General features: G+C 52.6%; 43 protein-coding genes, 7 tRNA genes and 1 pseudogene. 47 read left to right on the forward strand and 4 right to left on the reverse strand.

The features are described from left to right. Window positions 1-87 precede the first annotated feature (87 nt). The 14 genes from HRQ63_RS23125 (at window position 88) to glmS (ending at window position 12230) form a co-directional block, all read left to right on the forward strand. A tRNA-Gln gene (locus HRQ63_RS23125) sits at window positions 88-162 on the forward strand. 7 nt (window positions 163-169) lie between these two features. Beyond that, window positions 170-245 (forward strand) — tRNA-Lys (locus HRQ63_RS23130). Between the two features lie 19 nt (window positions 246-264). Then, window positions 265-349 (forward strand) — tRNA-Leu (locus HRQ63_RS23135). A gap of 8 nt (window positions 350-357) precedes the next feature. Continuing rightward, window positions 358-432 (forward strand) — tRNA-Gly (locus tag HRQ63_RS23140). Between the two features lie 6 nt (window positions 433-438). Further along, window positions 439-515: transfer RNA gene (locus tag HRQ63_RS23145), tRNA-Arg, on the forward strand. Between the two features lie 18 nt (window positions 516-533). Beyond that, window positions 534-607: transfer RNA gene (locus HRQ63_RS23150), tRNA-Pro, on the forward strand. Between the two features lie 8 nt (window positions 608-615). Then, window positions 616-689: transfer RNA gene (locus HRQ63_RS23155), tRNA-Gly, on the forward strand. Window positions 690-980: 291 nt separating this feature from the next. Next, window positions 981-3776 (forward strand): phosphoenolpyruvate carboxylase, encoded by a 2796-nt coding sequence (ppc, locus tag HRQ63_RS23160; RefSeq protein WP_172247530.1) that lies wholly within the window; start codon window positions 981-983, stop codon window positions 3774-3776. Between the two features lie 352 nt (window positions 3777-4128). Next, a complete protein-coding gene (sigW, locus tag HRQ63_RS23165) occupies window positions 4129-4701 on the forward strand; it encodes an RNA polymerase sigma factor SigW (RefSeq protein ID WP_037291506.1) in 573 nt (190 codons plus the stop codon). 201 nt (window positions 4702-4902) lie between these two features. Then, window positions 4903-5523 (forward strand): zf-HC2 domain-containing protein, encoded by a 621-nt coding sequence (locus HRQ63_RS23170; protein WP_172247531.1) that lies wholly within the window; start codon window positions 4903-4905, stop codon window positions 5521-5523. 392 nt (window positions 5524-5915) lie between these two features. Continuing rightward, window positions 5916-6749: a diadenylate cyclase CdaA gene (cdaA, locus tag HRQ63_RS23175; protein ID WP_172247532.1), complete on the forward strand. Its 834-nt coding sequence runs from the start codon at window positions 5916-5918 to the stop codon at window positions 6747-6749. Then, the gene (locus tag HRQ63_RS23180) at window positions 6742-8328 is read left to right on the forward strand and encodes a CdaR family protein (protein ID WP_172247533.1); all 1587 of its coding nucleotides are present in this window, start codon (window positions 6742-6744) and stop codon (window positions 8326-8328) included. Before cdaA ends, HRQ63_RS23180 begins: the two co-directional genes overlap by 8 nt. A 143-nt stretch (window positions 8329-8471) precedes the next feature. After that, the gene (glmM, locus tag HRQ63_RS23185; protein ID WP_172247534.1) at window positions 8472-9812 is read left to right on the forward strand and encodes a phosphoglucosamine mutase; all 1341 of its coding nucleotides are present in this window, start codon (window positions 8472-8474) and stop codon (window positions 9810-9812) included. 585 nt (window positions 9813-10397) lie between these two features. Further along, on the forward strand, window positions 10398-12230 hold the full coding sequence (gene glmS / locus HRQ63_RS23190) for a glutamine--fructose-6-phosphate transaminase (isomerizing) (RefSeq protein ID WP_172247535.1): 1833 nt from the start codon (window positions 10398-10400) through the stop codon (window positions 12228-12230). Between the two features lie 143 nt (window positions 12231-12373). Here the strand turns inward: glmS and HRQ63_RS23195 are convergent, their stop codons facing one another. Continuing rightward, window positions 12374-12790, reverse strand: a complete 417-nt coding sequence (locus tag HRQ63_RS23195) for a MerR family transcriptional regulator (protein WP_172247536.1) — start codon at window positions 12788-12790, stop codon at window positions 12374-12376. A gap of 166 nt (window positions 12791-12956) precedes the next feature. On the opposite strand from HRQ63_RS23195, the gene HRQ63_RS23200 reads away from it, so the two are divergent. Then, window positions 12957-13997 carry an NAD(P)-dependent alcohol dehydrogenase gene (locus tag HRQ63_RS23200; protein ID WP_172247537.1) on the forward strand — a complete coding sequence of 347 codons (1041 nt, stop codon included), beginning with the start codon at window positions 12957-12959 and terminating at the stop codon, window positions 13995-13997. Between the two features lie 39 nt (window positions 13998-14036). After that, a pseudogene (locus HRQ63_RS23205) lies at window positions 14037-14252 on the forward strand (DapH/DapD/GlmU-related protein); the annotation flags it as partial. Here the strand turns inward: HRQ63_RS23205 and HRQ63_RS23210 are convergent. Beyond that, the gene (locus tag HRQ63_RS23210) at window positions 14243-15118 is read right to left on the reverse strand and encodes a helix-turn-helix domain-containing protein (protein WP_172247538.1); all 876 of its coding nucleotides are present in this window, start codon (window positions 15116-15118) and stop codon (window positions 14243-14245) included. The pseudogene HRQ63_RS23205 and the gene HRQ63_RS23210 sit on opposite strands and share 10 nt — an antisense overlap. A 220-nt stretch (window positions 15119-15338) precedes the next feature. Between HRQ63_RS23210 and HRQ63_RS23215 the strand changes: the two genes are divergently transcribed. From HRQ63_RS23215 to mmuM, 7 genes are all read left to right on the forward strand, one after another. Continuing rightward, window positions 15339-17021, forward strand: a complete 1683-nt coding sequence (locus HRQ63_RS23215) for an ABC transporter substrate-binding protein (RefSeq protein WP_172247539.1) — start codon at window positions 15339-15341, stop codon at window positions 17019-17021. A 23-nt stretch (window positions 17022-17044) separates the two neighbouring features. Continuing rightward, complete coding sequence (locus HRQ63_RS23220) at window positions 17045-18565, forward strand: glycoside hydrolase family 43 protein (protein WP_172247540.1); 1521 nt, start codon at window positions 17045-17047, stop codon at window positions 18563-18565. A 120-nt stretch (window positions 18566-18685) separates the two neighbouring features. Next, the gene (locus HRQ63_RS23225; RefSeq protein WP_172247541.1) at window positions 18686-19777 is read left to right on the forward strand and encodes an SGNH/GDSL hydrolase family protein; all 1092 of its coding nucleotides are present in this window, start codon (window positions 18686-18688) and stop codon (window positions 19775-19777) included. 307 nt (window positions 19778-20084) lie between these two features. Next, window positions 20085-20831, forward strand: a complete 747-nt coding sequence (gene map, locus HRQ63_RS23230; RefSeq protein WP_172247542.1) for a type I methionyl aminopeptidase — start codon at window positions 20085-20087, stop codon at window positions 20829-20831. Between the two features lie 9 nt (window positions 20832-20840). Further along, on the forward strand, window positions 20841-21824 hold the full coding sequence (locus HRQ63_RS23235) for an alpha/beta hydrolase (RefSeq protein WP_172247543.1): 984 nt from the start codon (window positions 20841-20843) through the stop codon (window positions 21822-21824). A gap of 307 nt (window positions 21825-22131) precedes the next feature. Next, window positions 22132-23526, forward strand: coding sequence for an S-methylmethionine permease (mmuP, locus tag HRQ63_RS23240; RefSeq protein ID WP_172247544.1), 1395 nt, complete (start codon window positions 22132-22134; stop codon window positions 23524-23526). An 8-nt stretch (window positions 23527-23534) separates the two neighbouring features. Further along, complete coding sequence (mmuM, locus tag HRQ63_RS23245) at window positions 23535-24488, forward strand: homocysteine S-methyltransferase (RefSeq protein WP_371873266.1); 954 nt, start codon at window positions 23535-23537, stop codon at window positions 24486-24488. A gap of 625 nt (window positions 24489-25113) precedes the next feature. On the opposite strand, the gene HRQ63_RS23250 is transcribed toward mmuM, so the two are convergent. Continuing rightward, entirely contained in the window at window positions 25114-25533 is a 420-nt protein-coding gene (locus HRQ63_RS23250) for a chemotaxis protein CheW (RefSeq protein ID WP_037291479.1), read from the reverse strand. Between the two features lie 292 nt (window positions 25534-25825). Between HRQ63_RS23250 and HRQ63_RS23255 the strand changes: the two genes are divergently transcribed. The 13 genes from HRQ63_RS23255 to HRQ63_RS23315 all read left to right on the forward strand — a co-directional run bounded on the left by HRQ63_RS23255 (window position 25826) and on the right by HRQ63_RS23315 (window position 36718). Further along, entirely contained in the window at window positions 25826-26446 is a 621-nt protein-coding gene (locus tag HRQ63_RS23255; protein ID WP_172247623.1) for a lysophospholipid acyltransferase family protein, read from the forward strand. Window positions 26447-26546: 100 nt separating this feature from the next. Then, window positions 26547-27443, forward strand: coding sequence for a DMT family transporter (locus tag HRQ63_RS23260; protein WP_172247546.1), 897 nt, complete (start codon window positions 26547-26549; stop codon window positions 27441-27443). A 303-nt stretch (window positions 27444-27746) separates the two neighbouring features. Next, window positions 27747-29084 carry a hemolysin family protein gene (locus HRQ63_RS23265; protein ID WP_172247547.1) on the forward strand — a complete coding sequence of 446 codons (1338 nt, stop codon included), beginning with the start codon at window positions 27747-27749 and terminating at the stop codon, window positions 29082-29084. A gap of 52 nt (window positions 29085-29136) precedes the next feature. After that, entirely contained in the window at window positions 29137-29808 is a 672-nt protein-coding gene (locus HRQ63_RS23270; RefSeq protein ID WP_172247548.1) for a hypothetical protein, read from the forward strand. Between the two features lie 241 nt (window positions 29809-30049). After that, on the forward strand, window positions 30050-30310 hold the full coding sequence (locus HRQ63_RS23275) for a YqkE family protein (protein ID WP_172247549.1): 261 nt from the start codon (window positions 30050-30052) through the stop codon (window positions 30308-30310). 509 nt (window positions 30311-30819) lie between these two features. Next, the gene (locus HRQ63_RS23280) at window positions 30820-32025 is read left to right on the forward strand and encodes a GTP-binding protein (protein WP_172247550.1); all 1206 of its coding nucleotides are present in this window, start codon (window positions 30820-30822) and stop codon (window positions 32023-32025) included. Window positions 32026-32076: 51 nt separating this feature from the next. Next, window positions 32077-32346 carry a 30S ribosomal protein S14 gene (gene rpsN / locus HRQ63_RS23285; protein WP_172247551.1) on the forward strand — a complete coding sequence of 90 codons (270 nt, stop codon included), beginning with the start codon at window positions 32077-32079 and terminating at the stop codon, window positions 32344-32346. A 192-nt stretch (window positions 32347-32538) separates the two neighbouring features. Beyond that, window positions 32539-32688: a 50S ribosomal protein L33 gene (gene rpmG, locus HRQ63_RS23290; protein ID WP_172247552.1), complete on the forward strand. Its 150-nt coding sequence runs from the start codon at window positions 32539-32541 to the stop codon at window positions 32686-32688. 76 nt (window positions 32689-32764) lie between these two features. Then, window positions 32765-33493, forward strand: a complete 729-nt coding sequence (locus HRQ63_RS23295) for a metal ABC transporter ATP-binding protein (protein ID WP_172247553.1) — start codon at window positions 32765-32767, stop codon at window positions 33491-33493. A 5-nt stretch (window positions 33494-33498) separates the two neighbouring features. Then, window positions 33499-34365: a metal ABC transporter permease gene (locus HRQ63_RS23300; protein WP_172247554.1), complete on the forward strand. Its 867-nt coding sequence runs from the start codon at window positions 33499-33501 to the stop codon at window positions 34363-34365. Next, window positions 34362-35510 (forward strand): metal ABC transporter substrate-binding protein, encoded by a 1149-nt coding sequence (locus HRQ63_RS23305; RefSeq protein WP_229714341.1) that lies wholly within the window; start codon window positions 34362-34364, stop codon window positions 35508-35510. The genes HRQ63_RS23300 and HRQ63_RS23305 overlap by 4 nt, the downstream gene beginning before the upstream one ends. 367 nt (window positions 35511-35877) lie before the next feature. After that, window positions 35878-36072 carry a YwbE family protein gene (locus HRQ63_RS23310; RefSeq protein WP_037291463.1) on the forward strand — a complete coding sequence of 65 codons (195 nt, stop codon included), beginning with the start codon at window positions 35878-35880 and terminating at the stop codon, window positions 36070-36072. A 133-nt stretch (window positions 36073-36205) separates the two neighbouring features. After that, window positions 36206-36718: a GNAT family N-acetyltransferase gene (locus tag HRQ63_RS23315; RefSeq protein WP_172247555.1), complete on the forward strand. Its 513-nt coding sequence runs from the start codon at window positions 36206-36208 to the stop codon at window positions 36716-36718. A gap of 165 nt (window positions 36719-36883) precedes the next feature. Here HRQ63_RS23315 and HRQ63_RS23320 read toward each other — a convergent pair whose 3' ends face one another. Then, window positions 36884-37843, reverse strand: coding sequence for a glycosyltransferase family 4 protein (locus HRQ63_RS23320; protein ID WP_172247556.1), 960 nt, complete (start codon window positions 37841-37843; stop codon window positions 36884-36886). Window positions 37844-38035: 192 nt separating this feature from the next. Here HRQ63_RS23320 and HRQ63_RS23325 point away from each other — a divergent pair, with 192 nt between their 5' ends. The 11 genes from HRQ63_RS23325 (at window position 38036) to HRQ63_RS23375 (ending at window position 57316) form a co-directional block, all read left to right on the forward strand. Continuing rightward, entirely contained in the window at window positions 38036-39847 is a 1812-nt protein-coding gene (locus HRQ63_RS23325) for a sensor histidine kinase (RefSeq protein ID WP_229714342.1), read from the forward strand. Beyond that, complete coding sequence (locus HRQ63_RS23330) at window positions 39847-41412, forward strand: response regulator transcription factor (protein ID WP_415838449.1); 1566 nt, start codon at window positions 39847-39849, stop codon at window positions 41410-41412. The genes HRQ63_RS23325 and HRQ63_RS23330 overlap by 1 nt, the downstream gene beginning before the upstream one ends. A gap of 110 nt (window positions 41413-41522) precedes the next feature. Beyond that, entirely contained in the window at window positions 41523-42440 is a 918-nt protein-coding gene (locus tag HRQ63_RS23335; RefSeq protein ID WP_172247558.1) for a hypothetical protein, read from the forward strand. 394 nt (window positions 42441-42834) lie between these two features. Next, entirely contained in the window at window positions 42835-43830 is a 996-nt protein-coding gene (locus HRQ63_RS23340) for an ABC transporter permease (RefSeq protein WP_172247559.1), read from the forward strand. A gap of 13 nt (window positions 43831-43843) precedes the next feature. After that, entirely contained in the window at window positions 43844-44752 is a 909-nt protein-coding gene (locus HRQ63_RS23345) for a carbohydrate ABC transporter permease (RefSeq protein ID WP_172247560.1), read from the forward strand. 169 nt (window positions 44753-44921) lie between these two features. Further along, on the forward strand, window positions 44922-46619 hold the full coding sequence (locus tag HRQ63_RS23350) for an ABC transporter substrate-binding protein (RefSeq protein ID WP_172247561.1): 1698 nt from the start codon (window positions 44922-44924) through the stop codon (window positions 46617-46619). A 397-nt stretch (window positions 46620-47016) separates the two neighbouring features. Beyond that, window positions 47017-48747: an ABC transporter substrate-binding protein gene (locus tag HRQ63_RS23355; RefSeq protein ID WP_172247562.1), complete on the forward strand. Its 1731-nt coding sequence runs from the start codon at window positions 47017-47019 to the stop codon at window positions 48745-48747. A 69-nt stretch (window positions 48748-48816) separates the two neighbouring features. Next, window positions 48817-50550, forward strand: coding sequence for an ABC transporter substrate-binding protein (locus HRQ63_RS23360; RefSeq protein WP_172247563.1), 1734 nt, complete (start codon window positions 48817-48819; stop codon window positions 50548-50550). Window positions 50551-50892: 342 nt separating this feature from the next. Next, window positions 50893-52614 carry an ABC transporter substrate-binding protein gene (locus tag HRQ63_RS23365; protein WP_172247564.1) on the forward strand — a complete coding sequence of 574 codons (1722 nt, stop codon included), beginning with the start codon at window positions 50893-50895 and terminating at the stop codon, window positions 52612-52614. A gap of 210 nt (window positions 52615-52824) precedes the next feature. Next, window positions 52825-54555, forward strand: coding sequence for an ABC transporter substrate-binding protein (locus tag HRQ63_RS23370; RefSeq protein ID WP_172247565.1), 1731 nt, complete (start codon window positions 52825-52827; stop codon window positions 54553-54555). A 409-nt stretch (window positions 54556-54964) separates the two neighbouring features. Beyond that, window positions 54965-57316 (forward strand): glycoside hydrolase family 95 protein, encoded by a 2352-nt coding sequence (locus tag HRQ63_RS23375; protein WP_172247566.1) that lies wholly within the window; start codon window positions 54965-54967, stop codon window positions 57314-57316. Window positions 57317-57671 lie beyond the last annotated feature (355 nt).

The raw sequence follows: 57671 nt of genomic DNA on the forward strand, positions 1-57671 counted from the left end.
GGCTTAGCTCAGCTGGGAGAGCATCTGCCTTACAAGCAGAGGGTCGGGGGTTCGATCCCCTCAGCCTCCACCATATTCACTCTCTGTTGGGGGTTAGCCAAGCGGTAAGGCAACGGACTTTGACTCCGTCATGCATAGGTTCAAATCCTATACCCCCAGCCATTTATGAGAGCCATTAGCTCAGTTGGTAGAGCACCTGACTTTTAATCAGGGTGTCGAAGGTTCGAGTCCTTCATGGCTCACCATTTACACCATTGGTATTGTGCGCGTGTGGCGGAATTGGCAGACGCACTAGACTTAGGATCTAGCGTCTTACGACGTGGGGGTTCAAGTCCCTCCACGCGCACCACTTATTTTGCGGACGTGGCTCAGCGGTAGAGCATCGCCTTGCCAAGGCGAGGGTCGCGGGTTCGATTCCCGTCGTCCGCTCCATATTTTGCGCCCTTAGCTCAGCTGGATAGAGCGTTTGACTACGAATCAAAAGGCCGGGAGTTCGAATCTCTCAGGGCGCGCCATCTTTTACAAAGGAATAACGGGATGTAGCTCAGCTTGGTAGAGCACCTGGTTTGGGACCAGGGGGTCGCATGTTCAAATCGTGTCATCCCGATTGCTTTTGCGGGTGTAGTTCAATGGTAGAACTCCAGCCTTCCAAGCTGGTAGCGTGGGTTCGATTCCCATCACCCGCTCCATTTTTTAAAAGTCGAGACCGGAAGCGGTCTTTTTTGTTATATACCCCGGCGTTCTCAAGAACGCTATTTTCTTATACCTCTTGACTTTGTCTCTGCGCAGTTTTAAAGCGGGAATTCTGTATTTATACATAACGTTTTTCTGCTTTCATTTTATAGATTTTAGAAAACTTGCACAAAAATACCCGGTCGCTTTTTCGCTATAAAGTGAAGATTTATCAAATGAATTGTTGTATGATGTGATGAAGATGTCATATCAGCAAGCATGCAATGCAGACAGATAGGAGGAGTAACATGACTGAACTGACGGTAACCGCAAACAAAGGCAGTTCCAACAACCTGCTCAGACGCGATGTGCGGTTCCTGGGGAATATTCTTGGAGAAGTGCTCGTTCATCACAGCGGACAGGAACTCCTGGACAAGGTCGAGAAGATTCGCGAACTAAGCAAGTCGCTTCGCGCGATCTATCTGCCGGACCTTCACGAAGAGTTCAAGCGAGAAATCTATTCGCTCGATCCGGAGATTCGACATCAGGTCATTCGGGCTTTCGCCATTTATTTTCAACTCGTTAATATTGCGGAACAGAACCATAGAATTCGCAGAAAACGCGACTACGAACGATCTGCCGGTGAAGCCGCGCAGCCGGGTTCGATCGAAACCTCGGTTCAGCAACTGAAAGAACAAAACTTCTCCTATGAAGACGTACAGAATTTCCTGCAAAATCTGTCGCTTGAACTGGTTATGACAGCGCATCCGACAGAAGCGGTTCGCAGGGTTATTTTGGACATTCACAAGCGCATTGCGGCAGACGTGATGCAGCTCGACGATCCGTCATTGACCTTCCGGGAACGTGAACAGTTGCGCGAAAAGCTGCTCAACGAAGTTATTACCCTGTGGCAAACGGACGAACTTCGTGACCGTAAGCCAACCGTACTCGACGAAGTTCGAAACGGCATGTACTACTTCCATGAGACGCTATTCCATGTGTTGCCTGACGTATACGGCGAATTGGAACGATGTCTCGACAAATACTATCCGGGACACGACTGGCATGTGCCGAACTATCTGCGTTTTGGTTCGTGGATCGGCGGAGACCGCGACGGCAATCCTTCGGTGACTGCAAGCGTGACCTGGCAGACCTTGCAAATGCAGCGCAAACTCGCTATTCGGGAATACCATGCAATTCTCGTCGAACTCATTCGCGTACTCAGCTTCAGCAGCAGCATCGTCAACGTGACGGATGAACTGTTGGAGTCGATCGAACATGACCGCGAGAACGTAGCGGTCGATCCCAAGTCTTACTGGCACAACGACAATGAGCCTTACCGCGTAAAACTCACGTATATGATGCGTAAACTCGACAACGTACTCGATGACGAGAAAAAAGGTTGTCCCGACCGTTACGCGCAACCGTCCGAACTGATCGAAGACCTTCAAATCATTGACCGCAGCTTGCGTTACCATCATGCCGATTACGTAGCGGACAGCTCGATCAAGAAACTGGTTCGCCAGGTCGAATTGTTCGGATTCCATACGGCTACTCTGGATATCCGCCAGCATAGTCAGGAACATGAGAAAGCCATGACTGAAATTCTGAACAGCATGAACATCGTTTCCGATTATGCACAGTTGTCCGAAGACGAAAAAGTCGAGCTGTTGGTTCGTTTGTTGGAAGATCCGAGACCGCTGACGACTCCGTATCAGACATACAGCGACGGTACGGAAGAGTGCCTTCAGGTCTACCGTACGGTATTCGAAGCCCAGAACGAATTCGGTAAAAATTGCATCAGCAGTTACCTCATCAGCATGGCTGAAGCATCCAGTGATATTTTGGAGGTTATGGTCTTCGCCAAAGAAGTCGGACTCTTCCGCAAACATCCGGACGGAACCGTGGTCAGCACGCTGCAGGCTGTACCGTTGTTCGAGACGATCGGCGACCTTCAAGCAGCCAGCGGCATCATGAAGCGCCTATTCGATATTCCGATCTACCGCGAAGCGGTTACCGCGATGAATGACCAGCAGGAGATTATGCTGGGTTATTCCGACAGCAGCAAAGACGGGGGAACGGTTGCAGCGAACTGGGAACTCCGCGTCGCGTTGAACGAGATTACGGCTATGGCCTCCTCTTACGACGTGAAGCTGAAGTTCTTCCATGGTCGCGGCGGTTCGCTCGGTCGTGGAGGTATGCCGCTTAACCGGAGCATCTTGGCTCAACCTCCGCACACTGTAGGAGCGGGCATCAAGATTACGGAGCAGGGTGAAGTGCTGTCCTCCCGTTACTCGCTTAAAGGTATTGCGTATCGAAGCCTTGAACAAGCGACTTCAGCATTGCTGACTTCGGCAGTTGCGGCAACCGATACTTCTTATATGGAAGAAGAAATTCAGTGGGAAGATATTGCAAGAGGGATTTCCGAAGCTTCGCTGGAAAAATATCAGGATCTCATTTTCCGCGATCCGGACTTCTTGTCCTTCTTCAAAGGAGCAACGCCGCTGTCCGAGATTGGCGAGTTGAATATCGGTTCCCGTCCTTCCAAGCGGAAGAATAGCGACCGTTTCGAAGACTTGCGCGCGATTCCGTGGGTATTTGCCTGGACGCAAGGTCGCTATCTGGTTCCGGCTTGGTATGCGGCAGGAACAGGTATCCAAAGCTTCTATCAAGGCAAACCGGAAAATCTCGAAACGTTGAAAAAAATGTATGCAAGCTTCCCGTTCTTTACTTCTTTGGTCGATTCGCTTCAAATGGCAGTCGCCAAAGCCGATCTGGTCATTGCGAAGGAGTATGCTTCCATGTACGGAGACGACGAAAGCCGTACTCGAATCTTCGGCTTGATCGAAGAAGAGTTCCGTCTAACGAAGCAGCTGATCCTCGACATTACCGGTCAGCAAGAAATTTTGGATAATGTACCGGTTATTCAAGAATCGATCAGGCTCCGCAATCCGTACGTCGATCCGCTTAGCTACCTGCAAGTCCAACTGCTGACGGAACTGCGCGAATTGCGGGATACGGCAGAACCGGAAGATCAGGAACTGATTCGTGAAGTTCTGCTTACGATTAACGGCATTGCTGCAGGACTTCGAAATACGGGTTGATAAAAATAACAAAACCGATCATTCTGCCAGCCGCGTCTTTTCATCAGGAAAGACGCGGCTTTTCTTTGTATAAACCTAATGATGACGTCTTTTTCAGTTTCTTAACTTTTGTAAGGGGTTGGAAGAAGTTACAGCAGCAGTGTTGCTTTTTAACGCCGCATGAATTACGATTTGAACATACGCATAGAGCGGTCGATTTATGGCACAACCGCAGGCAGCAGTGAGCTTGATGTGGATGGACATGATCAAATCGGCCGGATGTAATGCTTGCCTTCAGTTGTTTGGGGAATCCCGGAAAAGAAGCGGCAGGGGCTTCAGGTTCCCAATTCAGCGGGCTTAGTCTGGGGGAGACATGGTGGACAATCTGGAAACGAGATTGGTGAAACTTGCGCTCAAAGGTGACCAGAGGGCGTTCGCCGAAATCGTTGATCTCTATAAGGATCGAATTTTTCATCTCGCGTATCGAATGCTGAGCAATCGACACGAGGCGGAGGATGTCGTTCAGGAGACGTTTTTGCGCGTCTACCGGAATTTGGATCGTTATGATCCTGGACAGAAATTTTCGACCTGGATTTATCGGATCGGAACGAACCTGAGCATCGACCGTCTGAGAAAAAGAAAACCTACATACTCGCTCGACGCGGAGATCGGCGATCAGGACGGCGCCGATGGTTACGCGCTTATACCCGGTGACAATCGTACGCCGGAAACGGAATACATGATTTCCGAGACGCGTACGACAATTCATGAAGCGATTGACGGATTGCCTCCGAAGTATAAGACCGTCATGATTTTGCGTTATTTGCAGGAGTTGTCGTTGCAAGAGATCAGCGACGTGCTCGATATGCCGGTAACGACGATTAAGACACGCGTGCACCGCGGTCGTGAATTTTTGCGAAAAAAGCTGGAATCGCAGCAACATTAAGCGATTTCGGTTTTTTTGTGGAAAACTTTTCGAGAGTAAAACTCAAATTTTACGAAACATTGAACGTCGCTTAATAAAATCAAAATTTAATTCGATTTTATTGTTACCCATTGAAACTATCATCGGCATGCGGCGTATTAAGAAGGGCATGATAAGGCCAACAACAGATTTTACCGAGTTTTTACGAAAGGATTGGCTCATATGGAATGCAAACAAGCCGTCTCGCTCATGCACGATTATCTGGATGGAGATCTGCCTTCAGAGCAGGCACGCGAATTACAAAGTCACCTGGAAGCCTGTACGGATTGCCGAGCTGCTTTTCGACGTCTCGAAGAGACGGAGATGATGTTGTTCGCGGCAAACCGAAAGTCTGAGTCCGTAGCGGTATCCGAAGATATGACCGATCGCATCATGAGTTTTCTTCCTCAGCCCAAAAAGCACAGTCCCGTATGGAATTGGGTGCGCAGGCATCCGGCATTGACCGCGGCAGCCGCTTTTATCCTTATTATGCTGGGCACGTCGATCGGATTTTGGAATGCGGATACTCAGCTTGTCGTCAGAGGCAGTGATCTGAATCGCGTTCAAGTGGAGGGGAATACCGTAATCGTTCCGGAAGGCACGATTGTCAGCGGAGACCTCACCGTAGAACGCGGAGAATTGAAGATCTACGGCGATGTAGAGGGGAATGTAACGGTCATCGACGGTTCGGCCTACCAGGCTTCGACGGCACATGTCGCGGGGCAGGTTAAGGATATCAATCAGGCGTTCGACTGGGTATGGTATAAGTTGAGCAATATTGTCTCGGAAGTCGCCTATCGCTAGCAACCCTGTCGAATGTTTCGATTCTCGTCTATATTGCAGTAGAAAGTAAGGCGCTTTGCCTCGTACCCTGTCAACGCTCAAGGTAAGGTTACGCCCACCTGAGATTTCGTGCCTAACCCGTGTACGAAGTCTCTAACGGAAATGCACCTAAGCGTGTGCGTTTCAGCCGAGCGTAAACCTCTGATCAAGAGTTGACAAGCTACTAAGGCAGCGCCTTTTTTTGCGTGCTCTGCAAGGCTCGGCTTGCAACGCAAGCACGAACGTTATAACCTATAGATATATAAATCCGAATTACAATCCGAACCGGCAGTCGGTTCCGAAGCTTGGTTGGCCGGCGGCCCTACATAGTAGCCAGCAGCCTGAGAGAGACGGAGATAACGGGGGCTTGGGTCATGATGGATTATTTTACAAACCTAACTTGGCAAGATACGATCAAGGATGTCGCGGATATCTTGATCGTTACTTATATTGTGTATCAATTGATTCTGCTTGTACGCGGAACGCGCGCCGTACAATTGTTAAAAGGCATCCTTGTGCTGGTTATCGTTTGGGCGATCAGCAGTTGGTTGGATCTGTATACGTTAAAGTGGCTGATGGACCGTATGTTTACTTTCGGGGTCGTCGCGATCTTTATCATCTTCCAGCCTGAGCTCCGTCGAGGGCTTGAACAGCTGGGACGCGGGAAATTTGTAGGACGAAACAGCGCGGATGAAGAAGAAGTCGGACATATGATCGGCGAATTAATGAAGTCGATCAACTATTTGTCCCGTCGCAAGATCGGTGCGCTAATCGTCTTTGAGCGAAATACCGGACTCAATGAGTATACGGAGTCCGGCATTCCGATGAAGTCTGTCGTCACGTCAGAGCTTTTGATCAACATTTTCACGCCGAACACGCCTTTACACGATGGAGCAGTCATTATTCAGGATCGCACGTTGTCGGCGGCGGCCTGTTATCTGCCTCTGTCCGAGAATCCTTTTATCAGCAAAGAACTCGGGACTAGACACCGTGCAGCGATCGGGATCAGCGAAGTGGCGGATTCCGTGTCCGTTATCGTGTCGGAAGAGACGGGACAGGTTTCGCTTGCGCTTGACGGGAAAGTCGTACGGGACATCGGCGAAGAAGCGCTGGTATCCAAGTTGTATGAACTACTGAAACCGAATGCGTCCATTAAAGAAAAGAAGGGCTTGTTCTGGAGAAAGAAAGGGGACGAGCCGAATGGATAAGTGGCTGGCAAACAATACGGCTGCCAAAATTATCGCGTTAGCCGTAGCCTTGATTCTTTGGGCGATGGTTCATGTCGATACCGATGCGCCTACGATTACAAGAAGCAGCCAGGGAGACCATACGACCATTGCTAATCTATCCATCGAGCCTTACGGCTTGGATGCGGATAAATATGTATTGAAAACCGTTAGTCCGCAGCAGGTAAGCGTTAATGTGTCAGGACAGACTTCTCAGCTTGCGTCCTTGGCGACCAGCAGCGAATATGAAGTGAAAATGGATTTAAGCAAGATTGAAGAACCGGGGCAGTATACCGTATCTTTGCAAGTCGATACGCCGCCCGGCGTCGAACTATTGTCTATTCTGCCTTCGAAAGTGACTGTAACCGTCGAGGAGAAAGTTACGCAGGCATTTGATGCGGTCGTGCTGACGACAGGCGTTCCGGCTGAAGGTTTTGCGGAGCTTGATCCTGTTTTCGAAGACGGCAACGCCGTTCAGGTGACGCTTCCGGCCAGCGAGATGAAGCAGGTGCAGAAAATTCAGGGCGAGATTAGCGTAGAAGGGTCAAACGGGAACGTATCGGGTCGAATCAAGCTGGTCGCATACTCGAACAACGGCGAGGTGCTTGACGATGCGGTGATCGAGCCGGCATCGATCAAGGTACAGATCCCGATTTCCTCCAACGTATCGTCGTCTTCGAAAACTTTGCCTTTGAACGTCAGTTACAGTGGGAGTTTGCCTGATGGCCTCGTGTTGTCCGATGTCAAAGCAGGTGCTCAAGAAGTGACGGTATACGGTTCTGCGGACGTGTTGAAGAGCCTCAGCAGCTATCCGCCGATCACGCTTGATCTGGATCGGATAACGGCAGAAGGGGAAACGACGTACTCCGAGGCATTGGCTGCACCGGAGGGCGCCGATCGCATCGTGCCCTCTTCGGTGAACTATACTGTGACGGTCGTGCCTTACGAACAGAAGACGATTGCCAATGTTCCCGTTACATTAACCGGCTTGGCAAAAGGCAACGAGGCGACGATTACAAATCCGGAGTCCGGCAGGATGGATGTTACGATTGTGGGAGCATCGAGTCTTTTGGCGGGAGTGACGGCTAGTGATATTACGTTGACGGCCGACCTTGCCGGGCTCAACGCGGGAACGCACAATGTACAGCTTGACGTGGAGCTTCCGAATTACATTCGAATAAATGAAAATACTCCGCCTTCAATTACGGTTGAAGTTACCGGAACCGCATCCGATACAGAGAATCAGCCTCCGGCTGAGACGGATACGGAAAATCCTGCCCCGACTCCCGAGACGGACGGGAGCAGTGGCAACAATAACGAAACGGATCCGGGAACCGAGCCTTCCGATTCCGAGACCAATACCAACACGGATACGCCGAGCACCGACGAGCCGGTAACCGAACAGCCTGGAACAACGGAAGAAACACCCGCCGCGCCGGACGAAGGAACAACGGATTCCGGCCAGACCGATCCGACCGAGAGCGAAGGATCAACCAATAATAGCGGAGAAACGAAGCCGGAACAAAACAACGATACCGGGGGAGACGCAGTTACGCCTTGAGCATCGCCCCTTGCGCTTAATCATTGTACAATTATCATCATTCGAATACGAAGCACGAGTTGATTAAGCATGTTGTCTGAATCCTGAACAAGATGCCGGCTCCGGTGCACGTGGTTTGAAATAAAAGGAGAACGAGAATCGATATGGGAAAGTATTTTGGAACTGACGGCGTCCGTGGAGTCGCTAACCAAGAATTGACGGCCGAACTGGCTTATCAAGTAGGACGCTGCGGCGGTTATGTCCTGGCGGGCAAAGTGGAGAAGCCGACCATCTTGATCGGTATGGATACGCGAGTTTCCGGTCTGATGCTGGAGTCCGCGCTGATTGCCGGACTGCTGTCGATCGGCGCGAACGTCGTGCGCCTCGGCGTGGTATCGACCCCTGCGGTTGCTTATTTGACTCGCACGCTCAAAGCTGATGCGGGCGTCATGATCTCGGCTTCGCATAACCCGGTTCAAGATAACGGCATCAAATACTTCGGCGGCGACGGCTTCAAGCTGTCCGACGAGACGGAGCTTGAGATCGAAGCGCTGATGGATGCCGAAGTCGATGAATTGCCGCGTCCTGTAGGTGCAGGGCTGGGTACGGTCATCAACGATGAGGCTTCCAAGTTCGTGTATCTGGACTACCTGAAGACTACGGTGTCCCGTTCGTTCAGCGGAATCAAAGTCGTTCTCGACTGCGCGCACGGTGCGGCTTACGAGCTGGCTCCTCGTCTGTTCCGCGATCTTGGCGCGGAAGTCATCGCGATCGGTGCCGAGCCGAACGGTCTTAACATCAATGATCATGTCGGTTCCACCCATCCCGAAGCGCTGCGCGAAGAAGTATTGAAGCATGGCGCGCATATCGGTCTGGCCTTCGACGGCGACGCCGATCGTTTGATCGCGATCGATGAAAAAGGCGAAGTGCTGGACGGCGACTATATCCTGTGCATTTGCGGCGACGCGTTGAACCGTGCGGGCAAACTGAACGGAAGCACGATCGTAACGACGGTAATGAGCAACATCGGCTTTTACAAAGCAGCGGAAAAATTGGGCTTGAACACGCTGAAGACGGCTGTCGGCGACCGTTACGTGATGGAAGAGATGCGTAAAGGGAACTTTAACCTGGGCGGCGAGCAATCGGGGCATGTCATTTTCCTCGATCATAGCACGACGGGAGACGGCATGCTGACCGCGATTCAACTCGTGGATACGCTGGTTGAAGCAGGCAAGCCGCTTAGCGAGCTGAAGACGATGATGCGTCAGTATCCGCAGCTGCTCGTCAACGTACGGGTGCAGGACAAGCGCAACTATGAGGGCAATCAAGCGATTTTGGCTGCCGTAGAAGCGGTTGAGCAGGAGCTGGGCAGCGAAGGTCGCGTTCTGGTACGTCCTTCCGGCACGGAGGCGCTGATTCGCGTTATGGCCGAAGGACCGGATAAAGATCAGTTGGATCGCGTTGTCGGTCAGATTGCCGATGTGGTACGCAGCGAGCTTGTTTAAGCGAAGCGACAAAGAAAGCCCGAGTTGTAAACCGACTTTCAATGTCATATAATGATGGGGTGCCCGCTTGCGTTCAGGTGGGCATCCTGTATTTTTTGGTTAATAAAGGCTATGGGCCTTCACTTTGAACAGAACGAGGAGGAACGTGAGGTAAGATTCATAAGCGCCAGAGCTTGAGTGCCAGATCGGAACGCCGTTGCGCGCAAGCGCGTTTAACGGGTATGTGCGATTCAAGTTGACGAGGTGGAGGTGTTCGAAATATTCGGCGGGGACCTCCCGGTATTGCATCAAACCGTAAGCGAATTTCGGAAAACGGACAGGCGACTGGCCGCACAAACGGATTCGCGGATGCTCAATCATGAGGCTTTTCGTGCGTAAACTGAAGACGCGAAAGCTTATGCGGCCGACAAGAGACAGACGACGGCTCTGTTTCCCGGTTCGTGGATTTTGAATGTTCAAATCATTCAACGGGATAGCTTTGTCCTTTTACGGGACATTCTTTTCCGTGCTTCATAAGCTTTGCTTTTCACCGGACCGCTCGAAGTCTCAAGATCCAACCCAAATGATGAGCGGAGGAAAATAATTATGTGTGGAATCGTAGGATATATCGGACCAAGAAATACGCAGGATATTTTGATCGAGGGTCTTTCGAAGCTGGAATACCGCGGGTACGACTCGGCGGGTATCGCCGTGTATACGGACGGAGGTCTGAAAGTCTCCAAAGCGCTCGGACGTCTGGTCAACCTGGAAAACAAGCTGGAAGGCGCTCCTTTGGTAGGCTCGGTCGGCATCGGCCATACGCGTTGGGCGACGCACGGCAAGCCTTCGGACGTTAACTCGCACCCGCACACGGACGCTACGCAGAAGTTCTCGGTCGTGCATAACGGCATTATCGAAAACTATCTGGAACTGAAAGACGAGCTGATGGCAAGCGGCGTCGAGTTCGTTTCGGAAACGGATACGGAAGTCATTTCCCACCTGGTTGCTCGCGAATATAACGGCGACATCGTGGAAGCCGTGCAAAAAGTGATCAAGCACCTGCGCGGCGCTTTCGCGCTGGGCGTACTTACCGAGTATGAGCCGGATCGCATCGTAGCGGTACGTCATGCAAGCCCGCTGATTATCGGGATCGGCGAAAACGAAAATTTCATCGGTTCGGACATTCCGGCCATTCTGAAGTATACGCGCAACGTGTTCATCCTGAACGACGGCGAGATGGCTCTGCTGACTCGCGACAGCGTGAAGCTGATGACGATCGAAGGCAACGAAATTGCCCGGGAAATGACGTACATCGAATGGGACGCGATTACGGCGGAAAAAGGCGGCTACGAGCATTTCATGCACAAAGAAATTCACGAGCAGCCTAGAGCCTACCAAGATACGATGCGCGGACGCGTGGACGAAAGCGGCAAAAAAGTGGTTCTGCCGGACTTCCACATGACGGACGAGCAGATCAAAAATATCCGTAACGTGCAGATCATCGCTTGCGGTACGGCGTACCATGCGGGTCTCGTTGGACGCACGGTCATCGAACGTCTCGTACGCATTCCGGTCGAAACGGACGTGGCTTCCGAGTACCGTTACCGTTCCCCGATCGTAACGCCCGAGACGCTTGTAATCGTGGTCAGCCAATCGGGCGAAACCGCGGATACGCTGGCAGCTCTGCGCGAAGCGCAAGCGAACGGCGCTCACGTTCTGGCGATCACGAACGTCGTGGGCAGCTCGATCGCACGTGACGCGAACGACGTCATCGCGACATTGGCCGGACCGGAAATCGCGGTAGCTTCGACAAAAGCGTACACATCGCAGTTGATCGGATTCTACCTGCTGGGTCTGTACTTCGCGCAGGTTCGCGGAACGCAAACCGAAGCTCAAGTCGCGGAAACGCTGGCGGCTATGCAGGCACTGCCGGAACAGGTCGAATCGATTCTGGCACGCGAACTGGAAGCTAAGGCTCATGCCGAAGAATTCTCTTCGCAAAAGCACCTGTTCTTCATCGGACGCGGTCTGGACTATGCAGCCGCTCAAGAAGGTTCGCTGAAGCTGAAAGAAATCTCGTACATTCACTCCGAAGCTTATGCGGCAGGCGAGCTGAAGCACGGCACGCTGGCGCTGATCGAAGAAGGCGTACCGGTTATCGCACTGGCAACCGAGCAGGCGCTGATCGAGAAAACAGTCAGCAACATCAAGGAAGTCAAAGCTCGCGGCGGCGTTGTCCTGACGATCTGCTACGAAGAAGACGCGCAAGAATTGCTGAAATCGGTCGATTCCGTATTCACGATTCCGAAGACTCTGCCACTGCTGACAGCTTCTTTATCCGTAGTTGCGCTGCAACTGCTGTCGTACTACGCTTCCCTGGCTCTGGGCCTGGACGTAGACAAGCCGCGTAACCTGGCGAAAAGCGTAACGGTAGAGTAAGATTGATTGAAAAGTTTGGCGGCGGGTACCGTGACCGGGCCGAACTTATAATGTATGAGTACCTTGTCGACGCCAAAGGTACTCGATCAACAAAAAGGATTGGCCCCGTTACTGCGGGCCAATCCTTTTTTGCATATAAACAGTTAGGCTGGAGAGGTTTCTTTAGCATGGGTGTGTTTATGCACGGCTTCCGTACCTGCATTCAGCGCCGTCTGATAATACTCGCATTTATGCTCGATTACGCTCATCGTGTTCAACAGTTCCTGCATCTGGGCTTGAACGACCGCTTTGCGTTCTTGGAACATATCGTACCGTTGACGCAAACTGTCGTCTCCGTCGGAGCACCAGTCGATAAACGTTTTGATTTCTTTGATCGGCATGCCGGTCTTTTTGAGGCATTCGATAATTTTCAAGGCTTCCAGGTCGGATTCTTTGAAAGAACGGATGCCGCCGGAAGTTCGTTCGATTCGAGGAAGCAATCCTTCTTTATCGTAATAGCGCAGCGTGTAAGGAGTCAGGTTCAAAGCCTTGGCGGCTTCGCCGATTGAATATGTTCTCATTGCAGTTCTCCTATTCCCGGTATGGTGAATGCGATTTTATCACTGGATCTGCCGGATGTCAAAGGCGATAGGACTGCCGTAAATCCCGCTTGACTTAGAGTTAACTGTAAGGAGTAGGATGAACAGGTGAGCAATTATCCATTAACTATTCTTGGAGGTACTTATTATGTCGACAGCTCAAGCGAAAGTAGTCTACGGAGCGGATCAATCGTTCCAATCTGCCGAGATTCAACGTCGGGAACTTCAGCCGCACGACGTACTGATCGAGATCAAATATGCAGGCATCTGCCACTCCGATATTCACAGCGCACGCGGCGAATGGGGACCCGTGCAGTATCCGTTCGTTCCGGGCCATGAAATCGCAGGGATCATCGCGGCAGTCGGTTCGGCTGTAACCAAGCATACGGTCGGCGATCGCGTCGGAGTCGGCTGCATGGTCGATTCCTGCGGCAAGTGCGTACACTGTCACGACGGCGAAGAGCAATACTGCCTGGAAGGCATGACGGGAACTTACGGTTCTGTCGATCGTTACGGTCAATATACGCAGGGTGGTTATTCCAGCCATATCGTCGTAACAGAAGAATTCGTCGTGAAGATTCCGGACAATATCGCGCTGGACGCGGCAGCTCCGCTGCTGTGCGCAGGCATCACGACATATTCGCCGCTGCGTCACTGGGGAGCGGCTCCGGGTAAAAAGATCGCGGTCGTCGGCCTGGGCGGTCTGGGCCATATGGCCGTCAAATTCGCGCATGCGATGGGTTCCGAAGTAACGGTCCTGTCGCAATCGCTGAAGAAAAAAGAAGACGGCTTGAAGCTCGGAGCAAGTGCTTACTACGCGACAAGCGATCCGGAAACGTTCAAGGAACTGGCCGGAAGCTTCGATCTGATTATCAACACGGTAAGCGCGCAGATCGACATGAATGCGTATCTGTCGCTGCTGGCCGTAGACGGCACGCTGGTGAACGTCGGCGCTCCTGCGGAGCCGCTGCCGGTTCAAGTCTTCTCGTTGATCGGCAAGCGCCGTTCGTTCGCGGGCTCGTCGATCGGCGGCATTCGCGAAACGCAGGAAATGCTCGACTTCTGCGCGGAGCACAATATCACGCCGGAGATCGAAGTGATCTCGGCGGATCGCATCGACGAAGCTTGGGAGCGCGTGATGAAGTCGGACGTGAAATACCGGTTCGTGATCGATATCGCGACGCTGTAAGCAATGGGCGGTAGCGAAAAATAATGCAGATACGAAACAGACCCGGTGCATAGGCATCGGGTCTGTTCTCAATATGCTGCTCCCGTCGTTATCGGACAGAATGTGTGGATCGGTTCAAACGCCACCCTTTTGCCCGGCGTCACGATCGGCGATCATGCGGTCGTTGCGGCAGGAGCGGTCGTGACGAAGGATGTCCCGCAGGATGCCGTGGTGGCCGGCGTTCCTGCTAAATTCATCAAAACGATTCATGATTGAATATTGGCTTTAAGCTGCCTGTACGCCTTCGGCGACATCCCGTAAGCTTTCGTAAACTGCCGCGTAAAATAGTTGCTGTCATTGAATCCGCATTCGTACGAGATTTGCGTCACGGTCAGATCGCTGTGCTTCAGCAGCATACGCGAACGCTCCAGACGCAGGCTTTGCAGATAGGCGACCGGAGTTGTCTGGTAGTACGCTTTGAACATCCGATTCAAATGCCGTACCGACACGCCGGAGCGTACGGCAATCTGTTCCAGGGATAAGGCCTCCAGGTAATGGTCCTCCATATACGAGACGGCATTGGCGAGATGCGACAGCGAATCGGGAGCCTCGCGGCTTTGTGTATCGTAATGGCGGCATAGATAGACGACCAGCTCCATAAAGCGCGCGATCAGCATCGTTTGACGGCCTTGCTGTTTGCTTTCGTATTCATTGACCATGGTTGATACCAGCACAGCTGCATGTTCGACGCCTGCAATGGGAAGACTCAGTTTATCCGAATGTGCTCGCCTATCCGAATAAAGCGGTTGCAGGACGAACAAAGCCTGAAAGCCGTTCGAAGTCCGCAGGTCCGGTCCGATCGCTTCGAGCATTTCGGGACGATACATAATGTTGCAGATTTTAAAGTCGTGCGGTTCCTTATAGCCATGCTCGGTTGTCCCGTTAATGACGAACGCATTGCCTTTTTTAATAAAAGATTCCTCGTTGTTGACGATATGCTTGGCATTCCCGCTCAGCACGATGACCAATTCCGAGAAGTCCGCGTGCCTATGCAGATAGGTGTCTTCATCATGCCCGCCGTATTGAATAAAAAAGGGGAAGGTCTTGTCCGTCGTAAACCATCCCAGATAGGCGTTGCTCATCTTGACTCCTCCAAACCCCATATCCGGTCGAATGTCTATATCATGCTAGTTCAGGGCCGGAAAATCAAGGCTGGCTCTATGCTTCTTCCGTAAAATTCTAAAGGAAGACGACATGAAGTCCTGCTCTCATAAGGAGAAATGCAAACGCATTCAAGACGAGAGCAAGCGGACGTGAATAAGCGAGACTTCGATCCAATCATAGACATAGGGGGATACAGGGATGAACACACGCAAGTTTGCGGCAATGGGTACAACGGCGGCTCTGACAATGGGACTGCTCGCCGGATGCGGCGGTTCGGGCGATGATAACGCGGCTCCGACTGCCGAGGGTGACGAGACGGCGCCGATCAGCTTCAGCTTTTTCAGCGCGGACCCGAACTCGAACTGGAACAATATGCAGGATGCGGTGGGCAAAAAAATCACGGAAGACACGGGTGTCACGCTGAACGCGGAATTCGCGGTAGCCGATCCGTCGCAAAAGCTGTCCCTGATCGTGGCAAGCGGCGAATATCCGGAGCTGCTCAGTGCCAAAGGCGACGTGGACAAATTCGTCGAAGCGGGGGCCATGCTGGACCTGACCGAGTTGATCGAAGAGCATGCCCCGAATATTAAAAAAGTATACGGCGACCAGATCAAGCGTCTGCGCTACAGCAATGAGGATCAATCAATCTACGTCATTCCGACGTATTCGGCGGTAGGTACCAAAAATCTCGTGGCGGGCGGCGGTTTCGAGCTTCAGCATAAAGCCGTGAAAGAAGCCGGATACCCGGAAATCAAGACGCTTCAAGATTACGAGGACGTCATTCAATCGTATATCGACAAAAATCCGACAGACGCCGACGGCAATCCGAACATCGGCATGACGCTGAACGCGGATGACTGGCATATGTCGATTACCGTCACCAACCCCGCAGCGGAAGTGACCGGCAAATCGGGCGACGGCGAATACTATATCGATCCCGAGACGTATGAGGCGACGTATCACTTCCGCACGGACGGAGAGAAAGAATACTTTAAATGGCTGAACCATATGTACGATATCGGCCTGCTGGACAAAGATACGTTCGTGCAGAAAAATGACCAGTATCTCGCCAAGATCGCTTCCGGTCGCGTGATCGGGATGATCGACGCGGACTGGGGCTATGCCGAAGCGGAGAACTCCCTGAAAAGCGCAGGCAAGTATGAGGATACGTACGGCCATTATTCAGTCACGCTATCCGATGAATACAAGGATAACCGCATGCAGTCCACAGGTTTCATGTCCGGTTGGGGCGTAGGCATCACAACGTCGGCCAAAGATCCGGTGCGCGCGATTAAATTCCTCGACTACCTGGCTTCCGAAGAGGCGCAGATCGTGAATAACTGGGGCATCGAGGGCGAACACTATAACGTCGAAGATGGAAAAAGAGTCGTACCCGCAGACGTTCAGGACCGGATCACGAACGATAGCGCGGCCTTCAGCCGGGAGTCCGGGATCGGCTTCTACTCGCTAATGAGCGCGCGTTACGGCGACGGGGTCGAGGATTCCACAGGCAATTATTACACGAAAAACTCCCCGGAGATGATCGCGTCCAACTATACCGAAACGGACAAAGAAACGCTTGCGGCGTATAACGCGACCACGTGGATGGATTTGTTCCCGAACGAAGACGAATTCCCGGTGAAGCCGTGGGGAGCCGCTTGGAACATCGCCGTTCCGAGCAGCGATAAAGTCACCTTGCTGTCGAGCCGGGTCAAAGACATTACGTGGAAACGAATCCCGGAACTCGTCGTTTCCGATCCGGCTGATTTCGATCGCCTATGGGATTCTTACCAGCAGGAATTATTGGATAACGGCGTCGAAGAAATGGAAGAGGGATTTACGCGATACGTGCAAGACCTCGTAAAGCTCTGGAACGATTAACTTTGGAATAGGAGCGATCAAAAATGAAGTACGCGAATCCCGTCATTTCCGGGTTTCATCCCGATCCGAGCATATGCCGGGTGGACGACGATTATTATCTGGTCACGAGCACGTTCGAGTATTTTCCGGGCGTGCCCGTGTTTCACAGCAAGGACCTGGTGAATTGGCGCCGGATCGGACACTGCCTGACTAGAGAAAGCCAACTCCCGCTGCACCAAGCCGGCAGCTCGGCGGGAATTTATGCGCCGACGATCCGGCACCACGACGGCTGGTTCTACATGGTGACGACCAACGTCAGCGGAGTAGGCAACTTTTACGTGCGCAGCCGGAAGGCCGAAGGGCCGTGGTCGGAACTGATCGGCGTGGCGCAAGGCGGAATCGATCCTTCGCTGCTGTTCGACGATGACGGAAAAGTCTACTTCCAATCCGTTCAAAACGGGCCGCAAGGCGAAGGGATTTACCAATGCGTAATCCGTATCGAAACCGGTGAAATGCTGACGGAAAGCCGTTTGATTTGGAAAGGAACCGGAGGCAACAATCCCGAGGCTCCGCACTTGTACAAAATCAAAAATCAGTATTACTTGATGATTGCCGAAGGGGGAACCGAACTCGGGCACATGGAGACGATTGCCAGAAGCGAAAACCCTTTCGGTCCGTTCGAGGCTTGTCCGCATAATCCGATTCTGACGCATCGCAGCACCGATCTGCCGATTCAGGCAGCCGGACATGCGGATCTTGTCGAGACGCAGGACGGAAGCTGGTGGGCCGTGCTATTGGGCATTCGTCCGCCGACGTATCCGAGAAGGCATCATTTGGGACGTGAGACCTTCCTGGCTCCCGTAACCTGGACGGAGGACGGTTGGCCGATTATCGGCGACAATGGACGTGTGCTGGAGCAGATGGACGCCCCTTCGCTTGCACCGCATCCATGGCCGACTCCGCCGGTACGCGACGATTTCGATGCGGCGGAGCTGAACGACGAATGGATTTTCCTGCGCAATCCTGCGCCGGGCAGTTGGTCGCTCGAAGAACGTCCCGGAGCTCTGACGCTGCGAGGCAGCGAAGCGACGCTGGACGAGATCGCTTCTCCCGCCTTCGTCGGTCGCAGATTGTCCCATTTCGATTGCCGTTTGGCGGCGCAGCTTGATTTTGAACCTGGCAGCGCGGTAGAAGAAGCCGGAATCACATTGTTCATGAACGGCAAGCATCATTACGATCTGGCCGTGACGCAGCGCGAAGGCCGCAAAGTTCTGATGCTTCGACGTACGGTAGGATCGCTGCGCACCGAGCAATTTTTCGACTGCGGGGTCGGTCCCGTCGAGCTGCGCGTACGCGCGGAAAGTCATCGATTCGTATTCTTCTTCCGCGAAGCAAACGGCTCGCAGATCGAAGCCGGTTGGGGCGAAACGCACTTCTTGTCGACCGAGATTGCCGGCGGATTCACGGGCGTCATCGCCGCAATGTACGCCGTATCCGGTCGGGACGCCGAACAAGCGACTTCCGCATTTTTCGATTGGTTCGACTATGAGCCGTTGAATACGTAATGCTTGAATTGGCCTGCCGGCAATTGGCGGGCCGTTTTTTTTGAAAATGCCTGCTGGATTCCGAATCGAAAGGCGATATAATCAAGACGATCTTTCTTTTGCAAAAAAGGAGCGAACCGATTGAATAACCGCAATTTCTTTAATCTCGGAATATCCCTTCCGCGCACCCGGCTCTTATGGGTCTTCCTGCTGCTGGCCGCGACGATTTTTCTTGCCGCGCCTTCGATCCATCATGTGAATGCCGATATGGCAGCGGTCGGACCGGACGATCCCCATATTCATTACGTCGGCAGATGGGACACTTCCGCGCCGGATACGTATCGGGGATACTGGGCGGGAACATCGTTCACGACGGCTTTTACGGGAGGCAGCCTACGGTTGAGATTGGGTTACGCCTCGCCGCCCGCGGGTTCCGATCTGTACGCGTCGGTGGACGACGGTCCTTTTCACCTCTATAAAAATGCTTCCGGCATCGTTAACCTGACTCCTGAACGGTTAACGCCCGGCGAGCACACGCTGACCGTGGTCACGCGGAATATCCGGGACGTTGCCGTGTTCAAAGGCCTGCTTCTGGATGAAGGCGCGCAAACGATTCCTCCGCCGCAGCGTGAGCGCTCGATCGAGTTCGTCGGCGATTCGATCACCGTCGGTTACAAAACGCCGAACGTATCGATCGAATCGTACGCTTGGCTGACCGGCGAGCAATTGAACGCCGACCATGCGCAAATCGCGTATACTGGAATCTGTCTCGTCGACGGCGTTTCCTGCAACGGTCTTCCGCCGGCGGGAATGAGCGAGCAGTATTTCAAACTTCAGCCGCTGGACTACGCAGACTCGCCGGTTTGGGCGGCGGATCGGAAAACGCCCGATGCCGTCGTCATCAATTTGGGTACGAACGACGCACGCGCGGACATCGATGGAGGCGCGTTCAAGGATGCTTACGTGAGTTTTCTGGAGCGGCTGCGGCAAGCCTACCCGGATGCGGAGTTGGTGGTGCTGCAGCCTTTGAACGGATATATGAACGCGGAAAGCCGTGAAGCGGCTGAAATTCGACTGTCGGCGGGAGAAACGAAACTGCATGTAATCGCAACGGACGGATGGCTGTCGGAGCTTGACGGCGACTACACCGATACGCTGCATCCTTCCGCGCAGGGCAATATGAAGATGGCGGATCGGCTTACGGAAGAATTGCGGCGAACGCTAGGCTGGTAAAAAGACGACTTCGGGAGAATTTCCGAAGTCTTTTTTGCGAGCGGGGAAGAAAAGAAGGGGCGCGCAGTGGTATAATAGCGGATGATGGCAAAGAGGAGTACTTAGGATTGCGGTCAGTTCCTGTCTGGCGAGATGGCGGTCCGCGACGACGGTACGGACAGTTCGGAAACAGAATATTTGCAGGCTGCCGGAGCGCAGGGAAACGGTCTCTGTTTGCCCGGAGCCGACGCGGCATAAAGGCATTATCGGAAAACAACGACGGGGAAGCCCCGGCGTCTACTATTTAAACGGAAAAAGGAGAACAAGCATGATAGCGAAAACAGAACAAGAAATCGAAGGTTTGAAAAAAATCGGAAGAATCGTGGCATTGATCCGCGACGACTTGAAAGAAATGGCGAAACCCGGCGTACGCACGATCGATCTGGATCTGCGCGCGGCCGAACTTTTTAAAGAACACGGCGCGGTATCGGCTCCCAAGTCGACCTACGACTTCCCGGGCTATACCTGCATCAGCGTAAACGAAGAGGTAGCGCACGGTATTCCGAGCGAACGCGTCATTCAAGAAGGCGACCTGGTCAATGTGGACGTGTCCGCTTCCTGCGACGGTTATTTTGCGGATACGGGCGTATCGTTCGTGGTCGGAAAAGGCGATCCGCGCCTGGTCGAACTGTGCGAAGCGGCTGTCGAGGCATTCGAAGCGGGCGCGGCCAAGATCAAAGCCGGCTCGAAGCGCAACAACGCAGGCAAAGCGGCTTACAACGTCGCGCGCCGTCACGGCTTCAATATCATCGAAACGCTGACGGGGCACGGAATTGGCACGGCGCTGCATGACGAGCCGGAGTACATTTTGAGCTATTACGATCCGACCGATACCGATCTGTGGAAAGAAGGCTCGGTGATCGCGTTCGAACCGTTCGTGTCGACTAACGCGCGCGAAGTGGTGGAAGACGCGAACGACGGTTGGACCCTTCGAGCCGACGACGGCAGCCTGGTTGCCCAATATGAACATACGATGATTATTACCAAAGGCGCGCCGATCATCCTGACCAAATAGGAGTCCGATATGACAAACATGACGGCAACCCGGCTTTTCAACGAAGCGTTGGCACGGCGGGAGCAATTGGGCGTGGAACAAGCTTGGAGCTTCGTGCAAGAGCATGGCGATCCGACCGATGCCCGGCAGATGAACCTGCTCTACGCGCTTGCGGCTGCGTCAGGACGGGCAGACGAGGCGTTTGCGCTGCTGAGCGACGCAGTGACGGAAAAAGGTTTCTGGTACCCGGCCGAGTATCTGCTGGAGGATGAGGATCTGGAATCGCTGCGCGGACGCGAAGGATTTGCCGAGCTTGCGGATCTGTGCGGCAAGCGCGAGGAAGCGGCGTTGGCGAATGCGGCTCCGGGGCTTACGGTTCTGGAACAAGGCAAGGATGCGCATGGAGTGACGAAAAAAGCAAACGACGAGACACCCGCTTCGGCGCGTCCGATCCTGCTCGTTCTGCACGGCGATCAGGAAAACGAACGCGATACGGAGATGTTTTGGAAGCCTGCTCAGGAGTCGGGCTGGAAGGTGGGCTTGATCCGTTCGTCGCAGATTCGGTTCTCGGCTGCGTACGGTTGGGACGATATCGATTTGGGTGCAGCCGAACTGCGGGAGCATCTGGAGACGCTGCGCGGAACGACGGGCGAAGATGCGCTTATCGCGTTAGGCGCTTTTTCGACCGGAGCCGAAGTCGCGCTGAATGCCGTGCTGCACGATGATTTTCCCGCTGACGGACTTATTCTGGTATCGCCGTGGCTCGACGATGCAGCCGAATGGGCGGAAGCTCTGGAGCGGTTGGAAGAGCGTAAGCCGCGCAGTTCATGGATTGCCGGCGCCGAAGACGAGGAAGGGCTGCAGTCGTCCAGAGTCTTGACGCAAGCCCTGCAGGAGCGTGGATTGAAAGCCCGGTTGAAAGTCGTCGCTGGCCTTGGACACGATTATCCTGCCGATTTTTCGCTTCGTTTGGTTGAAGGCCTGAACTGGATAGCGGAAGATAAAGGAAAGTAGATACAGCGTAAAAAGGACTGTCCCAAAAAGGTGAGTCCTTTTTCCTGTGCTTACTGAGATCACAGTCACTCTCCAAACCGAAAACGTTACCTGAAGTTCGGCTCGAAAATCATCCGATTCCGCAAACCCCCAACTTCTCTGAACTGCCGATTCAATGCGGTGAAGGAATACATAAAAAATCGTTGACACACGATGGGAGTCCCGGTATATTGGGTTGAAAATCGTTGGACCCGGCAGGAATGTGTTTCCGAGGCGTCTTGAGTGCGAAGGCGTCTTTTTGCATGCGGACCGGAAGTGGGGAAGTTGGATGGAGCAGGAGAACAGCGGTAATTTTCAGCGTAAAATGCAGGTCCGGCACGTCGTTATGTTGTCGCTCGGAGGCGTGATCGGCACGGGATTGTTTCTGAGTTCGGGGTATACGATTCAGCAGGCAGGGCCCATCGGCGCGATTCTTTCGTATCTGGTCGGAGCGGTCGCCGTATATCTGGTCATGTTGTGTTTGGGCGAACTGTCCGTGCAGATGCCGGAAACGGGAGCTTTTCACAGTTACGCCGCCAAATATCTCGGTCCGGCTACGGGATATACGGTGGCTTGGTTGTATTGGCTGACGTGGACGGTAGCGCTCGGCTCCGAATTCACGGCGGCAGGACTGTTGATGCAGCGGTGGTTTCCGGACGTCAATGTCTGGATCTGGAGCGCGTTGTTCGCGGCTTTGATTTTCGTTTTGAATGCGAGCAGCGTACGCTTTTTCGCGGAATCGGAGTTTTGGTTTTCGTTGGTCAAAGTGCTGGCGATCGTCGCGTTTATCGTGATCGGGGCAGCGGCCGTGTTCGGCATCGTGCCGATGCAAGGACACGATACGGCGCCGTTATTCTCGAATTTGACCGCGGGCGGCTGGTTCCCGAACGGAGCAGGCGCGATTCTCATGACGATGCTGGCAGTGAACTTTGCTTTTTCCGGTACGGAGTTGATCGGAATCGCGGCGGGGGAAACGGTCGATCCGGCACGCACGATTCCGAAAGCGATCAAGACCACGCTGCTGCGTCTGGTGCTGTTTTTTATCGGGACGATTGTCATTTTGTCAGCGCTGCTGCCGATGACCGACGCGGGCGTGCTGGAAAGCCCGTTCGTTGCCGTCCTTGACCGCGTAGGCATCCCTTATGCGGCGGACGTGATGAACTTCGTGATCTTGACGGCGATTCTGTCGGCAGCCAACTCGGGCCTGTACGCGTCTTCGCGCATGCTGTGGTCATTGGCGGACAAAGGAACGATCCCGCGCTCGCTGTCCGCGATCAACAGACGCGGCGTTCCGATGAATGCGTTGACGCTCAGCATGGCGGGCGGCGCATTGGCGCTGCTGTCGAGCATCGTGGCGCCGGGAACCGTCTATATCGCGTTAGTGTCGATCTCGGGGCTTGCCGTCGTCGTCGTGTGGATGAGCATCAGCTTATCGCAGCTTATGTTCCGCCGCGCCTACGTCAAAGCCGGAAATTCCGTTAACGACCTCGGTTTCCGCACGCCGTGGTATCCGTTTGTGCCGATCGCTTCATTCTTGTTGTGTTTGTTGTCCTGCATCGGGATCGCGTTCGATCCAACGCAGCGTATCGCATTGTACTGCGGGATTCCGTTTATCGTCGTTTGTTATATCGCGTATTACGCAACCGCCCGAAGACGGGCAGGGAAAGGAGACGTGCAAGCATGAATTCGAAGCTGAAAAAGTCTGAAAATCCGATTGCGGCCATACTGGCGGAGTATCCGGTGTTGGTTCTGGACGGCGCGATGGCGACCGAGCTGGAACAGCACGGCTGCGATTTGGACGATCCGTTATGGTCGGCGCGCGTGCTGTTGGAACAACCGGAGAAAATCCGCCGGGTACACGAGGATTATTTCCGCGCCGGAGCCGATTGTGCCATTACGGCGAGTTACCAAGCGACGGTAGAAGGTTTTGCCGGTAGGGGAATCGAAGAACAAAAGGCGCTCGAATTGATCTGGAGTACCGTGAAGCTGGCGGCAGAGGCACGGGATCATGTATGGGCGGAAGTCCAACGCGAAGGCCGCCCGAAGCCGATCGTCGCCGGTTCCGTCGGTCCTTACGGCGCTTATCTGGCAGACGGATCGGAATACGTCGGCCATTACGGCGTCGACGATCGGCGTCTGACCGAGTTTCATCGCCCGCGCGTAAAAGCGTTGATCGAAGCCGGAGCGGATATTCTTGCTTTCGAGACGATTCCTTCGCTGCAGGAGGCTTTGGTGCTGGCGGAATTGTTAAAAAGCGAATTCCCCGGTGTCTATGCCTGGATGTCGTTCTCTCTGCAAGACGGCAATCGAATCAGCGAAGGAACTTCTCTCGAAGAGTGCGCGCGGGCGCTGGAAGGCTATGAAGCGATTGCCGCGATCGGCGTTAACTGTGCTCCGGCATCCTTCGCCGCCGAGGCGATCAAGCATCTTGCCGCTTATACGGATAAACCGCTTCTGATCTACCCGAACTCCGGAGAAACTTACGATGCATCCACAAAAACTTGGCATGCCGGAGAGTCGAACGGTTGCGGCAGTTTTGCCGATTCGGCGCTTGCCTGGCATGAAGCCGGCGCGCGCCTGATCGGCGGCTGCTGTCGAACCACGCCTGAGCAAATTGTCCAAGTTTCGTCTCTATGGCGCAGCTAAAGCATGTTTTAAAACCCACGACACATTCGTATAACAAAATTCTTTTTTCATATTTTTTGAAAAAAGTTCGAAAAAAGTGATCCAACTTCAAACTGCCTGCGTTTCATGGGATGAGAGCGCCACAGACCAGACATCAGGAACGGCCCCATCGCCCGCTTGAGTTTTTTACAACATCGGTTGGCGCTCTCGTTTTCCGCGATACAATGATGCAGACCTTCTACATTCGCAACTTGTCAGTCAGCATGAGCAGCAATCAACATGAACCCATTGCACGGCGACAATCCCATACACCTACTTTATTCGCAGCAATCACTCCACACGCCGCAGTCGCGGAAACGACAAAAGGCCCCGATTCCAATTCAATGTCACGAAGTTGCACTTCAATGACATCGAACCTACATCGGGGTCTTTTGTTACGTGAATTATCTTATCTTTTGTTATCCATCTCTTGATTAAATAAAAGCCAAAATTCTCTTCTAAGGAGGGCTTAAGCGGAGAGAGAAATTCAGTGAAAGACGCCTTTGAACTTGGAAAAAACCATTATAAAATTTCAATCCAGTTTTCCAAGTGAGACAGCGTCTTGAACGAATTTCTCTCGCAGCGCCTGCCCTATCCGAAAAGTAAATTAAGCGCCTCCGCCTGTTGTCGAAGCTAACAACGTGTCCACGTTCAACACCAACACCAACCGATCTCCGTGTTCGAACACGGACGGCAGGAAGCGGCGGCTGGCTACTTCTTCGTTGTCGGCCAATGCGGAATCAGGCACCGAAGCCGTATCGTCCAAAGAGTCGACGAGCAGGGCGACCTTTTCGCGACGCAGCAGAATAAACTTATCGGTGTCGTTTTGATCTTCATGGGAGATATTCAGCTTTTTGCGCAGATTGAGGATGGTGTAGATCTCTTCGCGGATCTTGACCACGCCTTCATGCCAATTGGAGGAGAAAGGAATCGACGTACCCGGTTTGGAGTTCTGGATTTCATCGATTTCATGGAACGGAATACCGTACGTTTTGTCGGCCAATTTAAATAGAATAAAATCGTTCATGGTATGCGCCGGTCTCCTTCGTTTACGGATAGAATCCTTTTACGCCAAGTGAGTAATCCTTAACGCAAAAGCATAGGCTTACCGTCATTATAGGTCATTACGCCTCGCCTTGCTAGCATCATCGTTGCGAAAGGCCCATGCTTTTTCAAGCCGGACGCTGTTCAGAAGAGAATGCGCATGGTACACTAACAGCGTATCGTACATTTTTTATGCGGAAGTGTGCTATTGTTTAAATTTAGGACCAGATACTAAAGTTGCCGAGAAACGGAAAGCGGAAGGAGCAGTCGACGTGTTGTATCAACCCCTCGCCAAATTAGCCAGACTTATACTGCGTGGATTCGGGAAGTTCGAGGTTATCGGAGCAGACAAGCTGCCGAAGGAAGGCGGCTACGTGATCACCTGCACGCATAGGGGCTGGATCGACGTCATCGCGCTCGGAAGCTCGCTGCTGCCGACCGAAGTTCATTTTATGGCCAAAAAAGAATTGTTCCGAAAAAAGATTGCCGATAAATTTTTGCGTGATATCAACGCATTCCCGGTCGATCGCGAAAATCCGGGACCGAGCAGCTTGAAAGTTCCGATTCAACTGCTCAAGCAGGGCAAAACGATCGGGATCTTCCCGTCGGGCACCCGTTCTTCGGAAGACGCGCCGCTGAAGCGCGGCGCGGTCACGATCGCCAAAATGGCCAAAGTTCCGGTCGTGCCCGCGGCGTTCTCCGGTCCTGCGACGTTCAAGGGACTGCTGCGCGGAACGAAGACCCGGCTCGTGATCGGAGACCCGATCGCGACCGTATCCGACGAACCGGGAGAAGGAAAAAAAGACCTCAACGAGCTGGCCGACCGTCTGGTGCTCGCGATGAACAATTTGGAAACGGGATTGCAGCGCCTGGATCAGAATAAACAGCCGAGCTGAGTGCTGTTTGATGTCCACCAATAGCCGCAAAAAGAAGCGCGCCTGCCGGCGTGTTTCTTTATTTTTTTTATATCAAACCCGCACAGAGGAGAAAACCAACATGAAAACATTATCCGGAATGCAGCGCATGATCTTGATCGTGGCGCTCGTTCTGATCTGGGGCGTATCCTGGTCCATCTACAAAGTCGCGCTCGATTATACGCCGCCGCTGTTGTTCGCAGGAATGCGCACGCTGATTGGCGGCTTGTTATTAGTGATTTTTTTGCTGCCGAAGCGAGATCGTATCCGGTGGAAAAAGAACCGCAACGTCTATCTGATCTCCGCGCTGCTGAACGTGGCGTTATTCTACGGCCTGCAAACAGTGGGACTGATCTACATGCCGTCGGGCTTGTTTACGGTACTCGTTTATTTGCAGCCCGTATTGGTCGGCTTGTTCGCGGCGATGTGGCTGAACGAACGCATGACGCTGCCGAAAGCCGCAGGCTTGCTGCTCGGCTTCCTGGGCGTGATTTCGGTCAGCGTCGGCGGATTCTCGGGTCATATCGCCGCAATCGGCGTCGTATTGGCGATCGGTTCGGCAGTCAGTTGGGCGCTCGGCACGGTATTTATCAAAAAAGCCGCTGCCGATGTCGATTCGCTCTGGCTGGTCGCTTTCCAATGTACGTTCGGCGGCATTCTGCTGACGTTGTCCGGTTCGCTGACCGAGAGCTGGAGCGATATCGTATGGAACGGCGCATATTGGATCGGGCTGTTATTCGGCATTTTCGTCGGCATCGCGCTGTCCTGGATCATCTACATCACGCTGACTCGATCGGGAGAGGCGAGCCAAGTCGCATCCTATACGTTCATGGTGCCGCTGCTGTCGGTGCTCGTCGGCACGCTTGCTTTGCATGAACCGTTCAGCCGCTTCCTGCTGCTCGGCCTCGTGCTGATCGGAAGCGGCGTCTATCTGGTCAATCGTAAAATCAAACCGAAAACAGCGACGTTGGCGGGTTAAGCCGGCAACGTACGCCATATCCAACCAAGATTCTTCAAGGCGATCAGCCGCGGAACGCGCAGTAGAAAATCCTTTCGCACCATGAATGGAATTCGCTGCGGCACCGCGGCTTTTTTGATATCGGAACGCAAAACATAAGGCGCGATGAAGGCAGGTTGCAAGTTCATGCCGACGAAGCCGGATGTGTAAAAATGGGTATATAGGTATCACAAAGATGCGGTTTCGGCAAACGCCGGAATCGACGAAGTTGCGAAGGGGGTGTTCTCCGTGTTTCCGGCAGTACGCCGGAAACGGAGAGTCGGTATGGAAATCGTAAACGTGATTCTGGTTATCGTGCTTATTTTGCTTACCGCGTTTTTCGTCGCGTCCGAATATTCGATTATCCGGGTGCGCGTCTCGCGGATCAACCAATTGGCGGAAGGCGGCAACAAAAACGCGCAGGCGGTCAAACGAATTTTGTCGCGGCTCGACGAATTTCTCTCAGCCAGCCAGCTGGGTACGACGCTGACGTCGCTGGCGCTGGGTTGGCTGGGCGAATCGACGGTAGAGGAGCTGCTGGCGCCCGTGTTCGTCTGGCTGCATATTCCGACTTCGGTCACCGGCATTTTGTCCTTCCTGCTTGCGTTCCTGATCCTGACCTATTTCGAGGTGCTGGTCGGGGAGCTGGTGCCGAAAACGGTCGCGATCCAGGTAGCCGAACCGTTGGCGCTCGCATTGGCACGTCCGCTGATCATTTTTTACCGCATTACGTACCCGTTCAACTGGATTCTGAGCCGTTCGTCACGCGTCATCACCGGATTATTCGGGCTTAAGCCGTTAACGGAAGGGGAAGCGGCGCAAAGCGAAGCGGAACTCCGTCTGGCGCTGTCCGAAGGCTTCAAAAGCGGAGAAATCACCCCGACCGAATATCGTTACCTCAACAACGTGTTCGATTTCGACGAGCGCGACGCGCAGGAAATCATGGTACCGCGTACGGAGATTCGGCATATTTCGCAAAACGCGGACGTGCAGGACCTGCTGACGTTGATCGAGCCGAAAACGTACAGCCTGGTGCCGGTATCCGTAGACGGGGACAAAGATCATATCGTCGGCATGGTTAACGTGAAGCAGGTGCTGAGCGATTACGTGAGAAAAGGCAATGCCCAGCCGCAGCCGATCGCCCCTTATATACGCCCCGTGATCCAGGTTATCGAGACCGTGCGGGCGCGCGACCTGCTGGGACGGATGCAAAAGGAAGGGATTCATATGGCGGTGCTGATGGACGAATACGGCGGCACGTCGGGTCTGGTCACGCTTGAAGATCTGCTCGAAGAAATCGTGGGCGATATCCCGTCCGGCTCTTCTCCGGCAGGCGGAACCGCGCCGACGCCGTTGATTCGCCCGGACGGGGAAGACCGATTCTTGCTCAGTTCAAACGCGCTGCTGCATGACGTCAACCGCAAGCTGGGTACGGATATCGATTCGGAAGAAGTGTATACGATCGGCGGCTGGTTGTTGTCGGAGAAATTCGATCTCAAGCAGGGCGATACGTTGAAGGAAAACGGTTGGGAGTGGACGATCGCCGCGATGGAGGACGGACGCATTCGACAGATCGAAGCCGTTCGCAGCGCAAAAAAGGAACGCGAACCCAGCCTGATCTGAAGAGGACGCTAACGACTATGCGGGCTGAAGCCCGAATAAGGAGCGAAGCGCAATGGACAAAAGCACAAACTGGCGCATCGGAGCAGCGAGTTTTCTTTTAACGGCGGCTTTTTTGACGGGGAGTTCGGCTGTACCTGTTCAGGCCGCAGCGGCCATGGATTCCGGAACAAACGAACAAACCGTTTCGGCGGTGAGCAGCAATCCGCCGGCAGCGTTGAAAAAGGAGATTATGCGTGAAGCGAATCTTGCACTTCGTGCGCTCAAGGACAGGGACTTCGAGACGTTGGCCGATATGGCGGCGCCGAGCGGCATTCGTTTTTCCCCGTACGCTTATATCGGCGTCGGAGCGGATCTTGTGCTGACGCCGCAGCAGATTCGCGAAGCTTGGGATAATCGCAAGCCTTACATCTGGGGATTGTACGACGGAAGCGGCGAAGTGATCCGGCTCGATTTTCGCGGTTATTACGATCGATTCCTGAACAATCTGCCGTACACCGCTCCGGACGGGGTCGGATATAACCGGATTATAGGCAGCGGCAACACCGTCAGCAATTTGAACGAGGTCTATCCGGATGCTCGATTCGTCGAATTTTACGTCAAAGGCGGTCGAAGCGGAATCGGCAATGTCGGAGGCATGGACTGGGGAAGCTTGCGTTTTGTTTTTGAGCAAAAACAAGGGGAATGGAAGTTGTCGGGCATCGTAAGCGATGGGTGGACGATATAGGAGCGTCAGGAGAATTGTGGATAGAAAAAACTAAAAAGTTGAAGAAATTGTGAAAGATTTCAACAGGTTGGGGATAAGGTTAAGATTTTTGGGGATAAAGTTGTGTATAAAGGTAGAATAACCTGTGGGTAAAGCGTGTTTTATACACAGGACTTTTCCGGCTTATGGGCCAGGGTTCCTTTCTTTTTCCGGTCGCCGTATAATAAAAAGAAGGACCGCAACGATAAGGGAGGGAATACGAATGGCCGCAAAGAAAAAACAGCCTGCTGCTCGTCCGGCCGCATCGGACAAGCCGGCAACGCTCAAAGATATGTTGAACCCGGAAGTATTGGCTAAGCTGCAAGCGCAAGCGAACGAACTGAAAGCTACCGAACAGGAGCGCCGCGACGAAGAACAGCGTCTTGCCGCCGAAGCGAAAAAAGCGGAACGCAAACGCTTGGAGAACGACTTCGAATATCTGCTCGGACAAAGCGAAGGAAAAAAGATCAACAAATACGACTGAGTGTGGGGGCGACTTAGCGTTAGCGGAGGGAGAAATTCGCTCAAGACGCTGTCTCACTCATAAAGCTTTCAGCTTTACGAGTTCAAAGGCGTCTTTCGCTGAATTTCTCCCTCCGCTAACGCTAAGTCGTTTTGTTTAAAGGGAAGAAAAGAAAAAAAGCGGAAAAGATTAAAAAAGAAATCCGATTTCGATCGGATTTCTTTTTTGTGGAGAAAAACAAACGTAGCTGGAAGCGAGAAGACGGAGAGAGAAATTCAGTGAAAGACGCCTTTGAACTTGGAAAACTTCCACTAAAAACTTCAATCGACTTTTCCAAGTGAGACAGCGTCTTGAACGAATTTCTCTCGCAGTCTTCTCGCTTCCCGCACCCGCGTAACTTTCTCGACAAACCAAGAAACCCGAATCCGATCGGGTTTCTTTTTTTATAATCATTGACAGCTTTTGAGGAATAGGAGTATAGTATTCTTCGTTAATCGTAATAATTACTATTTGATTGAGGAGCGGTAGATATGGACACAAAAAAGATTCCGGTTACCGTCCTGTGCGGGTATTTGGGATCGGGGAAAACGACTCTTTTGAATCATATTCTTCATAACCGTCAGGGCCTGAAAGTGGCGGTCATCGTCAATGATATGAGCGAGATCAACGTGGATGCGGGACTGGTCGCGGGCGAAGCGGGATTGTCGCGGACCGAAGAGAAGTTGGTGGAGATGTCCAACGGCTGCATCTGCTGCACGCTGCGGGAAGATTTGCTGCGCGAAGTGGAACGTTTGGCGGCGGAAGGACGTTTCGACTATATCCTGATCGAATCGACGGGGATCAGCGAACCGGTGCCGATCGCGCAGACGTTTACGTATGCGGATGACGAGACAGGCGTGGATCTGACGTCGCTGGCGCGCTTGGACTGCATGGTGACGGTGGTGGATGCGTATCGGTTCTGGCATGATTTCGAGTCCGGCGAAAGTCTGCTGGCACGAGGCCAAGCGACCGCTGAAGACGATACGCGCGACGTGACGGATTTGCTGATCGATCAGGTGGAGACATGCGACGTGCTGCTTTTGAACAAGTGCGATCTGGTCGAAGAAAGCGAACTGCGTCGTCTGGAAGGCGTGCTGCGCAAGCTTCAGCCGTCGGCGAAAATCATTCGTACGGTACGCGGCGAAGTGGAGTTGTCCGAGATTTTGAATACGGGACTGTTCGACTTTGAAAAAGCGAGCCTGGCACCGGGATGGCTGCGCGAATTGCAGAAGGAAGAACATACGCCGGAAACGGAAGAGTACGGGATCGGCTCGTTCGTGTATCGTCGCAGAACGCCTTTTCATCCGGAGCGTTTGGCGAATTTGCTGGCCGAATGGCCGATGGAAGTCGTGCGCGCCAAAGGGTTGATGTGGATCGCCGTGAAGGAAGACTGGGCCGCGAGCTTCAGTCAGGCGGGGCCGTCAATTCAATTCGGACCGGCGGGAAGCTGGATTGCCGGGCTGCCGGAGCAGGAGCGCGAAGAACTGTTTGCGGATCAGCCGGAGCTTGCGGAAGGTTGGGACGCCGACGTCGGCGATCGGATCAACGAATTCGTGCTGATCGGAATCGAAATGGAGCGGGAAGAGCTCGAAGCCGAGCTGGATGCTTGTCTGTTGAACGAGCAAGAGATGCGGGCGGACTGGTCGACCTTCGCGAACCCGCTGCCGTGGACGACCGCGGAGGCAGTAAGCGTGTGACCTGCACCTTTTAAAACAGCAAAAATAAGAAACAAAAAGGAGACATTCAATATGGCTAAAAAGTCGAAAGTGGTACGCGAAAAAAAACGTCAGGAACTGGTAGCGAAGTATGCGGATCTGCGCCGTGAATTGAAAGCCGAAGGCGACTATGCCGCTTTGCAAAAATTGCCGCGCGATTCGTCGCCGACCCGTCTGAAAAACCGCTGCGAGATCACGGGACGTCCCCGCGGCTATCTGCGTAAATTCAAGGTTTCACGTATCGCGTTCCGCGAGTTGGCGCACAAAGGACAAATTCCGGGCGTAACGAAATCGAGCTGGTAAGCCATGCGGATGAGGGAACGGTTTTCCGGCGAATGAAAGACCCGAACGGGTAGGATCATATTGACATCGTGACGAAGCTTCGTTATACTTTGTTTTATTCGTAAAAATTACGATAACTATTAAAAGGTCGAAACATCGTGCGCGGTACGTGCGATCGTCCTTATACTTTTACTTTACGGGAGGGTTTTAACCATGAGAGTCATCATAACACTGGCTTGCACCGAATGCGGAGACCGCAACTACACGACAACGAAGAACAAACGTAATCATCCGGAACGCTTGGAGTTGAAGAAATACAGCCCGCGTTTGAAAAAGATGACGATTCACCGGGAAACTCGTTAAGATAACGTTCGGCCAAGCAAGGTACAAAATTTTTTATTCTTTTTTAATCGTAATGATTACGTAAGGGGCGGTAAACGTGATTCTTTCTTCCATGCGGGACGTCGTGTTCGGTTACGGGGAAGAGCCGGTCGTGCACCATGTGTCGCTGGATGTGCATAAAGGCGAATTCCTCGGCATTACCGGACCTAACGGAACAGCCAAGACGACCGTGCTGAAGCTCCTGCTGGGTCTGCTCAAGCCGTGGAGCGGCGCTGTCGAATTGAATAAGCAAGCCTTTGGCGGCGGCAAGCCGGTGATCGGTTATGTTCCGCAGCAGGCGTCCTCGTTCAATGCGGGCTTTCCGAGCCGGGTGATCGAGCTGGTGCGTTCCGGTTGTCATTCGCGTGTCGGATTGTTCGGACGCTTTGGCGCGGAAGAAGAGCGCCTCGTGCGGAACAGTCTGGAGCAGGTAGGCATGTGGGATTTGCGCCGCCGCCGCATCGGAGAATTATCCGGCGGGCAAAAGCAGCGCGTCTGCATTGCCAGAGCGCTTGTGCAATGTCCGGATGTACTCATTCTCGACGAACCGACGACGGGGATGGATATGCGCAGCCGCACCGAATTGTATCGGCTGATGCGGCATCAGGTTCGGCATCATGGCGTGACGGTGGTTATGGTGACGCACGGCTTGGAAGAGGCGGGGCGTTATCTGGATCGGGTCGTGACGTTGGAGCGGCTTGAAGCCGGGCATCCGCAGATTGCGCCGAATGCGGCCGAGAGCAAGCCGGAATCGAGTTTGGCCGGCGACCGCTGGGAAATGGAGTGACGCAGATGCTGGCTTACGAATTTATGCAACGTGCTTTTTTGGCAGGCGCACTGATTGGATTGGTCGCGCCTGTTTTGGGCGTTTATCTGATGCTGCGCAGACAGGTGCTGATGGCGGATACGCTGTCGCACGTGTCTTTGGCAGGCGTGGCGGCAGGGTCGCTGCTCGGCGGAAATCCGTCGATCGGCGGCTTCGTTGCGGCGGTAGCGGCTGCTTTGTTAATCGAACGGTTGAGAGGGCTTTACCGTACATACGCGGAAGTTCCGGTTGCGATCATGATGACGGGCGGGCTTGCGACGGCTGTTGTCCTGATGAGTTTCGGCCGAACGTTGTCGCAGAGCTTTAGCTCGTATTTATTCGGGTCTATCGTAGCTGTAAGTACGACGCAGCTTTGGCTGATCGGCGGAGCTGCCGTGCTGGGTTTGATCTTTTTTATCGTATTCCGGCGACCGCTTTACACCTTGACGTTCGATGAAGAAACGGCGGGAATCAGCGGCGTTCCGGTACGTACGCTGTCGACGGCTTTCTCCGTGCTGACCGGAATGACTGTAGCTGCGGCGATGCCGGTCGTAGGCGTACTTTTGGTATCCGCATTGCTCGTTTTGCCGGCCGCCCTGGCATTACGCATCGCGGGAGGGTTTTTATCGGCGGTTATGACGGCTGTCGGGATCGGGCTAACCGGGATCTTCGGCGGGCTGACCGTATCGTATGTCGCGAATACGCCTCCGGGCGGAACGATTGCTCTTATTTTGCTCCTATTTCTGCTGCTGGGCATGGCTCTGCAAAAACTTCTTCTATTATGGAAGCGAAGAGTTCATGGCGGGCAAACAAGTCAGAACCCGAATGGAAAGAAAGGGATGGAAACGATATGAAAAATAGACGAGATACTTTTAAAGCAGGCATGGGGGCTTCCTTCCTCAGTCTGATGCTTATTTTGGGCGGTTGCGGTTCAAACGCGGCGGAGGTAGCGACTACGCCTGCCTCGACGACGGATTCGAATACGCCGGCGGCGAGTACGACGGAAGAGTCCGCGGCTCCGGCCGAAAAGCTCAAAGTCGAAACCAGCTTTTATCCGATGTATGAATTCGCTCGTAACGTAGGCGGCGACTTGGCGGATGTGGAACTGCTCGTGCCTGCCGGAACGGAGCCGCATGATTGGGAGCCGACGCCGCAGGATATTGTCAAGATCGAAGAAGCCGACCTGCTTGTTTATAACGGAGCAGGCATGGAAAGCTGGGTCGACCAGGTGCTGGATGCTTCGGCTAACGGCGACTTGCTGGCAGTCGAAGCCAGCAAAGGCATCGATATTATGGAAGGCTCGGAGGAAGAAGGTCACGATCGCGGACACGACGAGGCTGCCGAGGAAGGCCATGATCACGACCATGATGCCGCAGCAGAAGAAGACCATGATCATGACCATGGCGAAGCCGCCACGGAAGAACACGATCATGACCATGAAGAAGCGGGTCATACGCACAGTCACGACCACGGCGGATTAGATCCGCACGTGTGGTTGTCGCCTGCGCTGGCCATTGAGGAAGTTCGCGGCATCGAGCAAGCTTTTGCGGAAAAGGACCCGTCTAATGCCGCTCAATATAAAAGTAACGCAGATGCTTATGTGGCCAAATTGGAAGCATTGAATACGGAATTCAAAGACGGACTGTCCGGTACAAAACGTACGGATTTCATCACGCAACACGCGGCTTTCGGTTATCTGGCACGCGAATACGATCTGACGCAGGTCCCGATTGCCGGATTATCCCCCGAGCAGGAACCGTCCGCGCAGGAGATGGCCGAGATCGTCGAGTTTGCCAAAGAGCACGATGTGAAAACGATCTTCTTCGAGACGCTCGTATCCTCCAAGGTCGCTGAGGCGATCGCGTCGGAGATCGGAGCCAAGACGGCCGTATTGAATCCGCTTGAAGGTCTGACCGACGAAGAAATCGCCGCGGGCGAAGATTATTTGTCGATCATGCGCGCCAATCTGGCCGCTCTGCAAGCTGCATTGAACGAATAGAAAAAGTTTGATATCCATGCGCCGAGGTTCGCTTTTTCAGCGAATGGCGACGCATGCTGTCGAGAAAGTGGATTTGACGCGTGAAGCGAGCCGACTCCGAGAAAATTCGTTCCGGTCGCATGTTGAAATTGAGAAAAGTGATTGAATTTTTAGCGGGATTCTCTCAATTTCAAAGGCGAACGCTACCGCTCCTGCACTGAATTTTCTCTCCGTCGTCTCGCTTCCAGTTACATCACACTTTTTCGACACGTTGACGCCGCAGTTCGCTTTTTCAGCGAACCGCGGCGTTTCTTGTTTAAAATGGGACAACGTGCGGGCTTATGCTATGATTAAGGAAATGATTGCACATAGAGAAGGAGAGACAGTTATGAACGGAAATAATCGATCCGCGATTCGACCAGGCCTTACCGTTGACATCGTGCTCAAAAAAGATCAGTCGACGGGGGCGCTGACCAGAGGCGTGGTCAAAGATCTGTTGACCAATTCCGCGACGCACCCGCATGGGATCAAGGTTCGTTTGCAGGACGGGCAGGTCGGACGGGTCAAACAGATCATTGAATGATTTCGATTCGGGCATGCTCAGCGATTAGAGAAGGAATATTCGCGTTTAATAGTAGGGTAGACGTCATCTTCACAACTTCCTGCCGAGCCGCGTTTGACGATGGTGCCGGGAGGGAAGACAGGAGGAACACAGGATGAGCAGTATGCCTGAGGGAACGGAATTGAAGGTCGAGTTGAAGTTTTTCCGCCCGGAGTATGAAAAGGCTCTGTTCGAGGACTACCAAGTGTCCGAAGAACAGGAGAAATATACGGCATTGCCGGTTAGGGCTATCCAACTTTGCCGTGAAGATCGGGACCGCCATCCGATCGTTATTCTTGCGGAAAAAAAGCCGGTCGGTTTTTTTGTTCTTCATCGCGGGGATCGGATACGCAGCATTACGGAATCGCCGCGTGCCATGCTGGTGCGCTCCATGTCGGTAAATTTGCCGGAGCAGGGGAACGGCTACGCTAAACAAGCGATGACGTTGCTGCCCAAATTCGTCAGTGACTACTTTCCGGATATGAACGAGATCGTGCTGGTGGTCAATCAGCATAATGAAGCGGCGTTGCGCGTATACGAGCAGGCTGGCTTCGAAGACCGGGGACATCGGAAGTCCGGCCCCGTCGGCGCTCAGGTGCTGCTGCATTATCGGATGAACCGGAAGTAGAAGAACTCGCAAGGCAAGTGATTCAAGAAAGCCGGAACGCGTTTCGCGTCTTTCGTGCAGACCAAGCATCCGTGCCGAGTCAAAAGCCCCGAATTCGATCCTAAGATCGAATTCGGGGCTTTTTAGTTCGGGCATATGGCCTGCACGATACGCATACACCGCCTTTTAAACGGGCAGCAATACCAGAATGATCGAAGACAAGCTCAGACACACGCTGACTAAGCACAGGACGAACAGAACCTGCTTGGGGTTCAGGCCGCTTGAGAGCAGTCTGTAGTGGATCTGTGAAGCATCGGCCTCATAGATCTTTTTGCCGTTCTTCAGACGTTTCAACACGACAAAGATGTTATCGAAGATCGGTACGCCAAGCGCCAAAATCGGTACGAGCAGCGAGAGCAGGGTAGCTTGCTTGAAAGCACCGTCCAGAGCGATAATCGCCAAAATGAAACCGAGGAAGGTTGCTCCCGAGTCTCCCATATAGACTTTGGCCGGAGGCTTGTTGTACTTCAGATAAGCCAGACCCACGCCGACCAGGCTGATCGCCATGATCGCGGAATCTCCGCGCTGCTGCGCAATGGCGACGACGAACAGCGTGCCTGCGGAGATGGTTGCCAGACTGCCCGCAAGACCGTCCAAGCCGTCCGTGAAGTTGATAACGGTCGTAACGCCGAAAATCCATAGCAGCGTCAGCACAAGCTGAAGCCATTCCGGCAGCACGACGTAACTGTCCGTAAAAGGATTGGAAAAGCCCGAGAAGCGGATCCCTGCCAGATATACGAGCAGTGCGGCAAGCAGCTGCACGATCAATTTGGGCAGTGCGGGAAATTCACGCCTGCTGACCTTATACCAATCATCGACCAGGCCGATCAGCAGAATGAGCAGCGAACCGCCGAGCACGGCCGCCGATTCTATGGGAGTCATGTCGGCAAACAATATGTAAGTGGCGGCAAATCCGGCGAACAAAGCGATCCCTGCCATCAGCGGAATCGGTTCCCTATGCAGTTTGCGTTCGTTATCCGGGCGCGGCTTGTCGACAAAGTCGAGCTGCACCGCCCATTTGCGCAAAACGGGAATCAAAATCAAAGCAATCGTCAGCGACAACAAAAAAGCGGCTAAATAAGACATAAACCCTCCTTGAAAGGATAGCACTGTTGTCAGTATAATCCGCTTTTGCCAAATTCGCAATGAAAGGCCGCGCAACCTTGCGCACGGATGAACAGCCGCTATGTTCTGTGTTATGATGAGAAAGAGTCGCAAGGCGACCGGCAAGGCGAAAAGGTTCAAGACTCGCCTGATGTACGGAGGATGAAGCGTGTGATGAGAAGTGTGACGAAACCCTTTGTCAGATGGCTGAACGATATGAAAATCCGCAACAAGTTGATCTTTTTTTATGTAATCGTTGTCATGATTCCGGTATTGATCGTCGGGCTTATCGTCATTCAATATTTCAGGCAAGACGCGTTGGAGAAGGCAACCGAGCAGACCGAGAACAACGTGCAGCGGATCAAGACCCAGATCGAGAACCAGCTTTACGTGCCGATCAGCGTGTCCAACCAGCTTTTGCTGGATCGGGATATGGAACGCGTAGCCACGACCCTTTATTCCGAAGACAATCCGATCGAGCTGGTCAATGCGTACCGCAACTATACCGACTTTACGGATTACGTGCGGGCCTACAGCGAGATTCAAAGCATTCAGCTGTTCACGGACAATCCGACCCTGCTCGACAATTTGCAATTCATGAACGCCAACAGCCAAGTCCGCGCCACGAATTGGTATGAGCGGGCCATGAAAGATCGTACGATTTATTGGATGTACATCGACGATATGAACGATCCGAACATGGCGTCAACGAAGCAGTTGAGCCTGGTTCGGCAAATCTTTTTCCCGAATACGGGCAAACGGAGCGTGCTCGTCGTCCAGGTGGATACCGACTATCTGAACGAGCTGCTTAGCCAAGAGCCGTTCGATACGATGGTTGCCGACAAGGACGGATATATCGTGGCGGCCAAAGACCGGACGTCGATCGGAAAAACGCTGCGCGATATGGGCTTCGAAGTGGCGGTCGACGATACCGAGCAGGAGCAGACGTTCGAGCGCGCGATCGAAGGCGTGGATTATCAAGTCTCCATCAATACGCTCATTCCCGAGTCGAGCAAGAGCGGACTGACCATCATATCGGCTTTCTCGTCGGCCAGCATCGTGCATGACGCGAACCGGATCGGCCTGATCGGGACGGGTTTGATCGCTTTTATCCTATTGATGGCGCTGCTCGCCGTGTATTTCAATTCCCGTCTGATCAGCTCGCGCCTGAACAAGTTGAACCGCAATCTCAATCGGGTGGCGGAAGGCGATTTGGATACGGTATCCCGAATCGACGGTCATGACGAGATCGGACAATTGTCGGAGCAATTCAATTATATGGTCGTCAATATCAAGGAACTGATGAACCAGGTCTATGAAGCAAGCGAAGCGAACAACCGTCTGGAAGTGATGCAGCGGGAAATCAAGCTCAAGATGCTCGCCAGCCAGATTAATCCGCACTTTCTTTTTAACGCGTTGGAATCGATCCGAATGCGTGCCCATATTCAAGGGGAAAAGGATATTGCGCGAGCCGTTCAACTGCTCGGCAAGCTGATCCGCCGGAATCTGGAACTGGGCAATCGTCATACCTCGCTCAAAAACGAGTTGGACATGGTTCGCTCTTACCTGGATATCCAGAAATTCCGTCACGGCGACCGTCTGCATTACGAGCTGTCCGCGGGGGAGGATACGCTTGACGTGATGCTGCCGCCGCTTATCGTACAACCGCTAGTCGAAAACGCTATCGTCCACGGTTTGGAAAACAAGGAAACCGAAGGCGCCGTGATCCTGCATGCGGTCCGGGTGGGCGAAGAAGTGCTGATCGACGTATCGGATAACGGAGCCGGCATGACGCCCGAGCGGCTCAGGCAGGTCGAGGAATCGATCCGCGAAAAGGAAGAGAGCGAAGACAGCCGTATCGGGCTTCGCAATGTTCACCAGCGGCTGGTCATGACTTACGGGGAAGAGTTCGGGTTGCGCATTTCGAGCGAACTGGGCAAAGGAACGCAAATTTATTTTAAGATACCCGCCGGGAGGGACGAATGATGTATAAAGTGCTAATCGTAGACGACGAGCCGATGATTCGGGAAGGACTGCGTACGATCGTCGATTGGGAGTCGGAAGGATTCGAGATCGTCGACACCGCGTCCAACGGCAAAGAAGGGCTCGAAAAATTCGGTCGAATCGAGCCGGACCTGACCATCGTCGATATTCGAATGCCGGGAATGACAGGCCTTGACCTGATCGAGCGCGTGCGGAAAGAAAACTCGACCGCGCATTTCCTCATTCTGAGCGGCTATGCGGAATTCGACTACGCGAAGCGGGCAATCGTCAGCGGCGTCAGCGGATATCTGCTGAAGCCCGTGGACGAAGCGGAACTGCTCGACGAGCTGCGCAGGGTTCATGAATTGCTGCAAAGAGAGAAGGAAGCCCGCAGCGCCCGCATTGAGCAGGAGGCGGCTCTTCCGAAGGCGCAGCTCGTCGAAGAGCTGCTGTTCGAGGATGATCCGCAAGATGACGAGCATCGGGAAAAGCTGGTAAATGCGCTCGGACTTTCGGCTCCCGCCTATCGGATCGTCCTGCTTGACGCGCATGGCGGCGTGGAGACGGAGTCGCGCCAGCATGCGGTATTCCGCCAGCGTCTAAAGGAAGCTTTCGAGGAGAAAAACGGGGATATCCTGTTCTCGGCAGGTTCGCATATCGGACTGCTGCTTGTTCGCCAGAATCATGCGGAGTGCGGGGACAAACTGCGCAATCAGTTGGCGGAAGCGGCGGGAGGGCTCGAATTCCATGCTTCCTGCGGGCCGGCCGTCGATCATCTGCTTGAGCTCTCGGCCTCCTTCCGGGAAGCCGAACATTTGCTGCATGCCCGTTTCTTTTTTGAAAATGGTTCGGTAATCGATCCTGCTGCCTATCAGGCTCTGTTTGCAACCGGGAACGCGGACGAACTCGCCTCGGAGTCGGAAGACGGACCGCAGCTTGGAGACAAGCTCTACTACGCCCTGGATATTCGAAGCCGCGATGCCGTGGAAAAGGTATTGGCCGAGCTGGAACAAGAAGCGGTAAGCCGGAGAATGGACGAGGCTGCGGTGCGGGGCGAGTATTCCCGGACGCTGTCGCTGGCGATGGGGAAATTATCCTCCGGAAGTTCCTCGGCGGCGGAATTGGCTCAAAACTATCACAGCCTGCTGCTCTCGGACGTCAATCAGGCGCAAAGCTACGGTGCGCTCAAGCAGCAGGTGCATACCCGTTTCGGCGAGCTGATCGACCGCTTCGGCGGCGCTAACAAGGATACGGTGCTGAAGCAGATGATCGATTTCATCCGTCGCAACTACAGCGAAAATTTGAAGCTTGAGCTGTTGGCGGAGATGTTCGGTTATAACAGCGGGTATCTCGGCAAGTTGTTCAAAAACTACACGGGCGAGTATTTCAACGCTTTCGTAGACAAGGTTAGGGTCGAAAAAGCGAAAGAATTGTTGGCGCAGGGCTTGAAAGTTCACCAAGTGGCGGCGCGCGTCGGCTATTCCAATGCGGATTATTTCCACTCGAAATTCCGGAAATACGTAGGCACGTCGCCTTCCGCGTACCGGAATGAGGCGCATGGGGAATAATTTAATAAAATAAATTTTTAAGTTTATATTTTACTCATTTGGTTAAAATAAGAATACAAAGGAGGTCAAAGTTTTTATATTTTAAAATAAACGATTAGGATGTGAGTATTTTGAAAAAAAAATTAGCTAGTACTGTTATGGCGGCGAGTATTTTAATAGCTCCTTTTTCTAACATTTCAAATGCGGAAGGCAATGAAAAATACGATACAAATGTTAGTGTTGATAACAACCTAGCAACCGCAGAATTAGATGATGGTTATAGTGCAACAGTTGAACAATTGGCTGATGGGACTACCAAAGCAGTCGTTTATGACGCAAAAGGAAATGTAAATCAAATTGCGGTAACAAATAAAGAAAAGGGCACTATCGAGTTGACAGATGAAAAAGGCCAAAAACAAGTACAAAATATTTCTGAATATTATAAAGAAGAAGTTGAAGAGAATCAAGAAAGTGTTAATTCAAACAAACCAATGCTATCGTCAGAGAATTTAAATGATATAGGGATTTTTGCAACTGGAAGTTACAATTATTTATACGAGGAACCGATGACAAACGAAGGTCTAGAACGTTCCGCTTATAATGACGGAACATATTATTTAGCATCTTGGACAGATTCTACAGGGAAAAAAGGTAACCTTTACAGAAATGCTGGAACAATGACTATGGGAGAGGCTCATCGTTTTACTTTTACTCCTGGTAGTAAGGTAGGTGCGGCTTTATCTCTGATCGCAGCTTATTTTTCTCCACCTATTGCATTAGGTATAGTTGTAACTATATTGTCAGCAAATGCAGGTGTAATAGTGGATGGATTCAGTGGGAAAGTAGATTATAGAACGTATGTTTATCGTTATACGGTTAGAGTGAATAATAAAGTGGTTCCTTCACCTTCTAATTTCTTTAGAAGCAGGGACTATTGGGTTGCAACAAGAGATAACGGCCAAAGAACATTTACAAATAAAAGCTTTAATGATGGTTGGTCAATGACTAACCAAGCTATGATTGAAACGGGTATTAGATTGTCTAAATAGTTTTTAATAAGTTATATGAAAAAATGTTTGGGAAAGTAACAGAAGCAATAAGCTGAATTGTGAATTTTAAAATTAAATAAATGAATAAATAGCGTTCAATTCAGCTTTAGTTGAATTGAACGCTATTTTATGGTGAATACACATAAAAATATAAAATTTTAAATATATTTGATCATTATAGTTTTTTGATATTTTAAAGTATATATTATTATGTGAAATATTAATCATTTGTATTAGAGATAAAAGATCAGAATATATTTATCTATTTAAAATGACTATCCAAAATACTCTATGTCTAATTTTCGCATGATTTTGTCTAAAATTCGTAGGGTATGCGCTTTCAAGGAAAACGCTTATCATAAAACCATAAAGGAAATCAGGAGGGGTTATAGAAATGGGAACGCTCACATCAGGCGGTAATTCCAACAACAACCCGGGTACTCCTGCTAAGGACCCGCTCGCTGGTAAGCGCTTTAAAAAACAAGGCTTCTGGCGGACGGCTCTTCAGCAAAGGTACCTGTATTTAATGTCATTACCTTTCGTCATCTGGGCATTCATTTTCAGTTATCTGCCTTTATGGGGATGGACAATGGCTTTCCAAGACTTCAAACCGGCCAAAGGATTCTTTGAACAAAAATGGGTCGGGTTCGAGCACTTCGTCGAATTGTTCTCCGATGACCGTTTCTATCTAGCCCTTCGAAATACGTTGGCGATGAGCGTTATGGGGCTGGTCGTAGGCTTCATGATTCCGATCATCTTCGCGATCCTGCTTAACGAACTTCGCGGTATGATGTTCAAACGTTTCGTGCAAACGGTCTCTTACCTCCCCCACTTTGTATCTTGGGTCGTTGTAGCAGGTCTTGTTACGAAAATGCTTTCGACACAGGGCGGCGCAATCAACGATTTGCTGGTCGGACTTCATATTATTAACGAACCGATCCAGTTTATGGCCAAGGGCGAGTGGTTCTGGTACATTGTAACCGCTTCCGACGTTTGGAAAGAAATGGGCTGGAACACGATCATCTATCTGGCCGCGATCACGGGTATCGACCCTGAGCTGTACGAAGCTTCCCGCGTCGACGGAGCAAGCCGTTACAGACAGATGTGGCATATCACGCTGCCGGGCATCCGGACGACGATCTCCGTATTGTTCATTATGCAGATCGGTCACCTTTTGCAGATCGGCTTCGAGAAACAGTTCCTGCTCGGCAACAACCTGGTGCTGGAATACTCGCAGGTGCTTGAGCTGTACGCGTTGCAGTACGGGCTCCAAATGGGTCGCTTCTCGTACGGTACCGCTATCAGTATCTTCAACTCCGTCGTCAGCGTAATCTTGCTGTTCACGGTCAACGGCATCTTCAAAAAAGTATCCAAAGAAAGCATCATGTAAGGGGGGAACAGTCATGGCAGCGCCTAAAGCATTCAATGCAACACGCGGCGATAAAGTATTCGACGTCGTCAATATCGTGATCATGTCGCTGGTTCTGATCGTCACGCTGTATCCGTTCCTCAACGTATTAGCGATCTCGCTCAACGAGTCTTCCGATACGGTCAGAGGCGGCATCACGATCATTCCGCGCGCTTTCACTTTTGATAACTATCAACAAATTTTCCAATACGACGGACTGATTCGCGGTCTGTGGAACTCAATCATGCGTACAGTCATAGGTACCGTTTTCGGTCTCGTCAGTGCTTCGATGTTAGCCTACACGCTTAGCCGTCCCGACTTCCAGGCTCGCAAGTTCACTTCGACCTTCTTGGTTGTGACGATGTATGTCAGCGGCGGCATGATTCCGGTCTACATTCTGTTCCGAGATCTGGGCCTGCTCGGTTCGTTCTGGGTCTACATCCTGCCCGGCATTGTCAGCGCCTTCAACGTTATCGTCATTCGGTCCTTCATGGACGGTCTTCCATATGCCTTGCAAGAGTCGGCGAAGCTAGACGGCGCTAATGATTTGACCATTTTCTTCCGGATTATCTTACCTTTATGTAAGCCGGTTCTCGCGACTATTGCCCTATTCTTGGCGGTTGGACAATGGAACGCTTGGTTTGATACGTACTTGTATAATGGACGCCATCCTGAATTAACTACACTTCAGTACGAACTGATGAAGGTGCTGCAAAGTACCCAACAGGGCGGCAGCGGTCAAATGGTCAATGCGAACGACATGGCTTCCAAGATGACGCAAATCTCGCCGGAATCGATTAAAATGGCGATCACCATCGTCGTTACCGTGCCGATCCTCATCGTGTATCCGTTCCTGCAAAGATACTTTGTCAGCGGCATGACGCTGGGTGCGGTAAAATCGTAAGATTGTTGTTGTAATGCGTTAGGTATTTACGGGAGGCTTCGGCCTCCCGATATACAAAGGGCGCTTTGCGAAATTCGCTATAAGCCTATTCTTGAGAATTTCGATGAAGTGATCCATATAGAGAAAAAAAGAATATTTCAGGGTGATTGAAAAGGGAGGTTTTTTTAAAGTGGTAAGCAAAAAAGCAAAATGGGTAGCACCGGTTGCACTGGCGTCCATCGTAGGTCTGACAGCATGTGGCGGCGGTTCCGGCGAAAGCAGCTCCGCAGCAGCGGACGTTGAATCGGGTCCGATCGAATTCAGCATGTTCAGCGCGGATTCGAACAGCAACTGGGTAGGCATGAAAGACAAAGTAGGCGCAGCCATTACCGAAAAAACAGGAGTTACGCTGGCAGCCGAATACGCAATCGGCGGCGACACGCAAAAAGTATCCCTGATGGTCGCTTCGGGCGAGTACCCGGACCTGATCATGCCGAAAGGCGACACGAGCAAGCTCGTCGAAGCGGGTGCGTTGGTCGATTTGACGGACCTGATCGAAAACTATGCTCCGAATATCAAGAAAATGTACGCCGACGACATGAACCGTCTGAAATACAGCAAAGAAGATCAGTCCATCTACATCATTCCGACTTACACGGGCGTAGGCCAAACTTCGTTTGATGCAGGCGGCGGTTTCGAACTGCAGCTGGAAGTATTAAAAGAACTCGGCTATCCGGAAATTCGCACGCTTGACGATTACGAGAAAGCCATCAAAGAATATTATGCCAAGAACCCGACCATCAACGGACAGCCGACTATTCCATTGACGCTGAACGCTGACGACTGGAAAATCATGATCGGCGTAACGAACCCTGCGTTCCAAGCAACGGGTCTGCCGGATAACGGCGAATTCTACATCAACCCGGAAACGTACGAGTCCCAACTGCACTACAAACGTCCGGAAGAGAAAGAATACTTCCGTTGGTTGAACAAAATGTACAACGAAGGTCTGCTGGACAAAGAAACCTTTACGCAAAAAAGCGACCAATACCTGGCGAAGATCTCCAGCGGACGCGTTCTGGGCACGATCAACCAAGAGTGGGATTACTCCGAAGCGGAGAACGCGCTCAAAGGTTCGAGCGATGCGACAACGCAAAACCGTATCTTCGGTCACTTCCCGGTTACGCTTAGCGAAGAATACAAAGACCACTCCTTCATGGACGTCGGTTTCCCGGGCGGCTACGGAATCGGTCTGACGACCAATCTGAGCGAAGCCGAACAAATTCGCGCGATCAAATTCCTCGACTGGCTGGCATCCGACGAAGGTCAAGTGCTGGTACAATGGGGCATCGAAGGCGAACATTACAACGTGGAAGACGGCAAGCGCGTCATTCCGCAAGAAATTCAAGACCGCAAAACGAATGACAACGTCGCGTTCACGAAAGAAACAGGGATCGGCATGTACACCACAATGTCTCCTCACTACGGCGACGGCGTACAAGACGCGACGGGCAACTACTACACGACGAACTTCCCTGAGCAGATCCAAAACGCGTATACGCAGCCTGAAAAAGACGCATTGAAAGAATACGGCGCCACGACTTGGAAAGACCTGTTCCCGGCGGCTGACGAACTGGGTACAAGCGCTTGGGGCGCGGCGTACAACCTGCCTGCACCTACCGATTCTGCCTATACGGTAGCTTTCCAAAAATCGCAGGACATCGTGCGTAAACGCATTCCGGAAGCCATTCTGGCTCCAGCCGCACAATTTGACGGCATCTACGACGGCATGATCGAAGAACTGAATTCCGCGGACATCGTGGAAATGGAAAAAATCTTCACGCAGCAAATCAAAGATACGGTTGAACTGTGGGGCACGGGCAAGTAATTGATCCTTGACCTAGCAGCGGTTTTAAAGAAAAAGGACCCTTTTCAGGGTTCTTTTTCTTTTTTGTACAAGAATAAACATTTGTGTTGACAAAACGTTTTCGGAGTATTATATTCTTACTGTAAGCACTTACATTATTAAATGAAGGAATTATTCAGGCTTTGTTCGAAAACGCTTTTTACTTCATCTGCCTAACTAATAAAATTGGGTTGAAAAAGCAGTCGGGCGAAGTCAAATTATTTATTAATAATGTAAACGCTTTATATGACAAGTATCACAAGAAATGTGGCGTTCGGAATGTCTGCGGAAACATCTGAATGTCAACTTGCATTGGTATAAATAGGCGCTGCCTGTTATGCACATATAGAAAATCCGTCCTAAAGGGGGATGTAGATTTATGAAGGGGAATACAAAAAAAATAGCGGCTCTGCTCATGACGAGTACGCTTGTTGTAGCAGCGGGGTGCGGCGGCGGTGCTGAGACGGCAACGACTACGCCTGCAAGCAACGATAAAGGTACAACGACGACTGATGCAGCACCAAGTACGGAACCGGTAGAGTTTTCGTTCTTCGGCGGCGACGCCAGCCCGAACTGGACCGGCATGCAGGATGCGGTAGGCAAAGCAATTACCGAAAAAACGGGAGTATCCTTAAATGCGGAATTCGCGGTCAGCGGAACCGACCAGCAAAAAATCGCCCTAATGATCGCTTCCGGCGAATATCCCCAAATCATCTTCCCTAAAGGTGAAACCAGCAAGTTGGTAAGTGCCGGCGCCATGGTAGACCTTACGGACTTGATCGATCAGCATGCGCCGAACATCAAAAAAATCTATGGACCTTATATGGACCGTCTGAAATTCAGTAAAGAAGATCCTTCGATCTACACGATCCCTACAAACTCTATGGTCGATCAAACTTCGTTTGATGCTGGCGGCGGTTTCGAAGTTCAACTCGCAGTCTTGGAAGAACTCGGATATCCGGAAATTCGGACAGTTGAAGACTTCGAGAAAGCGCTTCGCGATTATTATGAAAAGAACCCGACCATTGACGGACAGCCTACGATTCCGCTGACGCTGAATGCGGACGATTGGAAAATCATGATTACCGTAACCGACCCGGCAGCAGGAGCGACAGGAGCTGGTGGAGACGGTGAATTCTATATTGATGAGAATACCTACGAAGCCAAGTTGCACTACAAACGCCCAGAAGAAAAAGAATACTTCCGCTGGCTGAACCACATGTACAACACAGGCCTGCTGGACAAAGAATCCTTCACGCAAAAAAATGACCAATACCTGGCTAAAATCGCAAGCGGCCGCGTACTCGGCCTGATCGACCAAAACTGGAACCACGGAGAAGCCGTCAATTCCCTCAAGGCAGCAGGTAAAGACGAGCGTACCTACGGTCATTTCCCGGTTACACTGTCTGAAGAATATAAAGATCGTTCGTTTGTCGACATCGGTAACGGTTCCGGCTATGGCGTGGGTCTGACAACCGCGCTGAGCGAAGAAGAGCAGATCCGCGCGATTCAGTTCCTCGACTGGATGGCTTCCGACGAAGCTCAAATCCTCAACAACTGGGGGATCGAAGGCGAGCACTACACGCTGGAAAACGGCAAACGCACCATCCCGGCTGACGTGCAGGAACGCAAAACGAACGACAACGCAGCATTCACGAAAGAGTCCGGTATCGGTCTGTACGCTCCGCTGTCCGTACGTTACGGCGACGGCGTAAAAGACTCGACCGACAACTACTACACAACGAACTACCCTGAGCAAATCACGGCGAACTACAGCGAGCCGATGAAGAAAGCATTGGCCGCTTACGATGCTACAACTTGGAAAGATCTTTTCCCGGGCAAAGAAGAATTCCCGGTCAAAAAGTGGGGTGCAGCTTACAACCTGCCTGCCCCGAGCACGCCGGACTTCACCGTGCCTTTCCAAAAATCGCAAGATATCGTGCGTAAAGCCATCCCGGCCGCAATCGTGGCAACGCCTGAACAATTCGACGGCATCTACGATCAAATGCTGACGGATCTCGAAGGCAGCGGTATTCCGGAGATGGAAGCCATGTACTCACAAATGATCAAAGATACCGTCGAATTGTGGGGAAGCGGCACCGCGCAATAATCATCAGGCATCAATAGCTTCATCAAAAATAAATGATTGCACAATTTCAAACTCAAAGGGGTGCAAGTGATGGTACAGAAAAAAGGGTTGAAAGCGGTAGCTTTGTTGAGTGCTTTGGCTGTAGTGACGGCAGGATGCGGCGGCGGTGGCGATACCGCAACGAAGACTCCTGCGAGCACGGACACAGGTACCAAAACGGAAACTGGAGCGACGGACACGACGCCAAGCACGGAACCGGTAACATTCTCGTTCTTCGGCGGCGACGCCAGCCCGAACTGGACCGGCATGCAGGACGCGGTAGGCAAAGTCATCACGGAAAAAACGGGCGTATCCCTGAATGCGGAATTCGCGGTCAGCGGTACTGACCAGCAAAAAATCGCGCTGATGATCGCTTCTGGCGAGTACCCGCAAATCATCTTCCCTAAAGGCGAAACCAGCAAGCTGGTAGACGCGGGCGCTATGGTAGACCTGACGGATCTGATCGACAAATACGCGCCGAACATCAAGAAGATCTACGGCCCGTATATGAACCGTCTGAAATTCAGCAAAGACGATCCTTCCATCTACACGATTCCTACAAATGCCATGGTCGACCAAACATCGTTCGACGCAGGCGGCGGCTTCGAAGTGCAGCTCGCGGTCCTGGAAGAACTCGGCTATCCGGAAATCCGTACGGTAGAGGACTTCGAGAAGGCCCTGAAAGATTACTACGCGAAAAACCCGACGATCGACGGACAGCCTACGATTCCGTTGACGCTGAACGCGGACGACTGGAAGATCATGATCACCGTAACGAACCCGGCCGTATACGCGACAGGCGGACCGGATGACGGCGAATACTACATCGACCCGGAAACTTATGAAGCTAAACTGCACTACAAACGTCCCGAAGAAAAAGAATACTTCCGCTGGCTGAACCACATGTACAACACAGGCCTGCTGGACAAAGAATCCTTCACGCAAAAGAACGACCAATACCTGGCTAAAATCGCCAGCGGCCGCGTACTCGGCCTGATCGACCAAAACTGGAACTATCAAGAAGCCGAGAACTCCCTCAAAGGCGCAGGCAAACACGAGCGCACTTACGGTCACTTCCCGGTTACGTTGACTGAAGAGTATGAAGATCATTCCTTCGTCGATATCGGTAACGGCTCCGGTTATGGCGTGGGTCTGACAACCGCGCTGAGCGAAGAAGAGCAAATCCGCGCGATTCAGTTCATCGACTGGATGGCTTCCGACGAAGCTCAAATCCTCAACAACTGGGGGATCGAAGGCGAGCACTACACGCTGGAAAACGGCAAACGCACCATTCCGGCTGACGTGCAAGACCGCAAAACAAACGACAATGCAGCATTCACGAAAGAATCCGGTATCGGTCTGTACGCTCCGCTGTCCGTGCGTTACGGAGACGGCGTAAAAGACTCGACCGACAACTACTACACAACGAACTATCCTGAGCAAATCACAGCAAACTACAGCGACGAGATGAAAAAAGCTCTGGCTGCTTATGACGCTACAACTTGGAAAGACCTGTTCCCGGGCAAAGAAGATTTCCCTGTAAAAGCATGGGGCGCAGCGTACAACCTGCCGGCTCCAAGCGGCTCGGACTACACGGTTGCTTTCCAAAAATCGCAGGATATCGTGCGTAAAGCCATCCCGGCGGCAATCGTGGCAACGCCTGAACAATTCGACGGCATCTACGATCAAATGCTGACGGATCTCGAAGGCAGCGGTATTCCGGAGATGGAAGCTACGTATACGCAACTGATCAAGGATACGGTAGAAGCTTGGAACGCTGAATAACATCGCTTGAATTGTTAAAAGAAAGCAGCCTTCTCCCTTAGAGGATGAAGGCTCTTTTTTTGTGCATCTATCGAAACCGAACGCTGAATTCACAACAAGAAGAATCCTGCGAAGAGTTCTTTTGCGCAGCGCATTAATGTGCTCCGGATGCGTTGACAACGGATAGAGTGAACCTTATATTCTTAACTGTAAGCCCATACTTTATTAAATGAAGCAATTTTTTTGATCGGAAAATGTAAGCGTTTTAAAAAAAGGGGGTCATGCAGCAAATCCAGTATCGGTATCATCGGGCTTAGCCCGTTATGCGCATATAAAAACGTTCCTAGAGGGGGATGAAGATTCATGAAGGCGAAAACGAAGAAAATGGCAGCTCTGCTGATGACGAGCACGCTGGTTGCGGCGGCAGGATGCGGCGGCGAGACGGCAAGCAATGCAAGTGCACCGGCGAATACGGAACCGGGAAGCGCGACTGAGACTGCACCAAGCACGGAGCCGGTAACGTTTACCTTCTTCGGCGGAGATGCGAGTCCGAACTGGAATACGATGCAGGACAAAGTCGGTAAAGCGATTACCGAGAAAACGGGCGTATCCTTGACTGCGGAGTTTGCGGTAAGCGGCACCGATCAACAGAAAGTTGCCCTCATGATCGCTTCCGGCGAATACCCGCAAATCATTTTTCCCAAAGGCGAAACAAGCAAATTGGTCGAAGCCGGTGCGTTGGTCGACCTTACCGATCTGATCGACAAGCATGCGCCTAACATCAAGAAAATATACGGCCCTTACATGAATCGGATGAAATACAGCAAGGACGATCAGTCGATCTACACGATCCCGACCAATACAACCGTCGATCACACTCCGTTCGATGCAGGCGGCGGTTTCGAAATTCAGCTTGCCGTTTTGGAAGAGTTGGGTTATCCGGAAATTCGCACGGTAGAAGACTACGAGAAGGTGCTGCGCGAGTATTACGAAAAGAACCCGACCATCGACGGCCAGCCTACGATTCCGCTCACGCTGAACGCCGACGATTGGAAGATCATGATTACCGTGACCAACCCGGCTTTCTTGGCAACCGGAGCGCCTGACGACGGAGAGTTCTACATCGATCCGGAAACCTACGAAGCGAAGCTGCATTACAAGCGTCCAGAGGAAAAAGAATACTTCCGCTGGCTGAACCACATGTACAATACGGGCCTGCTGGATAAAGAGTCCTTCACCCAAAAAAACGATCAGTACTTGGCCAAGATCGCAAGCGGCCGCGTGCTCGGTCTGATCGATCAGAACTGGGACTATCAGGAAGCGGAGAACTCACTGAAAAGCGCAGGCAAACATGAGCGTACGTACGGCCACTTCCCGGTTACGCTGAACGAAGAATACAAAGACAACTCCTTCGTCGATATCGGCAACGGTTCCGGTTGGGGTGTGAGCCTGACGACGGCATTGAGCGAAGAAGAGCAGATCCGCGCGATTCAGTTCCTCGACTGGATGGCTTCCGACGAAGCTCAAATCCTCAACAACTGGGGGATCGAAGGCGAGCATTACAAGATCGAAGACGGCAAGCGCGTGATTCCGGCCGACGTGCAGGATCGCAAAACGAACGATAACGCCGCTTTTACCAAAGAGTCCGGTATCGGCTTGTACAACGCGGTCTCGGTTCGTTACGGCGACGGCGTGAAGGATGAGACGGACAACTATTACACGACGAACTATCCGGAACAGATCACGGCGAACTACAGCGAGCCGATGAAGAAAGCACTGGCCGCCTATGATGCAACCACTTGGAAAGACCTGTTCCCGGGCAAAGACGAGTTCCCGGTTAAAGCTTGGGGAGCTGCGTACAACCTGCCTGGACCGGGCGGTTCCGATTACACCGTACCGTTCCAAAAATCGCAGGATATCGTACGTAAAGCCATTCCGGCCGCAATCGTGGCAACGCCGGAGCAATTTGATGCGATCTACGATCAGATGCTGACGGATTTGGAGGGCAACGGCATTCCGGAAATGGAAGCCCTGTATACGCAAGTGGTCAAGGACACCGTAGAGACATGGGGAACCGGCAAGTAAACGGACGGGATGTTGATTTTGTTCGGAATCCAGACCTTTATCCTCGTCGGATAAGGGTCTTTTTTTAGAAAAAATTTATCTTCGTTGAAATGTAAGCGTTTTAAAAATAGAATAAATAAGCTATAATAAGCAAGAGCCGTTTCGGCTCGAACAAAAATGTAAGCGCTTAAATATATGGGGGCAAGGCCATTCGAAGAAGGGTGGGATAAGATGGAAACGAGTAAAAAGTGGAAAGCGGCAATGTTGTTGACGGCGGTATCGGTTGCGGCGGCCGGGTGTTCGGGCGGAGGAGCTTCGACGGATTCCGCCAACCAGGCGGCGCAAACGACTCCGGCGACGAAGGACTCCGGCGGAGACGACACCTCGCCTGTCACGTTCAGCTTCTTCGGCGGCGACGCCAGTCCGAACTGGGCGCGCATGCAGGACGAGACCGGCAAAGTCATCACGGAGAAAACCGGCGTCACGATCGAAGGCGAATTTGCCGTCAGCGGAACTGACCAACAAAAAATTGCGCTGATGATCGCTTCCGGCGAATATCCCGAACTCTTGTATCCCAAAGGCGAAACGAGCAAGCTGGTGGAAGCCGGCGCGCTGGTGGACCTTACCGATTTGATCGAGCAGTACGCCCCGAATATCAAAAAGCTGTACGGTCCTTACATGAATCGTCTCAAATACAGCAAAGACGATCCTTCTATCTACACGATCCCGACCAATACGGCTGTCGACAATACGGCTTTCGAAGCCGGAGGCGGTTTTGAAGTCCAACTCGCGGTGCTTGAAGAACTGGGCTATCCGGAGATCCGCACCGTCGAAGATTTCGAAAACGTATTGAAAGAATATTACGCCAAACATCCGACGATCGACGGGCAGCCTACGATTCCGCTGACGCTGAACGCGGACGATTGGAAAATCATGATCACGGTGACCAACCCGGCCTTCCTGGCGACGGGAGCACCCGACGACGGCGAATTTTATATCGATCCGGAAACGTACGAAGCAAAGCTTCACTACAAACGTCCGGAAGAAAAAGAATATTTCCGTTGGTTGAACCATATGTATAACGAAGGCCTGATCGATCCCGAAGCGTTCACGCAGAAAAACGACCAGTATCTCGCCAAAATCTCCAGCGGACGCGTGCTCGGCCTGATCGACCAGGATTGGGATTTCCAAGAAGCCGAGAACTCCTTGAAAGCCGCAGGCAAGTACAATAAGCTGTACGGCCATTTCCCGGTCACGCTGACGGAAGAGTATCAAGACCATTCCTTCGTCGATATCGGCAACGCTTCCGGCTACGGCTTGTCCTTCTCGACGTCCATGAGCGAAGAAAAACAGATCCGGGCGATCAAGTTCCTGGACTGGATGGCATCCGACGAAGGGCAGCTGCTCGTGAACTGGGGCATCGAAGGCAAACATTACAACGTCGAAGACGGCAAGCGGGTCATTCCGGCAGATGTGCTGGATCAGAAGATCAACGACAATTCCGCGTTCCAAAAACAAACCGGCATCGGGCTGTACACGCCGTTCACGGTTCGTTACGGCGACGGCGTGAAAGACTCGACGGACAATTACTATACGACCAATTACCCGGAACAAATCACCAACAGCTACAGCGAGCCGGAGAAAAAAGCGCTCGCGGCTTACGACGCGACCACGTGGAAAGACCTGTTCCCGGACAAGGAAGATTTCCCGGTCAAAGCTTGGGGAGCGGCATATAACCTGCCTGCGCCGAGCTCGTCCGACTTTACCGTACCTTACCAAAAGTCGCAGGATATCGTGCGCAAAGCGATCCCTGCCGCGATCGTGGCGACGCCGGAGCAGTTCGACGGCATCTACGATAAAATGCTGACGGATTTGGAAGGGAACGGCATTCCGGAGATGGAGGCCATGTATACGCAGATGATCAAAGACACCGTCTCGTCATGGGGCGAGTCGGCGGAGTGAAGCCGGCATGGTTTTGCCGGGAAGATCCTATTCGCTGAGGAAGCCCGGTTGGACGCTGCGGGAGACAATTCGTTCAAGCCGCTGTCTCGCGAAGAAAGCCTACGGCTTTCCTCGCTCAAAGGCGTCTTGATCTGAATTTCTCCCTCCGCTGGACCGGGCTCGCATGAATTGAATATTCCCACAAAAAAGGCGGGTTAAGCTCCGCCTTTTTTGATGGGGAAACACCTTTAAAAGCAAAGGCAAGTGAAAGAGCATAAAGAAAAATGTCGAAAAATATAGGGAGAATTTAAAGGGAGAAGATTGACGCTGTTTGGCGGCTGTCTTATACTGAAAACGTATGTGTAAGCATTTTCAGCGGAGAAGGCCGGGTTCGACCTAAAACGTTTTCTGAAAACGGGGGTTAGTCGGAATGAAGAGCAATCAAACGTATAAATTATGGTATAAGCAGCCTGCGCAGCGGTGGGAAGAAGCGCTGCCTGCGGGGAACGGGCGGCTGGGCGCGATGGTGTTCGGCGGCGATCGCCGCGAGCGATTGCAGCTGAACGAGGATACGCTGTGGTCGGGATTTCCGCGGGATAAGGTCAACTATGATGCGCAGCGTTATTTAAAGCAGGCGCGCGAGTTGATTTTTTCCGGGAAATACGACGAAGCGGAGAAGATCGTCAACCTTCGCATGCTGGGTTGGAATACGGAAGCGTATCAGCCGCTCGGCGACTTGTATATCGACCGGATCGGCGGCGGGGATGCGACGGATTACGAGCGCGAGCTGGATCTGACCAACGGGGTGCTTACGACGGCGTTTACGGCGGACGGAGTCCGGTTTACCCGTGAAGTATGGATCAGCGAGCCGGATCAGGTGCTGGCTGTCGTATTGAGCGCGGACCGAACGGGCGCGATCGATATCGACGTGTCGTTGGAAAGTCTGCTGCCTTACGAGACGGCGGCTTATACGGACGGGCGCCTGGCGATCAAGGGCATGGCGCCGAGCCATGTGGAAACGAATTATTTCCGCGATCATCCGGAGGCGATTCTGTTCGAAGAAGGTTTGGGAATGCGTTTTGAAGCTCAGTTGAAGACGCGGACCGAAGGCGGGGAAGTGCGGGTTGTCGAAGGCCGGATCGAGATCCGAGGTGCGGATCGGGTTATGCTGCTGCTTGCGGCGGCGACTAACTTTGAATCGTACGATAAACTGCCGGAAAGCGGTTCTCGTCGTCCGGACCGGTTGTGCGAAGCTTGGTTGAAGGCTGCTTCGGCATGGGACGAGCAAACTTTGCGTGAGCGGCATGTTCGCGATCATGCGGCACTGTTCGGACGCGTGGAACTGAATCTCGGCGGCGAAGAACGTGCTGAGCTGCCGACCGACGAGCGTCTTGAAGCCTACAAGCAAGGAGCTGTTGATCCGGCGCTGGAAGCTCTGTATTTCCATTACGGCCGTTATCTGCTGATGGGAAGCTCGCGTCCTGGAACGCAGCCCGCCAACTTGCAAGGCATCTGGAATCACCAGATCGAACCGCCGTGGAACAGCAACTACACTTCGAACATTAATGTACAGATGAACTACTGGCCGGTCGAGAGCGTAAACCTTGGCGAATGTCATGAGCCGATGTTGAAAATGATCGGCGAGCTGGCGCAGGCAGGTCGGCGCACGGCCAAAATCCATTACGGAACCCGCGGCTGGGCCGCGCATCACAACGTGGATCTGTGGCGGATGTCGACCCCGTCCGGCGGCGATGCAAGTTGGGCTTTCTGGCCGATGGGCGGCTTATGGTTGACGTCGCATCTATGGGAACATTATTTGTTTACCAAAGACCAAGCGTTCTTGCGCAATGAAGCTTATCCGATTCTGCGCGAAGCGGCATTGTTCGCGTTGGATTGGCTCGTCGAAGCTCCGGACGGCCAACTAACGACGGCTCCGTCGACTTCGCCTGAGAATCGTTTTGTTACGGAAAACGGAGAACCTTGCAGCACGGCGTTCGGATCGGCTATGGATCTTACGTTGATTCGCGACGTGATGGAGCATGTGATCGAAGCGGAAAGCCTTTTGGGACTGAACAGCGCCGAAGCGTCAGAATTCCGATCTGCGCTGCAACGTTTGCAGCCGCTTCAAATTGGTTCGGACGGTCGTCTGCTTGAATGGGGAACCGAGCTGAAGGAGCATGAGCCGGGGCACCGTCACGTCTCCCATCTGTATGGCGTGTACCCTGGACGCTCTATCAACAGCGAAGAAACGCCGGAACTGCTGGAAGCTGCAAAAGCCTCTCTTGCAGCCCGCATTGCCAATGGCGGCGGCCACACCGGCTGGAGCTGCGCATGGCTGATCAACTTGTATGCCCGCCTGCTCGACGGCGAGAGCGCGCATCATTTCATTCATACGCTGCTCGCGCGCTCGACGCATCCGAACCTGTTCGACGATCACCCGCCATTCCAGATCGACGGCAACTTCGGCGGAACGGCAGGCATTGCCGAGCTGCTGCTCCAGAGTCATCTGGACGAGCTGCATCTGCTGCCTGCACTGCCGACGGCGTGGCCCGACGGCTCCGTCCGCGGCCTTCGCGCCCGCGGCGGCTATACCGTTTCCCTGACTTGGCAAAACGGCCGAATCCGATCGGCCGAAATCACCGCCGATTTCTCCGGCCCGATCCGCCTGCGCGCGCAGCGTGCCTTTGAAGGCTCTTCGCCCGTACCTACAAACGAAGCCGCTCAATTCACAGGCGTTCTGAATCTAGCCGCTGGCGAAAGCACCACCGTTACTTTCGAATAGCCGCCAGCCAAGCTTAAACTTTTGTGTTGTGCAAAGCTTAGCGATGTTTGATGCTGGATCTTTTAGAGCGGCGAGCTTTTCTGCCTTTCATGCCTGTTTTATCATTGAGCCGCTGCATTCAATGGCTCTGACTTTATATTGCGCGGCCTTAGCTACAAAGGCCGCATCTTTACGCTACCCAACAACCTACGGGTTGTGGGAGCTTTGATTTAACCCGGCCTAAGGCTTTGGGAAAGTTTCAGCGGAGGAATGAAATGTTCGCCTTTGAAATCGGGAAGCTTCATCGTTGTCCAATCCTGCTTCCCGATTTCAACACGCGACCCAAAGCCTTTCGAAGAAAGGCACATCGTAAGCA

This window comes from Saccharibacillus endophyticus, assembly GCF_013185185.1.
Classification (GTDB): domain Bacteria; phylum Bacillota; class Bacilli; order Paenibacillales; family Paenibacillaceae; genus Saccharibacillus; species Saccharibacillus endophyticus.

Coding starts and splice junctions, on each gene's coding strand:
- ppc (WP_172247530.1), top strand. CDS start 981: ATGACTGAACTGACGGTAACCGCAAACAAAGGCAGTTCCAACAACCTG.
- sigW (WP_037291506.1), top strand. CDS start 4,129: ATGGTGGACAATCTGGAAACGAGATTGGTGAAACTTGCGCTCAAAGGT.
- HRQ63_RS23170 (WP_172247531.1), top strand. CDS start 4,903: ATGGAATGCAAACAAGCCGTCTCGCTCATGCACGATTATCTGGATGGA.
- cdaA (WP_172247532.1), top strand. CDS start 5,916: ATGATGGATTATTTTACAAACCTAACTTGGCAAGATACGATCAAGGAT.
- HRQ63_RS23180 (WP_172247533.1), top strand. CDS start 6,742: ATGGATAAGTGGCTGGCAAACAATACGGCTGCCAAAATTATCGCGTTA.
- glmM (WP_172247534.1), top strand. CDS start 8,472: ATGGGAAAGTATTTTGGAACTGACGGCGTCCGTGGAGTCGCTAACCAA.
- glmS (WP_172247535.1), top strand. CDS start 10,398: ATGTGTGGAATCGTAGGATATATCGGACCAAGAAATACGCAGGATATT.
- HRQ63_RS23195 (WP_172247536.1), bottom strand. CDS start 12,790: ATGAGAACATATTCAATCGGCGAAGCCGCCAAGGCTTTGAACCTGACT.
- HRQ63_RS23200 (WP_172247537.1), top strand. CDS start 12,957: ATGTCGACAGCTCAAGCGAAAGTAGTCTACGGAGCGGATCAATCGTTC.
- HRQ63_RS23210 (WP_172247538.1), bottom strand. CDS start 15,118: ATGAGCAACGCCTATCTGGGATGGTTTACGACGGACAAGACCTTCCCC.
- HRQ63_RS23215 (WP_172247539.1), top strand. CDS start 15,339: ATGAACACACGCAAGTTTGCGGCAATGGGTACAACGGCGGCTCTGACA.
- HRQ63_RS23220 (WP_172247540.1), top strand. CDS start 17,045: ATGAAGTACGCGAATCCCGTCATTTCCGGGTTTCATCCCGATCCGAGC.
- map (WP_172247542.1), top strand. CDS start 20,085: ATGATAGCGAAAACAGAACAAGAAATCGAAGGTTTGAAAAAAATCGGA.
- HRQ63_RS23235 (WP_172247543.1), top strand. CDS start 20,841: ATGACAAACATGACGGCAACCCGGCTTTTCAACGAAGCGTTGGCACGG.
- mmuP (WP_172247544.1), top strand. CDS start 22,132: ATGGAGCAGGAGAACAGCGGTAATTTTCAGCGTAAAATGCAGGTCCGG.
- HRQ63_RS23250 (WP_037291479.1), bottom strand. CDS start 25,533: ATGAACGATTTTATTCTATTTAAATTGGCCGACAAAACGTACGGTATT.
- HRQ63_RS23260 (WP_172247546.1), top strand. CDS start 26,547: ATGAAAACATTATCCGGAATGCAGCGCATGATCTTGATCGTGGCGCTC.
- HRQ63_RS23265 (WP_172247547.1), top strand. CDS start 27,747: ATGGAAATCGTAAACGTGATTCTGGTTATCGTGCTTATTTTGCTTACC.
- HRQ63_RS23270 (WP_172247548.1), top strand. CDS start 29,137: ATGGACAAAAGCACAAACTGGCGCATCGGAGCAGCGAGTTTTCTTTTA.
- HRQ63_RS23275 (WP_172247549.1), top strand. CDS start 30,050: ATGGCCGCAAAGAAAAAACAGCCTGCTGCTCGTCCGGCCGCATCGGAC.
- HRQ63_RS23280 (WP_172247550.1), top strand. CDS start 30,820: ATGGACACAAAAAAGATTCCGGTTACCGTCCTGTGCGGGTATTTGGGA.
- rpsN (WP_172247551.1), top strand. CDS start 32,077: ATGGCTAAAAAGTCGAAAGTGGTACGCGAAAAAAAACGTCAGGAACTG.
- rpmG (WP_172247552.1), top strand. CDS start 32,539: ATGAGAGTCATCATAACACTGGCTTGCACCGAATGCGGAGACCGCAAC.
- HRQ63_RS23300 (WP_172247554.1), top strand. CDS start 33,499: ATGCTGGCTTACGAATTTATGCAACGTGCTTTTTTGGCAGGCGCACTG.
- HRQ63_RS23305 (WP_229714341.1), top strand. CDS start 34,362: ATGAAAAATAGACGAGATACTTTTAAAGCAGGCATGGGGGCTTCCTTC.
- HRQ63_RS23310 (WP_037291463.1), top strand. CDS start 35,878: ATGAACGGAAATAATCGATCCGCGATTCGACCAGGCCTTACCGTTGAC.
- HRQ63_RS23315 (WP_172247555.1), top strand. CDS start 36,206: ATGAGCAGTATGCCTGAGGGAACGGAATTGAAGGTCGAGTTGAAGTTT.
- HRQ63_RS23320 (WP_172247556.1), bottom strand. CDS start 37,843: ATGTCTTATTTAGCCGCTTTTTTGTTGTCGCTGACGATTGCTTTGATT.
- HRQ63_RS23325 (WP_229714342.1), top strand. CDS start 38,036: ATGAGAAGTGTGACGAAACCCTTTGTCAGATGGCTGAACGATATGAAA.
- HRQ63_RS23330 (WP_415838449.1), top strand. CDS start 39,847: ATGTATAAAGTGCTAATCGTAGACGACGAGCCGATGATTCGGGAAGGA.
- HRQ63_RS23340 (WP_172247559.1), top strand. CDS start 42,835: ATGGGAACGCTCACATCAGGCGGTAATTCCAACAACAACCCGGGTACT.
- HRQ63_RS23345 (WP_172247560.1), top strand. CDS start 43,844: ATGGCAGCGCCTAAAGCATTCAATGCAACACGCGGCGATAAAGTATTC.
- HRQ63_RS23355 (WP_172247562.1), top strand. CDS start 47,017: ATGAAGGGGAATACAAAAAAAATAGCGGCTCTGCTCATGACGAGTACG.
- HRQ63_RS23360 (WP_172247563.1), top strand. CDS start 48,817: ATGGTACAGAAAAAAGGGTTGAAAGCGGTAGCTTTGTTGAGTGCTTTG.
- HRQ63_RS23365 (WP_172247564.1), top strand. CDS start 50,893: ATGAAGGCGAAAACGAAGAAAATGGCAGCTCTGCTGATGACGAGCACG.
- HRQ63_RS23370 (WP_172247565.1), top strand. CDS start 52,825: ATGGAAACGAGTAAAAAGTGGAAAGCGGCAATGTTGTTGACGGCGGTA.
- HRQ63_RS23375 (WP_172247566.1), top strand. CDS start 54,965: ATGAAGAGCAATCAAACGTATAAATTATGGTATAAGCAGCCTGCGCAG.